We start from the raw sequence: 57,671 nt of genomic DNA, 5'->3' as shown, positions 1-57,671 counted from the left end.
GTGCTTACCGCCTGATTGCCCTTTATCGGCATCGGCCAAAGGCCATCCCTGTCATGGGGTGGCCTTTTTGCATATATGTATGAAGATGCCGGGCATTCAGCTCTCAGGGGCCGCATGTCAGGCCGGATTGAGTACCATGGGCCCCTATGAGTGCATTTGTGGATCAGGTCACCGTCCATGTCAAGGGTGGCGACGGCGGCAATGGGGCTTCCTCCATCCGCCGCGAGAAGTACAAGCCCCTGGCCGGGCCCGATGGGGGCGACGGCGGCCAGGGCGGTTCGGTCATTCTTCAGGCCGATGCCAACGCCACCAGTCTGCTGGACTACCGCTTCCTGCCCCACCGCCAGGCCGAATCGGGCACCATGGGTCTGGGCGGCGACAAGGACGGCAGCCGTGGCCAGGATCTGATTCTGCCGGTGCCTGTGGGCACTGTGGTCTTCACCGCCAAGGGAGGCCAAGGCGAGCGCAAGCAGCCGGGCGAGCGTCTGGCCGACCTGGCTCATGTTGGGGACCGGTTCGTGGCGGCCCAGGGTGGCGTGGGCGGCCTGGGCAACCGCTCCCTGGCCACCAAGGCCAGGCGGGCTCCCGGCTTCGCACTGCTTGGGGACCCCGGGCAGGAGCGCGACCTGGTGCTGGAGCTCAAATCCATCGCCGACGTGGCCCTGGTCGGTTTCCCCAGCGCGGGCAAGTCCAGTCTGGTGGCGGCCATGAGCGCGGCGCGTCCCAAGATCGCCGACTACCCATTCACTACCCTGGTACCCAACCTGGGCGTGGTCCAGGCAGGGGAGAGCCGTTTCACCATGGCCGATGTGCCAGGGCTGATTCCGGGGGCCTCCCAGGGCAAAGGCCTTGGGCTGGAGTTTCTGAGGCACATCGAGCGCACCGAGATCATCGCCCATGTCATCGATTGCGCCACCTTGGAGCCTGACCGGGACCCCATGAGCGACTATCGGGCCCTGGAGGAGGAGCTTTCCCGCTATGCCGACCGCCTGGAACTTCCGCTGGGGGTCATCCCCATGGCCGAGCGGCCCAGGGTGATCATCCTCAACAAGGCCGACCTGCCGGAGGCCCGTGAACTGGCCGAATTCGTCCGTCCCGACTTTGAGGCCCTGGGCCTCAAAGTCTTCATAGTCTCCACGGCCTCGCATCAGGGGCTCAAGGAGCTGGGCTACTACCTGGCCGATCTGGTGGACCGCCTGCGCAGGCAGCTGCAGGAGCAGCAGGAGGCCAGGCAGGAGGAGCGTGTGGTCATCCGCCCCCTGGAGCGTCGGCGCAGGAATGCCGACCAGTCCGGGGACTTCACCCTTGAGCGGCATCAGACCCGGTCCGGACAGACCTGGTTCAGGGTCCGCGGAGCCAAGCCCGAGCGCTGGGTTCGCCAGACCAACTTCGACAACGAGGAGGCCGTGGGCTATCTGGCCGACTGCCTGGCTCGGATGGGCGTGGAGGATGCCTTGCGCAAGGCCGGCGCCAGACCTGGTGACGAGGTCCGCATCGGTCCTGGCGACGATGCTGTGGCCTTCGACTGGGATCCAAGCGTGGCGGCCGGCGCTGAAATGCTGGACGGCACCCCCCAGGTAGCCCGGGGCCGTGACCTGCGTCTGGAGGAGAGCCAGGGGCTCAACCGCCGCCGCACCAACAGTGAACGCCGCCGCCAGTACCACCAGATGATGGACGCCCGGCAGGCGGTTCGTCAGGTCATGGAGCAGGAGCGGCGCCAGGGGCACTGGGCCGACCCCTCCGTGGACGACGATCCCCACGACAGGCAGGGTCTGCTGGGGCGCGGGGATACGGATGCTGCCAGTTCGGAGGAGGCTGGGCAATGACCGGAGGGGAGGGATCCGACGAGGCCGCGGTCCGTTCCCGGGTGGCCCAGGCCCGCACCATGGTGGTCAAGGTAGGTTCCAGCTCCCTGACTGATTCTCACGGGCACTTGGACCTTGGCCGCCTGCGTTCGCTGGTGGGCGCCCTGGCCTCTGCGGCCGTCAATGGTGCTCGCCTGGTCCTGGTCACCTCCGGAGCCATTGCTGCAGGTTTCGGCACCCTGGGGTTTGACCAACGACCTGATGACGTGGCCACCCAGCAGGCTACGGCCTCGGTGGGCCAGGGTCTGCTCATGGCCCAGTACGAGACCGCCTTCGCGCGCTATGGTCTGCGGGTGGGCCAGATTCTGATCACCGCCCGTGACACCACCCATGCCGTCCAGTACCGCAACGCCCGGCGCACCCTCTGCCGTCTGCTGGATCTGGGGGTCATCCCCATCCTCAACGAGAACGATGCCCTGGCCAGCAACGAGATCCGCTTCGGCGACAACGACCACCTTTCGGCCCTGATCGCCAACATCGTCAGCGCCGATGCCCTGGTCCTGCTGACTGATGTGGACGCCCTCTACACCGAGCCCCCATCCAGGCCAGGGGCGCGCAAGATCGGCTTCGTGCCCGATGTAGCGGCCATCATGGACCAGGTGGATGCCCAGGGGTCCGTCTCCGGGCTGGGGACCGGGGGCATGTCCACCAAGCTGGAGGCGGCTCGGATTGCCGCGGCCTCCGGCATGCCCGTGGTTCTGACCCGCGCCGACCTTGCAGGCCCTGCCCTGGCCGGCGACAGGGTGGGCACCCTCTTCGCCCCCATCCGTCCGCGGGGCTCCTCGCATCGGCTCTGGATCAAGTTCGCCTCCCGTCCCCGGGGTGGCTATCTGGTGGATCAGGGGGCTGTCAAAGCCCTGCGCGGCGGCCGAGCCAGCCTGCTGGCAGCTGGCGCCAGATCGGTCCAGGGTGAGTTTTCGGCCGGCGATCCTGTCTGGATCCACGATGAGTCTGGCCACCAGGTGGCCAAGGGCCTGTCCGGCTACGACTCCGAGGAGGCCCAGGACATGCTGGGCCTAAACACCAAGGAGCTCCGCAGCCGACTGGGCGCCCACTATGCCCACCCGCTGGTGCATCGGGACTCTCTGGTCCTGGTCTGAGCACAGCCCTGGGGGTGCTGGGCGGTAGCATGACAGTATGACTATGGCGCAATGGCAGACCCTGAGCAGACGCATAGATGCGGTGGCCCCCAGTGCCACTCTGGCCGTGGATTCAAAAGCCAAGGCCATGAAGGCCCAAGGCATGAATGTGATCAGCTTCGGTGCCGGCGAACCCAACTTCCCCACTCCTGACCACATCGTTCAGGCTGCGGCCCGCGCCTGTCTGGATCCGCGCAACCACCGCTATACGCCTACGGCGGGTCTGCCCCAGCTGAAGCAGGCCATCGCCGACAAGACCCTGCGTGACTCGGGCTACCGGATCGATCCGGATCAGGTGGTGGTCACCAACGGCGGCAAGCAGGCCGTCTACGAAACCTTCCAGATTCTTTTGAATCCCGGCGATGAGGTCATCATTCCAGCACCATACTGGACCAGCTATCCCCAGATGGTTCTGCTGGCTGGCGGTCGGCCGGTCCCGGTGCTCAGCGGAGCCGATCAGGGCTATATCCCCAGGCTGGAGCAACTGGAGGCGGCCCGAACCGAGCGCACCCGTGCCATTGTTCTCAACGTGCCTGCCAACCCAACCGGGACGGTCTGGGACGACGACCTGGTGGCAGCCGTGGGCCGCTGGGCTGTGGAGCACCAGATCTGGGTGATCAGCGACGAGATCTATGAACACCTGACCTACCAGGGGGCGCACACCCCCTATCCGGGCGCTCTGGTACCCCAGGTGCGCGATCAGCTGATTGTGGTCAACGGTGTGGCCAAGACCTATGCCATGACCGGCTGGCGGGTGGGCTGGCTGGTCGCACCGCTGCCGGTGGCCCAGGCGGCCGCCAAGCTTCAGGGGCATATGACCTCCAACGTGGCTAACGTCTCCCAGCAGGCGGCTCTGGCTGCCCTGACCGGCGGTCTGGAGGACGTTGAGGCCATGCGGTCGGCCTTCGCACTGCGTCGACGGGCCATCGTGGATGCCCTGAATGCCATGGAGGGGGTGACCTGCCCTGAACCCCTGGGCGCTTTCTACGCCTTTGCCGACGTGACCGGTCTGTTGAATCGGCCAGTGGGTCCGCAGGGCACGGTCTGCGCCACCTCGGGCGAGCTGGCCGAGGTCATCCTGGAGCAGATCCAGGTGGCGGCCGTGCCTGGTGAGGCCTTTGGCGCGCCCGGCTGCCTGCGCTTCTCCTACGCGCTGGCCGACGACGACCTGGCCGAGGGCATGCGGCGACTTGGGGAATGGGTCAGCGTCTGATCCGGCTCCCGGGCAAAATGCTATCGGGGCAACACGGTTGGACTCAATCCACCCTTTAGGCTAAACTAGCGATTTGGCGGTTTTTCCTCCCTGCCGAGTAGGCTGGTGGGAAGTTCCGATAGGGAAGTGGCGCAATTGGTAGCGCAACGGTCTCCAAAACCGTAGGTTGTGGGTTCGAGTCCCGCCTTCCCTGCCAAGGCTTGCAGCAGATGATGCAGAACAAACGAAGGACGGATGACCATGGCACAGAAGGATGGGGCTGAGGAAGCCAAGCCGAACTTCTTCATGCGTATCGGGCTCTTCATCAAGCAGGTCATCGATGAGATCCGCAAGGTCGTGACCCCCACGGGCAAGGAACTGGTGGGCTGGTCCGTGGCCGTCTTCATCTTTGTGCTGCTGCTGATGGTCTTCGTGACCGTGATGGACTTCGGGCTGGGCAAACTGGCCTTCCTGATATTTGGCTGAGCCGTGACAAGGTAGAAGGTGGAGTGATCCATGAGTGATGATCTGACCAGAGAGGGATTGGACCCCGATCAGGCCGCCGAGTCGGTCCCGTCGGCGTCCGATGATGCCCCCACACAGGAGGATGCCCAGGTCCAGGATCAGTCTCTCGGATCCCCTTCTGAGCAGGCTGGGCAGGACGGCACACCCGCCGAATCCGCCCAGGCCGAGGACACCCAGGTCGAATCTTCCGATTCTGACGATGATCAGACCGACCAGGAGGATCCCGGTCAGCGTGCCGTGGACGAGTTCTCCAAGAAGCTGCGCACCCTTGAGGGCAAGTGGTACGTTCTGCACACCTATTCCGGCTACGAGAAGCGCGTCAAGGCCAATGTGGAGTCCCGCGTGGCCTCCTTCGGCCTGGAGGACAAGGTCTTCCAGGTGGAGATTCCCATGGAGGAGGTCGAGAAGCACACCGACAAGGGCAAGAAGGTCGTCACCCGCGTGCGCGTGCCCGGCTATGTGCTGATTCGCATGTGGCCCGACGAGAACGCCCGCCGCATCATCCGCGACACCGAGGGCGTCACCGGATTTGTCGGCCCCAGCAAGGAGCCGGCTCCGCTGACCCGCAAGGAGGTTGTCCAGATGATGGCCCCCATGATTGCCTCCGAGGCGCTGAAGGCCGCTGGGGACAAGCCCGAGGCTGCCAAGAAGCGCACAGTGGAGGTCTCCTACGCCGTCGGCGACCAGGTCACCGTCACCGAGGGGCCCTTCGCCACCATGGCCGCCGTGGTCTCCGACGTGGAGCCCACCACGCAGAAGCTGACCGTTCTGGTCTCCATCTTCGGCAGGGACACTCCTGTGGAGCTGGGATTCGACCAGGTCGAGAAGATCGTCTGAGCGCCGTCGGCCGGTCCCCGGTCGATGCGATAATCGTCAAGCTTGTGCTCCCCTGTGGAGCGCATTTGGAAAGAACAGGTTGCGGGAGGGGACCCATGGTCTCCGACATCACCGCTTCGTAGAAAGAAGAACCAGCATATGGCTGCAAAGAAGAAAGTCACCGCGCTGATCAAGGTGCAGATAGAGGCCGGCAAGGCCAACCCCGCGCCCCCGCTGGGCCCGGCACTGGGTTCCCACGGCGTGAACATCATGGACTTCTGCAAGCAGTACAACGATGCCACCAAGGACAAGATGGGCCAGGTCATCCCCTGCATCATCACCGTCTACGAGGATCGTTCCTTCACCTTCGTCACCAAGACCCCGCCGGCAGCCGACCTGCTGCGCAAGGCGGCCGGTGTCTCCAAGGGTGCCGGCAACCCGCTGACCACCAAGGTGGGATCCGTCACCAAGGCCCAGGTCCGCGAGATCGCCCAGACCAAGATGGAGGATCTGTCGGCCCGTGACGTCGAGGCCGGAATGAAGATCATCGAAGGCACTGCCCGTTCCATGGGCATCACCGTCACCGACTGAAATTTTCGTTGTGAGCGGTAGGGCATACGCTTGCCCGCACCGCGACTGCTGATAGGAGAAGCAGATGACCAAGCGTTCCAAGAAGTACCGTGAGGCGGCCGAGAAGGTCGATCGCACCAACCTGTACACCCCTGAGGAGGGCATCGCCCTGCTCAAGAGCATGCCCAAGCGCGGGTTTGACGAGACCGTGGAGGCCGTCTACCGCCTGAACGTGGACCCCCGTAAGGCCGATCAGCTGGTCCGCGGCACCGTCAGTCTGCCCAACGGCACCGGCAAGACCGTGCGTGTCCTGGTCTTCGCCCGTGGTCCCCAGGCGACTGCAGCCGCCGAGGCCGGAGCCGACGAGGTGGGCGACGACGAGCTGGTGACCAGGGTCGCCGGCGGCTACCTGGACTTCGATGCCGTGGTGGCCACCCCAGACATGATGGGCAAGGTCGGTCGTCTGGGCCGCGTGCTTGGCCCCCGTGGCCTCATGCCCAACCCCAAGACCGGCACCGTGACCATGGATGTGGCCAAGGCGGTCACCGAGATCAAGGCCGGACGTATCGAGTTCCGTGTGGACAAGAACGGCAACCTGAGCTTCCCCGTGGGTAAGGTCTCCTTCGAGCAGCAGGCTCTGGAGGAGAACTTCCACGCGGTCGACGAGGAGATCAAGCGCCTGAAGCCGGCCACGGTCAAGGGCCGCTACATCACCAAGGCCACCGTCACCACCACCATGGGTCCGGGCGTCCCCCTGGACATCGCGGTGCTCTGAGCCGGTTCGGCTGTATACTTCCAGGGCGGGAGACCTTCGGTCCCCGCCCTTTTCATATCTTGGCCAGGCAGCAGTTGGACAGGCCTCAGTCAGTCGGCACCCGGATGCGACCTTCGGATTCTGCCGATGATCAGGGCTGCCTGAAGGACGAAGGATTCTCGCGGGTCCATGGCATCCCAGCCGGTTACCTCCACACAGCGCCTGAGCCGGTAGCGCACGGTGTTGGGATGGATTCCAAGCTTCTTGGCGGTGACCTCCAGCGAGTTGCCCGAGCGCAGGAAGGTGAGCAGGGTGGTTGGCAGGGGCCCGTCCGGATCCTGGCCGGCCAGGCTCAGATAGACCTCCTGGTCGAGCTGATCGGCAGCGTCCCTGTCCCCGTTGAGGGCTCGTTCGGGCAGCAGGTCATCGGCGTGCAGTGGCCTGGGCAGGGCTGCGGTGATGGGGTCGGCAACTGCCGGGGCCGCCGCGTGTGTGCTCAGGGCGGCTCGAATGGAGGCTCCCGCACCGGGAATTCCGTGGTTCAGCGGCCCCAGGCAGACAGCTGACTCGTCGGCGAAGAAGCGCAGGATGGACGCGCAGAAGTCGGTCGGACTGCCCGACCGGTTGGGGTCGATCAGGACCACCATCAGTCCCTCGCTCTCGCCTACCAATGCCCTGCCACCTTGACGGGCCATCGTAGTGTGGATGGGCTGGCGGGCGTTCTCCATGCCCTGTCCGTCATCGTTGCCCCGGGCTTCACCAACGACGGCGAAGCAGTCGAATTCGGTCGGCCATCCCAGCCGTGCCAGATCGTCTACGGTCCGTGTATCCGCCGTTTGTTCAATCAAATGCCGGATGATTCTGGACTCCGTTGCGGCCTTGCGTCCGTTTCTTGCCTCGGCCAGGTCGGCATAGAGAGCGGCTGCTGCGGTTGCGGCATGACGGGTGTAGACCAGCGTGGACCGTTCCCCCTCGGCACCCATGGTCCGGCCAGCATCCTCAAGCATGTCCAGAATGACCTGGGTCAGCTCCATGGCCCGGTGCGGGCCCAGGCTCCGGGAGAGCTCGGCTGGTACGGGGGAGGGGACTTCGCTGTCTTCCGTGCCTTGGGCGTCAAGTCGGGAGAGCAGGTCGTCCAGAGCGGTTCGAATGGCCCCCTCCAAGGTTCTGCGCCCATCGGCTGGTAGGGACCTGGTCCAGGGCAGTGCCTCCTCCAGATGATCCAGTGTCTTCAGGAGAATCTGCTCAATGGCGGCATCGGAGGCGACAGGTGTCCGGTGAGTTTGCTGCGCTTCGACAGGGTCGTGGTCCTTCGGTCTGGGCCGCTTCGGCTTGCCGATCATGTCGGCCGATCCATCAGGTTTTCGGCAAGGGAGTGGCGGCTCTGCCGGACCATGTCCAGGATCAGGAAGGGCACCACCATGTCCACCGGAAGCATGTGCCGTTCGAAGTTGTTGGCTGGTGCGGTGATCATGACCCCCATGATCAGCAGGAGGGGAAACCAGCAGAGGGCACCGCGCCAGTGACCGGCTGCCAGGCGTGCGACTATCAGCAGCAGGGCGGCCACCACCCAGAAGTTGGCCCGTGCCGCAAGGCCCAGCAGGGGGGTGTCGGCCCAGGTTCTGACGAATCCGGTCACCCCGTTGCGCCAGTCGTGGCACCAGGCCGCCAGCCAGGAGCCCGAGTTCTGCACGTAGCCGTTGTTCAGGTAGTAGGACATGGCCACGTAGGCAGAGTCGCCGGGGTCAAAGTAGCCGTAGGACTCGGCCATGAATGCATCCAGGTAGATCACCGGGTTGCGCAGTCCCACCTGGAGCCAGGCACGATTCAGCCGGGACAGCTGCTCGGGTGTGACGGTCCTCCAGCGGTAGACGATCAGTTTGGGCTGGTTGCCCGAGGATTTGACCCGGTCAGCCTCCCAGGGAGTGTATTGGATGGCGGCATTGTCCAGGTCCATGATGGGCTCAAGGTCTGCTCTTGCCTGGGCCGGAATCCCCTGGGGGTTGCGCTGGGCCACCCGGGCGATCTGCTGCAATTGGATGCTGCGGCTCTCCACGGGGTCGCCCTTGATGACTGTCCCCGTCGCTGTCAGGGCCCCTGTCACCCCCGTGAACAGGAGCAGGGGCAGTAGGAGTCCTATCAGGATGGTGGCCCACTGACGACGATGGATGAACAGGGCCAGGATCAGCTGGGCCAGGACGATGTAGAGGGCGTACTTGGCGCTGATCAGCATGATCAGGGTGCTCAAGGCGAGGCCGGGGCGCAACCGGGCCGCTTGGCTGGCGTAGAGCGGCGAGTTCTTGTCCCCCGACTCCAGCTGGTGCCAGATGCCGAACCACCAGATGAAGGCGAAGGCGAAGAGGGGGGACTTGGTCAGGCTGAAGGTGCTGAAGACCACGAAGGGGGAGAAGAGGAAGAAGAGCACGACCAGGGTACGGGCCAGGGCACCGACCTGTGCGGTTCCGCTGCCGCGCAGGAAGCGATCGACGGTGACGGCGCAGCAGAAAGCGGCGAAGAGCACCTGCAGCCCTGCCAGGAGCACGATGCCCGCATCATAGGATCCGGTCAGATGGTTGGAGGCCATAATGGTCATCCCATAGATCAGGGTCAGCACTATGTTGTGCTGGTCGGTCAGGAATGCAGGGTGCTCCGGCCACAGGTAATGACCGATGGGGTAGACGTCCATCTGGGTGAAGGCATTGCCGCCGTACAGGGGCTGATCGCCCTGCAGCTGGGCCAGGAAGTTGGCGCATTCCTGGGCCTGCGCGTACAGGTCGGCCCCGTAGGCGGCCAGCAGGGTAAGAAAGGCCCAGGCCCAGCCCAGCAGGAGCAGGCGCATGATGGGTCGCCAGCCGCTGGTCTGCTGGGTGATGAATGCCGCGTAGGCGCGCATCCGTGGACGTTGCGCCAGGGCGGTCAAGCGCTGTGGCATCCGAAGGGGCTCGCAACCCAGCAGAATCCGGCGGCAGACCAGCACTACAGCCAGACAGAGGGCCAGGGTGCCTAGCATGATCAGCACCTGAGGCAGGCCCACCTGTGTCAGCGAACCCTGCTGACGGTAGATGGGGCCCAGTCCAGTGCAGAAAGCAATCCAGAGGCAGGCCAGCAAGGCCAGGGCCAGGCCGACGGTCCGGGAAGCACGGGAACCAGGCCTCCTGGTCTGCAAGGCCGATGTTTGCACAGGTTGTTCGCCCGCCTCTCTCGCTTGCGCCCTTCCGCTGTCTGCGCTCAAAAGAACCCCTTTCGCGGGTCATGCCTGGTGTACGGCTTCCCCATTTTATCCAGTGCCCATCCGAGGATGCGCTCAGAGCTGTCCAGGGGTTCCCTGTGAAAAGATACAAAAACCGGCCTTCGCTTTTGTGGGTGGTTCGCTACCGGGGCTGACCCCTTGTGCCGTATAGTGGAACGCGTGCCTCATCAGAATATCAAGTGGCAGCCATCGGCATCGCTGGACAGTGGCGTAATTTCATCAATCGTGGTGCTCGACACCGTCGATTCGACCAATACGCTCGTGGCCCATGCTCTGGAAGCCTCGACGTATTCGGATGCGCGCGACCGGGTCGAGCGGCTGTTTGGGGGCGGTGAAGCGACAACGAGCACGGAGGCCGTGAAGGGACTGGCCTCTGGCACAAGGGGAAAAGCCGAAGATACGCCTCGAAAAAATACCCGTCAGGGTGTTTCTACGACTACACGATACGAGGGAAGAGTCGCAAGTAAAGGTATTCGGCGATGGCCGGGCGCCGGGGGGAGCACCATGCCGCTGAGCGTAGCGGTTGCCGATGCGCAGTCCCGGTGCCGCGGTCGTCTCGCCCGAACCTGGGTCAATCAGCCCCGACGCTCCCTGCTGGCCACTTGGGCCCTGCCGATGCCCACCAGCCTGCTGACCGGACCCTTTGGCGGATGGATGCCTATGGTGGCGGGACTGGCTGCTCTGGAAGGTCTGCAGGACGTGCTTGAGTACCACGGCTGCCGGCTGGCTGGCGGCGGCGACCCTGACGGGGTCCTGACCCTCAAGTGGCCCAACGACTTGTTCTGCCGCGGAGCCAAGCTGGGGGGCATCCTCTGCGAGCTGGTCCGGGTGGATCAGGACTGGTCGGCCCTGGCTGTCGGCATCGGCATCAACCTGTTCCTACCTCGGCAGGCGCTGCCCATTGCTGAGTCCACCTCCCTGCAGCTCCATTACCAGGACCTGCCCGACTACCGGACCCTGCGCGACGATCTGGTCGACGCCATCAGCTGGCACTTGAGCGGGGAGATGGCCCCCCTCGGCGTTGACGGGTCGCTGGACAGGACCTTGAACGGGCCGCAGGGGCTGCGCTCGCGGATTGTCGCACTCAGCTGGACGCTGGGCAGGCGGGTCAGGGTCATTCCCGTGGCTGGTGAGCCCGTGGAGGGCCGTGCCCTGCAGATCAATCCGGACGCCTCCCTGCAGGTGCGGTTGCCCGACGGCAGCCAAGTCGACGTGTCCACGGCAGATGTGGGCGTCCTGCCTGAAGTAGCTGCTGTGGGGGTCTAAACCCCCACCCTGTTCATGCTTTCCGTCAGTCCAATCACCCTTGAGCAACCAGTGAGGAGAGGGGAATGAAAAAACTGCTGATCGCCAACCGCGGCGAGATAGCCCTGCGGGTTGTGCGCACTGCCCAGGAGATGGGCATCGCAACCGTGGCCGTCTACGCCGACCAGGATCGGGATGCCCCCTATGCCCAGATGGCGGACGAGGCCTACCTCTTGCCTGGGGACACCAACCTGGAGACCTATCTGAACGAGGATCTGATCGTCTCCATCGCCCGCCGGGCCGGCGCTGATGCCCTCCACCCGGGGTACGGCTTCCTGTCCGAGTTCTCCTCCTTCGCCCGCAAGGTGCTTGATGCGGGCATCACCTGGGTGGGTCCGGCCCCGGAGGTCCTGGACGAGCTGGGTGACAAGATCACCGCCTGCAAGGTGGCCGAGCGGGCCAGGGTGCCCGTGGTGCCAGGCCTGAGCGAGCCCGTCACCGACATGCGCCCCCTGCTGGACTTCGCCGACGAGCACGGCTATCCGGTCATGATGAAGAAGGCCGACGGCGGCGGCGGTCGGGGGATCACCCTGATCAACGACAGCGACGAGCTGCGCACCTTCTACATGAACCACGATGCCCTTCAGGGCGGCGACCTGGGCGACTACTTCATCGAGAAGTTCGTGGACCGGGCCCGGCACGTGGAGACCCAGTCAGGCAGAGACAGCCACGGCCAGTTCACCGTCTACTCCACCAGGGACTGCTCGGTCCAGCGCCGCAACCAGAAGCTGGTGGAGGAGGCCCCGGCCCCCTTCCTGTCCGACGACGTGATCGCCCAGCTGGAGGGATTCTCCCGCCGCCTGTTCGACACGGTGGGCTACGTGGGCCTGGGCACCTGCGAGTTCCTGGTCACCCCCAGGGACGATGTCTACTTCATGGAGGTCAACCCCCGGCTGCAGGTGGAGCATACGGTCAGCGAACAGGTCTGCGGGCTGGACCTGGTCCGCGAGCAGCTGCGGATCGCCGACGGCGGCTCCCTGAACGTGGCGCCTCCACCCCGAGGCCACAGCTTTGAGCTGCGCATCACCAGCGAGGACCCGGCCACCAACCTGACCCCCAGCTCAGGGACCATCGAGTCGATTCAGTGGCCCTCCGGCCCCGGCATCCGCGTGGACTCGGGCGTGGAGGTGGGCGACACGGTCTCGCCCAGGGACGACTCCATGATGGGCAAGCTGATCGTGACCGCCCAGGACCGTCCGGCGGCCGTGGCCAGGGTCCGTCGGGCCCTGCGCGAGATGAGCATCAGCGGGGTTCCCACCCCGGCCGGCCTCTTCCAGAAGATTTTCACCAACCCCGAGTTCACCGCCGAGGACGGTCACTCCTTCGACGTGTCCACCAAGTGGCTCGAACGGGTCTACCTGAACGTGGAGCCAGCCTCCAACGGCAGCGGCCAGCCCGCCTCGGTCTCCGGCGCCTCCGCCCAGGAACAGGACCGGGACAGCGATCCCATGGAGACCTACAACGTGGAGATCGACGACAAGCGGGTCAGGCTGGCCCTGCCCCAGTCGCTGCTGGAAGGCATGGGCGGCGTCGGCGGCCACGGCGGCATCTCGAGGCCCCGGCAGCCCCTGCGCGGGCGCGGGCTGCGCGATCAGGAGCCCGGCGCACCCCGGCAGGATGCAGCCCGATCCGGGGTCATCGTGGCCACCATGCAGGCTGTGGTCACCCGCATCAACGTGGCCCCCGACCAGGAGGTGGACAAGGGCGACCTGCTGGTGGTTCTGGAGTCCATGAAGATGGAGAACTACGTCTATGCCCCGGCCAAGGGCCGTGTGAAGACCATCGACGTGTCCGTGGCCCAGGGGGTTGATCCGGGCCAGACCCTGGTCACCCTGGATCTGGGCGGGGAGGAGCAGGCATGAGCGTCACCGAATCCACCTTGGGCTCCCAGCCGGTACGCCAGGGCATCCACCGGGCCGCCGCCCTGGCCAAGCAGGCCGAGGAGCACGCCCGTGACCGTCAGCATGCCAAGGGCAAGCAGACTGCCCGGGAGCGCCTGGATCTGCTCTTCGACAAGGACACCTTCGAGGAGGTGGGCCGATTCGCTGGCGGCGACATCGCCGGGGACCGGGCCGGCTCCGCGGTCATCACCGGCTTCGGCCTGGTCTATGGGCGCAAGGTCGGCGTCTACGCCCAGGACTTCTCCGTTCGGGGCGGCACCCTGGGCCGGGCCGAGGGCGAGAAGATCTGCCGACTCATGGACATGGCCCTGCGGATCAAGGTCCCCATCGTGGCCATGATCGACTCGGGAGGTGCCCGCATCCAGGAGGGTGTGGCCGCCCTGACCCAGTACGGCCACATTTTTCGCAAGACCTGCCAGGCCAGCGGTTTCGTCCCGCAGATTTCCCTGATCCTGGGCCCTTGCGCAGGCGGTGCCGTCTATTGCCCGGCCCTGACCGACCTGATCATCATGACCAAGGAGAACTCGGACATGTTCGTCACCGGTCCCGACGTGGTCAAGGCGGCCACCGGCGAGACCATCAGTATGGACCAGCTGGGCGGCGGCTACGTGCACAACACCCGTTCCGGCGTGGCCCACTACCTGGGTGAGGATGAGGCCGACGCCATCGACTATGCCAGGACCGTCCTGGCCTACCTGCCTGCCAACAGCGGACAGGAGCCTCCCCGGTACGCCTTCATCTCCGGCCATGCCGAGCGTCAGGCCGCCAAGCGACTGGCCACGGTCATCCCCGAGAACGACCGGCAGCCCTACGATGTGCTGGACGTCATCCACGCCATCGTCGACTACGGCGAGCTGGTCCAGGTCCAGGAGCTCTATGCCCGGTCCATCGTGGTGGGCTTCGCCTGCCTTGAAGGCCGGCCGGTGGGAATCGTGGCCAACCAGCCCATGGTGGACGCGGGCAGCCTGGATGTGGAATCCTCCGAGAAGCTGGCCCGTTTCGTCCGCCTCTGCGACGCCTTCAACCTGCCGGTCATCACCCTGGTGGACACCCCTGGCTACAAGCCGGGCTCGGACCAGGAGCATGCCGGCATCATCCGCCGGGGGGCCAAGGTCATCTACGCCTACGCCAACGCCCAGGTGCCCATGGTCACCATTGTGCTGCGCAAGGCCTTCGGCGGCTCCTACATCGTCATGGGCTCCAAGGCCATCGGCGCGGACCTCAACTACGCCTGGCCCTCCTCGCAGATAGCAGTGCTGGGAGCCCAGGGTGCGGTCAACATCATCCATCGGCGCGACCTGCAGGAGGCCAAGGAGGCCGGTCGGGATGTGGATGAGCTGCGAAACAAGCTTGCCCAGGAGTACGAAACCAGCACCGTCAACGCCAATCTCTCCCTGGAGATGGGCGAGCTGGACGCCATGATCGACCCGGAGCAGACCAGACCGGTCCTGATTCAGGCCATGGACCTCCTGGCGGACAAGCAGCGCGTCAGGGTCAACGACAAGCACCACGGCAACCAGCCTCTGTGAACTTCACCTCGTCATTATCGGCAATCAACAACTCTCTATGAATAGGACATCATGACCAGTACATTCTTTATCAACCGTCTCGCCGAGCAGCCGCATGCACTCATGTTCGCCGGTCAGTCCAACCCCTGGACCGTGGCCCTGGCCGATCTGCAGGGCGATCCTGACATCGACAAGGCCCTGAGGGAGCGGATGGCGGCGGCCACCGACCTGCTCGGGGGGGTCAAGCCCGACCTGCTGGCCACCAATGGCCGTCAGTTGGACCTGTTCGGCTACAGGCCCGACCCGGTCAGGCTGGGGCCGGCTGCAGACGCGGCGGTCAGCGTGCCAGGTATCGCCCTGGTGCAGCTGGGCGCCCTCATGGACATGGACCAGCTGGGCTACGACGCAGCCCAGGCCCGTCCGGTGGCCCTGCTGGGGCACTCCCAGGGCATCATCGGCGTCCACATGGTCCAGGAGATCCAGGCTGCCGGATCTCTCAAGGCTGCCCAAGGCGCTATCGATCAGATTCTGGCCACCGCCATGCTGATCGGTGCGGCCGGCACACGCCAGGCCCGTCGTCTGAGCATCCACCGCCAGGGTGAGGCCACCCCTATGCTGTCGGTGCGCGGTGCCACCCGCCATCAGGTGGAGGTTCTGGTTGACCGGGTTCCTGGCGCTCGCGGCCCCATCAGTGTGGCCGTGACCAACTCGGATCGCAACCTGGTCCTGTCCGGCTATCCGGAGGATTTGGCCGCCTTTGCCATTGAAGCGAGTAAGGAGAGCGAGCACCAGCGCCAACTGCGCGAGGACAAGGTCCGTGGCGGAACTGCCTTCTCACCTGTTCTGGAGTACCTGGATGTGACCCTGCCCTTCCATTCCCCGCTCATGAAGGAGGCCGTGGATCTGAGCGTGGACTGGGCCTCCCGCTGCGGTCTGGACACCGAGCGTGCACGGGTTCTGTCTGAAGAAGTTCTGCTCAACCATGCCGACTGGGCTGGCAGGATCGCGGAGGTCATGGACCAGCAGGATGCCGCCTCCCTCTGGCTGGTGGATCTGGGCCCGGGCGAGACCCTGGGCAAGCTGGTGGACAACCTGGTCCAGGGCACCGGCGTGGGCGTGGTCGAAGCCTCCAACCAGGCCCGGCGCGCACAGCTGTCCACCATGGAGGAGGATCCGGCCCGCACCCAGGACTGGTCCAAGCTGGCCCCCCGTCTGCTTGAGACACCGGCAGGTCCCCGGGTGGAGACCGCTTTCAGCAGGTTGACCGGCAAGCCCCCGGTCATGCTGGCCGGCATGACCCCGACCACCGTGGAGCCCGAGATCGTGGCTGCGGCCGCCAACGCCGGTTACTGGGCCGAGCTGGCGGGCGGCGGCCAGGTGACCGCCGAGGTCTTCGACCGCCATGTGTCCCAGCTGGAGGACCAGCTGCAGGAGGGCCGCACGGTCGAGTTCAACGCCATGTTCATGGACCGCTACCTGTGGAACCTCCAGTTCGGCAGCCAGCACATCGTGCCCAAGAAGCGCGCCTCCGGCACCCCCATCGACGGGGTGGTCATCTCTGCCGGCATCCCCGAGCTGGACGAGGCCGTGTCCCTGATCCGTCAGCTCAACGAGGAGGGCTTCCCCTACGTGGCCTTCAAGCCCGGCACGGTGGACCAGATCCGCCAGGTCGTGGCCATCGCCCGCAAGGTCGCCCCCACCCATATTCTGATGGAGGTCGAAGGTGGAGCCGCTGGCGGCCACCACTCCTGGGAGTCCCTGGACGACCTGCTTTCGACCACCTATGCCGAGGTCCGCGCCTGCCCCAACATCGTTCTGGTGGCCGGCGGCGGTATCGGCACCCCTGAGCGGGCGGCCGACTACATCAGCGGCCAGTGGTCCCGCGCCTACAACCTGCCGGACATGCCCGTGGACGGCGTCATGATCGGCACGGCTGCCATGACTGCCAAGGAGGCCCACACCAATCCCGAGATCAAGCGGGCTCTGGTGGCCACCCCCGGCATCGACACCTCCACCCCCGATCCGGACCCCTTCGCCCCCATGGGTGAAAAGTGGGTGCCCAGCGGCAAGTCCGTGGGAGGCGTGGGCTCCGGCCTGAGCCATCTGCACGCCGACATCTACGAGATGGAGAACTCCTCCGCCGAGTGCGGTCGCCTGCTGGTCCGGGTCATGAAGCATCCCGAGGAGTTGGAGACCCGCCGCGGGGAGATCATCGAGGCCCTGAACAAGACCGCCAAGCCCTACTTCGGCGATCTGGAGACCATGACCTACCAGGACTGGGCCCGGCGCTTCGCCGACCTGGCCTACCCCTGGGCCGACGACACCTACATCGACCGCTTCCTGCACCTGCTACGGCGCATCGAGGCCCGTGTCTGCGAGCGTCAGAGCGGCGAGTTCGACTCCATCTTTGCCTCCAGGCAGGATGTGGCCGAGCCGGAGCAGGCGCTTCGTCGGCTGCATGAGGCCTATCCCCAGGCTGCCGAACTCAAGGTGGTGCCCACCGATGTGGCCTGGTTCCCTGTTCTGGTGCGCGAGTACCCCAAGCCCATGCCCTTCGTGCCGGTCATCGACAACGATCTGCTGCGCTGGTGGGGCCAGGATCAGCTCTGGCAGTCCGAGGACCCCCGCTACGGCGCCGACTCGGTCAGGGCCATCCCCGGACCCATCTCCGTGGCGGGCATCACCACGGTGGACGAGCCGGTGGCCTCCATTCTGAGACGGTTCGAGCAGGCGGCCATAGACCGGGTGCGCGACCTGGACAACGGCCCCGCCAAGGCCTACAGCCAGCTGGCAGGCGCCGCTGACGCGCAGGAGTTCATCCGCCGCAGCCCCAACATCTCCTGGGTGGGCCACCTGATGGCCAATCCGGCCTATGGAACGGCCATGGACGACCCCAACTACACCATCACCGCCACCGGCCAGGACGACCAGGGCGAGCACTACGACCTGGACATCCATCTGGACACCTACTGGGACGACGACCCCGACGGCGGCCTGGACCGGCATGCGGTGCGCGACATCGTCGTGCCGCTGACCCTCAAGAGCGACCAGGTCGGCCTCTTCCCGGTGGTCGACCGCAGCCGCCTGCCCAAGGATGTCTACGCCCTGCTGGCCGATACGGCCGGCATCGGCAACACCACCATCACCGGCGACAAGCTGGAGGCCATGCCTGCCATCGAGAAGGACGACGACGACCCTGAGCATCCCTTCGGCCTGGCCCACAGCGGCTACACCCTGGCATCCAACCTGGGCTTCGATCATGAGGCGGCCACCGGCGGCGCCCTGCCCGATGCGTTGATCCCCTCAGGCTTCGCCCCCGACGCCCTGGTGGGTCCGGCATGGCCGGCCATCTATGCGGCCCTGGGATCCGTCTATGTGGATGGCTTCCCTATCATCGAGGGACTGCTCAACGCGGTCCACCTGGACCATCTGATTGAGCTGGAGGTCAGCGAGAAGCGCCTGCTGGAGCATACCGGCCAGCGGATTGAACTGACCAGCTGGGCCGAGCCCTACCAGGAATCCGCCTCCGGCCGGGTGGTGACCATCCATGTGGTCCACGCCGCCCAGGACGGGACTGTGCTGGCCCGCGAGGTCGAGCGCTTCGCCATCCGTGGCCGCGCCTACAGCGACCAGCTGCCCCAGGAGGCTCCCGAGTACGGCGGTATCCGCGCCGACACGGTGGACACACCACGCAGGCTGCTGCGCCGCGTCACCGTCACCGCCCCCAAGGACATGACCGCCTTCGCACGTACCTCCGGGGACTTCAACCCCATCCATACCTCCAAGCGGGGTGCTGCGGTCTCCGGCCTGTCTGCGCCGCTGGTGCACGGCATGTGGCTGTCGGCCACTGCCCAGTACGCGGCCCAGGCCACCGATGAGAAGGGCGTCCACTACGAGATCGCCGGATGGACCTACAACATGTATGGCATGGTCCAGCTGGGCGACAAGGTGGAGATCAGCCTGGAGCGTGTGGGCAAGGTCCGCCATGGTGGCCTGGTCCTGGAGGTCACCTGCAGGATCGACGGCCAGCTGGTCTCCCGCGGCACGGCGATCGCCCGCGCCCCCAGGACCGCCTACGTCTACCCCGGCCAGGGAATCCAGCAGCAGGGCATGGTCCTGGACGAGCGGGCCAAGTCCCCGGCCGCCCGTGAGACCTGGGAACGGGCCGATGCCCTGACCCGCAGCAAGCTGGGGTTCTCCATCCTGGCCGTGGTGCGTGACAACCCCCACACCCTGACGGCCAAGGGGGTCACCTACCACCATCCGGAGGGTCTGCTCAACCTGACCCAGTTCACCCAGGTGGCCCTGGCCACCGTGGCCTTCGCCCAGACCGCCCGCCTGCGCGAGTCCGGCATGGACATCTGGCCCGCCTATTTCGCCGGCCACTCCCTGGGCGAGTACAACGCCCTGAGCTCCTTCGCCGGGGTCATGTCCCTGGAGACGGTCCTGGAGCTGGTCTTCCACCGTGGTTCCACTATGCACTCCCTGATCGAACGTGACGAGCAGGGGCGCAGCAACTACCGGATGGGCGCCCTGCGTCCCAACCAGTTCGGTGTGGGCGACTCCGGCGTCAAGCAGTATGTGGAGTCCGTATCCAAGGAGTGCGGCGAATTCCTGGAGATCGTCAACTACAACCTGGCCGGCCAGCAGTACGCCATAGCCGGGACCATCGCAGGCCTGGAGTATCTGCGTGCCGACGCCAACCGTCGGGCAAAGGAAGCGGGCGGCAAGCCGGCCTTCATGTACGTGCCCGGCATCGATGTGCCCTTCCACTCCACACTGCTGCGCAAGGGGGTGCCCGAGTTCCGCGACACCTTGGACGCCCTGCTGCCCGAACACATCGACTACTCCCGCCTGGAGGGTCGCTACATACCCAACCTGGTTGCACGGCCCTTCCAGATGACCAAGGAGTTTGCGGCCTCCATCCTGGAGGTGGTTCCCTCCGAACGCATCAAACAGGCTTTGGACGATCCCAAGGTCTGGGACCAGTATGCGGCCGACGACCAGAAGCTTGGCCGTCTGCTGCTGACCGAGCTGCTCTCCTGGCAGTTCGCCTCCCCGGTGCGCTGGATCGAGACCCAGGCGATCATGTTCGATGCCCCCGAGCAGGGCGGCCTGGGCGTGGAGCAGCTGATTGAGGTAGGGCTGGGCCATTCGCCCACCCTGGCCAACCTGGGCACCAAGACCCTGAAGCTGCCCGACTTCCGCGAGCGCCACGTGAGCGTCTACAACCTGGGCCGGGACGAGAGCCGGGTCTATCTGACCGATACCGATCCCATGGCTCCGGTGGAGGAGGAGCCCGCAGCTCCGGTCCAGGTCTCCAGCCCTGAACCTGCTCAGGCTGCTGCGCCCGCACCTGCATCGACTCCAGCTCCGGCTCCGGCCCCTGCAGCATCCGAGGATTCGGTTCCTGCTCCGGCCCCGGCGACCGGCGGTCCATCGGGTGCTGATGTAGCCGACCTGCCCTTCAAGGCCTCGGACGCCATCGCCGTCCTGCTGGCCTACTCCACCAAGATCCGTCCCGAGCAGATCGGGCAGACCGACACCACCGACACCCTGACCAACGGCGTCTCCTCCAGGCGCAATCAGCTGCTGATGGACATCAGCTCCGAGCTGGGCGTGGCCAGCGTGGATGGCGCAGCCGAAGCCAGCATGACCGACCTGAGCGCCCTGGTGAACAAGGTGGCCCCCAATTATCGGCCCTTCGGCCCGGTGCTCTCCGACATCGTTCGTGAGCGCATCCGCGACCTCTTTGGCCCCTCCGGCCTCAAGCTGCAGCAGGTTGAGCAACGGGTCTCCGATGTCTGGCAGCTGGGTGCGGGCTGGGTTTCGGCCACCGTGGCCAGCCTGGTCCTGGACACCCGTGAGGGTGCCTCCTCGCGTGGCGGCGACCTGGCGCTCCTGCCCACCGAAGCCGTCTCCACTGTGCCTGCAGCCAATGCGCTGATCGACGAGGCCGTTCAACAGGTGGCCCAGCGTCAAGGCGTCACGGTCTCCATGCCCTCTGCAGGTGGTGCTGCTGGCGGGGCCGTGGTCGACTCCGCCGCCCTGGATGCCTTCGCAGCCCAGGTGACCGGCTCTGAGGGTGTGCTGGCCTCTACCGCACGCTTCCTCCTGGACAAGCTGGGGCTTAAGCCTCCGGTCGTCCAGCCTGGCGAGAATGAGGATGCTGCCGTTGTGGCCGCAGTCGATGCCGAACTGGGCAGCGACTGGCCCGAGCAGGTGGCGCCACGGTTCGAGGCCTCGCGCGCCGTCCTCTTCGACGATCGCTGGGCCAGCGCCCGCGAGGACCTGGCTCACATCTACCACGAGCACGATGATGACCGCAGCCGCCTGAGCTTCGTAGGAGCCGGACGCGAGGTGCACGATCAGGCCGTCTGGTACGCCGAACAGGCGCGCAACCGCGGCGAGCAGGATTTGGCCCGGGTCTTCAGCGACATCGCCGACCAGGCCATGACCCCTCCCGATTCGGACCAGACCGCCGCACGATTCGTTAATGATGTAGCTGTGGTCACCGGCGTGGCTCCCAAGTCGATCGCGGGATCTCTGACTGCGGGCCTGCTGGAAGGCGGGGCGACGGTCATCGCCGTCTGCCACTCCCTGAAGCCGCAGACCGTCATCTGGGCCCGCGACCTCTATCGTCGCCATGCTGTAGGCGGTGCCCGTCTCTGGATCGTGCCCGCCAACCTGTCCAGCTACCGGGATGTGGATGCCCTGGTCGATTGGGTCGGCAATGAGCAGCGCAAGACCACGGGGGCCACGACCACCGTGCTCAAGCCCGCCTACGAGCCCACACTGCTGCTGCCCTTCGCGGCCCCCGCCATGCACGGGACCATGGCCGACTCTGGTAGGCTCTTCGAGTCCCAGGCCCGACTCATGCTCTGGAGCCTGGAACGCCAGATCGCCGGGTTCGCCGGCATCGGGGCGGATACCGACGTCGACCACCGTCTGCATGTGGTCCTGCCTGGCTCACCCAACCGTGGCATGTTCGGCGGCGACGGAGCCTACGGGGAGGTCAAGGCCGCCCTGGACGCCATCGTCAACCGGTCCCGCCCCGAGCAGGACTGGTCCGGCCGGGTCACCTTCGCCCACCCGCTGATCGGCTGGGTCCGGGGCACCGGGCTCATGGGCGGCAACGATCCGCTGGTCAAGGTGGTGGAGCGCCACGGCATCCACACCTACTCCACCGAGCAGATGGCTGATTCCCTGCTGGAGCTCTGCACTGTGCAGGCCCGCCAGCAGGCTCTTCAGTCTCCGCTTAAGGCCGACCTGACCGGTGGCCTGGGCTCCAGCCCGCTGGACCTCAAGGCCCTGAAGGCTGAGGCTGCCCAGGATGAGGATTCGTCGACACCGGCTCCAGCCGGAAAGTCCGGGGATGCATCTGCAGATGCCGACAAGGATCCGGGCCGGGTCATCAAAGCCCTGCCCACACCCCGGGTGCCCGCTCAGGCCCCGGTGGACCTGAAGGACTGGCAGGGAGTAACCGCTCGGCCCGAGGATCAGATCGTCATCGTCTCCATCGGCGAGATGGGTCCCTGGGGTTCCGGCCGCACCCGATTCGAGGCCGAGATGGGCATCCACTCGGATGGCCAGGTCGACCTGAGCGCCGCCGCCGTCCTCGAACTGGCCTGGAACATGGGTCTGGTCGAGTGGCAGGACAGCCCCAAGCCGGGCTGGTACGACACCGACGGCGAGCTGGTACCAGAGCAGGACATTGCCGAACGCTACCACGACCAGGTGGTGGCCCGCTCCGGCATTCGTCCCTTCGACGACGGCATGGGCTCCGACTACCGCCAGGGCACCAACGAGGAGGAGGTGGACGTCTTCCTGGATCACGACGTGGCCTTCTCGGTGCCCACCAAGGACATGGCTGATGAGTACGTGGCCCAGGATCCTGACCACACCAGCATCGCCCGCGACGAGGAGTCCGGCGAGTGGACCGTCACCCGCCTGCCCGGCTCCCGCATCCGCGTGCCGCGCCGGGCCACCATGTCCAGGACCGTGGGCGGCCAGTTCCCCAAGGGCTTCGACCCGGTCAAGTGGGGTATTCCCGCCTCCATGGTCGGGGACGTGGATCAGATCGCCCTCTGGAACATCGTGACCACCGTGGATGCCTACCTGTCGGCTGGATTCACCCCGGTGGAGATCCTGCAGGCTGTGCACCCCTCCAAGGTGGCCTCCACCCAGGGGACCGGCTTCGGCGGCATGGCCTCCATGCGCAAGCTCTACCTGGACCGCTTCCTGGGCAAGGAGATCCCCACGGACATCCTCCAGGAGGCCCTGCCCAACGTGGTGGCCGCGCACGTCATGCAGTCCTACATCGGCGGATACGGCAACATGGTCCAGCCGGTCTCGGCCTGTGCCACGGCTGCGGTCTCCCTTGAGGAGGGCGCTGACAAGATCGCCCTGGGCAAGGCGGACTTCGTGGTCACGGGCGCCATCGACGACATCGGTGTGGAATCGGTCATCGGCTTCGGCAACATGAACGCCACCGCCGACTCCGCCGAGATGTACGCCAAGGGCATCCAGCCACGGTTCTTCTCAAGGGCCAACGACCGTCGGCGCGGGGGCTTCCTGGAGTCCCAGGGCGGCGGGACCATCCTGCTGACCCGCGGTGACATCGCCCTGCGCATGGGGCTGCCTGTGGCTGGCGTGGTCGGGTACATCCACTCCTTCGCGGACGGTGCCCACACCTCCATCCCCGCACCCGGGCTGGGGGCTCTGGCTGCCGGCATGGGCGGCAAGGATTCGGACCTGGTGCGCTCGCTGGCCAAGCTGGGCGTGGACCCCGACGACATCGCCGTGGTCTCCAAGCATGACACCTCCACCAACGCCAACGACCCGAACGAGTCCGAGTTGCATAACACTTTGGCTCACGCCATCGGGCGGACGGACGGCAACCCGCTCTACGTCATCTCCCAGAAGAGCCTGACCGGCCATGCCAAGGGTGGTGCCTGCATCTTCCAGATCAACGGGCTCACCCAGCTCTTCCGGTCCGGGGTCATCCCGGCCAATGCCTCCCTGGACTGCGTGGATCCGGTCCTGAAGCGCGACGACCATCTGGTCTGGCTGGAGCAGCCTCTGAAGGTGGGCAAGATTAAGGCCGGACTGGTCACATCCCTGGGCTTCGGCCATGTCTCCGGTATCGGGGTCATCGTCAGCCCCGGAGCCTTCGAGGCAGCTGTGCTCAAGACCTCCGGTCAGGAGGCCCTGGACGAGTGGCATCGCCGGGCCAACGACCGTCTGGCCGCTGGTCAGCGCCGTTTGGAGGAGGGCCGCATGGGTCGGGCCCCGCTCTATGAGCCCATCGACAACCGCCGCTTCCATGAGGATGGCCACGGCTATGTGGGCCATGAGGTCGAGAAGGCCATGCTGCTGGATCCCCAGGCCCGTCTGGGTGCCGACGGTTACTACGACCGGAGCTGAAAGCATCCTGAGTTGGTCGGTTTCTTATTCTCTGCAGTGGGAAATAGGAAATCGGTGAGAGTTCAATCACTGCGCTGATCAAGGAGGTGGGCCAGACGGCTCACCTCCTCTTTTGTTATGGATAGATCTCATCAACTGCTCGTACTCGGGTGATTGCTCTCTTCACGGGAGCGTGGATTGAAATGATTCTGGGTACGTCAGGCTTGGTTATGGCCTTCACTTGTCTTGTCCCACACAGGCATACGATCTGTATCTGGTTTCAGTACGATTAAGAAGGGCGTGCATTGGGTTGCTTCAAAGCTGCTTGAGGGACAGGCGGCCCTTACAACCTGAACATGATTGGACCCCATTCATGAAAAGGTATAGAAAAGTAGATGGGTGGCCCAGGTTTTACTTGGGATTATTGCTGGGCCACCCGAATGGCCGAACTTGTCTTGGGGGAGTCGTCCGGCCGCTTACTCGTGCGAAGTGTTAGTGTTAGTGGCCGCTGCTATGGGATTCCTGCGGCTGAGGTTTGTTGCCATAATACTCATGCCAAGAAGCCCGACCACCATAGCCACGCCGATATTTTTCCCCTTATGCTGTGGGCGGGACCCTTAAAAGCTGACGCAGGTACTGGTTGTTGGTGGTGTCGGATCGGGCGATTTACTGCATTGAGGGGATCGCCTGTTTCCAGTTGCCTATTCGAGTTGGTTTCTTAGACATGAGTCCTTATGCCTGAGGCAAGGCCTAGGGACTGGAAGGTTCCTATGCTGACTGGAGGGATTTGTAAGGAGTGCCGCTTTATCTTTCAGAACAAAGACAGGCATGCCCGTGTGTGTACGATGTCGTCGTCTAAACCTCACTGATTATTGTTGCCCCACGGATAGGTGTCCCTGATGGGAAGCGATAGCCAGTGAATAATGGTAGCTCGTACTGACTCGGCGTTTCCGCAAAGACACCGCACTCATCGGTGTTTGCTGCGCTCGTAGATATAACTATATTGCAGCAAGGTATCGTGCATGTCTAAGGAAATAAAACGAACATCGCGACACCAAAAGCTACACCGCACAATCCGAATATCGTAGCCCCAACGAGGTGCTTCATGTAATCTGGCTCGCCCCAATTGTTCTTGAGGTCATCTGAACATAGTGACAGAAAATGTTTAATGGCTAATATCATTTCATTTCCTTTCTTGAGAAGGAGCTGCAAGATGAAAAGCTGCCAAAATTAGGTAGGGTCAATCTGTCGATACTGAAGCAGAACAAGTTGTCGCATAGGTTATGATGCTAGCTCCGCAGCAACAAGCTGACATCTGACCTCATCTGCAAACAAATCTCATCTCTTCGTTAATCAAAGCAGAAGAACTTAGGCTAACTACTCGGCAATTATGTTTGGCTATAGTTCCCTTCTTAACTGTGGCCAACTACTTGTTTCCCGCTGTTCTCGTTTTTGAGAACTGCTTAATAAATATCTGTTGACGTTGCTTTAGATGGTATCAGAAGAATTAATGCTCATACTGTTATCGTCCGCATGATTTCAGCCATTGCAATCGATGCTCGGGCATAGTGGAATTTCCATCGTCGAAAGACGAGGCTGATGTGCGTGGCGAACTTGCCGCTGTCAATGTCAATTCCCTATTATTTTCTTTCTTCAAGATCGAATGGCGGCTTGATATCAGTCCGATTCGCCTCGCTCTGTAAAAATGAAAGATCTTGCGGATTATTTTTTCTTTCCCTACATAGTATTCAGTAATGAGTGTCTACCGCGTTAGCATGAATGATCCCGCAGTGCTCAGGCAGTCGCGGTTACACGCAAGATGTTCCTCGAATCCACGGGATTGATCCATGCATACCCAATGAAGCGATACTGGCGAGAGAGGATTTTTATTCAATGTGGATGAATTGCCTGATATTAGTTCGGCCGGCAAGGGCCAGAATTTCTGTATGAATCTTCACGGTTATCCGTGGGGGGAGGGGTAATCGGCGCAGGTCTCCATGTCGCACTGGGATTCGGTCCAAAGATGTCTACATAGGTTTCGCGGTGAATTAAACCTCGGATGAGCAATTTACTGCATGTTCCGGCCGGCCCATGTGCTATGCTCTGTACCGAGCCAACGGCTTTGCGGGCGTAGCTCAATGGTAGAGCCTCAGTCTTCCAAACTGATTACGCGGGTTCGATTCCCGTCGCCCGCTCCATGATTATCGTTGGTATTCCGCCATTCTCGGCGGGTTTTCCAACAACTTGGAGCGGTCAGGATCGGGCCTGACTGAGCGAAATCTTCCCCAGTATTCGGCACTTTACGGGCTAAATGGGTACACGTTAGGGTACACACGGAGGTGCTCGGATGACTACAGCGACAAGGTCTGTCAGATGTCGCATAGGTATCGTAATCGTCCAGGACGGGAGAGGCTACTGGTATTTCCACTGGAACCATCTCTGGGCCTTACAACCAGGTTGAACAGTTGATAAAACGGTCCGCCAAGAATGGAAAGCTAATTGAGTTGTTATATCCAGTCAAGTATGCTTGGTGCATTACGAGGTATGAAGCTTGGCAAGAAAGTTGCCGCTTCCTTAAGGATTGAAAGAATTTCGAGAACACTGTAGGAAAGACACTGCTGGCAGCCCTCGGTGTTGATGGTTGTTGGGCATTGTTCAAGGGATTGGCGGGGTGATGATAGTGAGTATTGTGGCATCCATCGGTTTTGTGCTGTCAATTATCTGCCTGGTCGAGTGTGTGACTCGTCTATTCCCCAAAGGAGTGACCACTGGCCGGGCAGTCTTTGTTGTTCTGCTATGCCTGGCGTTGATAATTCTGGGGTTTGTCTCCCTGCATTTCATGAGTAGCCCTAAGGGTTCGATTCCCATGACTAACTGGATTATCGCTATAGCACTGCTGGTGATATACGTGGCTATACGGTCGGCGTTCTCCATTGTCAAGCAGACACATAGTGGCCAGCAGGATACGGATGAAAACTAGCTATAGTTTGCTGCGCCATGCGCACTAATGCCTGCAGCTTGCTTGCTGCTGGAAGCCGTATCTTTTTCGCATGCCTGCACGATGGGTACAGGGCGTCGTCGCGGTATTGCAGGCATGCCTATTGTTTTCTAGTCACTGTTGTTCCCATGATCTTATCGGCGAAGGTCTGCCCTCTGCCATCCCATAAAGGCCAAAGAAAACCAATGAAGAGCGATGCGAAATCAGCAAGATGCGCTATCTCCCGCACGCCCATTCTCAGACCGGATATAGGCAGGTTGGAATTCTGATCGCATACCTGAAGCTTGAGGAGACGGTGCGCCCAGGATTGCCCATTGCGCGTGGACCATGCGGAAATAACGCAGGCAACAGCCACAGAAGCGCAATCGATCCAGGGTTGAGTAGATCCGCCTTGCGAAGATCTTCCAAATGCAATGGTCCCCACCAACTGCGATAGCAACGACGCAGGCAATACTATGCGAAGCAGGTACGACGCCACTCTGCGCCATCATAAAATTGACATTATTACCCTTCTCTCAACACCACTCTCTTGCTTTTATTTTCGGTATGACAAGCGTAGTCCTGCATTGTCTATGATGACATTCTCTCGGCTGCTCGTCGAGAACGAAAGGCTCAAGCAACTCCACTCCGAGCTGGAGAAGGTCGCAGTGCTTCCTGACCAAACAAGCACCCAGGCGTGAACCGCTCTGGCCGAGATTCAAGCATAGGCATAAGAGCATGACCGAGTGAGTTGAACTCCTGATAAATGTCTAGCTGCTCATGATTCTTTTGCTACTGTTTTCAGTATCTCCGTTCGCAGGTACGTGGCAGTCTGAGGACAATGTATGCTCATCGCCGCTTGGATTGGATTCCTGTGGCTTCAGGTCCTGCGAAGAGTCTCTGAGTTGCTGCGCTGAATGTTCCTAAATGATTTGTGTGCGGTTGGCCCAGCCCGCTGACTTCCAAGCAGGCTGCCGACTGCACTCTATGAGATATGGCAGACTCTCACTCTATCTATTCTTATCCATACCTTCCTTTCTTGCTAACCTCTTGTTCCTTGTGGTTTATCCCTTCCTAGGGCCATTTATGCACGATTGCAGTGATTGTTGATTAGGACCATAGGTTGTGTAGTCTTCAAGCTTCTGACCGGATGATTTGCTGCAGGGGCCGATGAGGGGCATACTCGGGCCTATGGAAGATGCCGGGTTTGGACAAGTGCTGGGGTTGGGACATGACCTGGTCGACCTGAAGGAGTTCGGCCGGCAACTGGCCATGCCGGGCACGCGCATGACGGGCTTGTTCTCGCCACGGGAGCGGCGGCAGGCCGGGCAGCGGTCCCTGCTTAAGCGTGACGACATAACGGCGCACTTGGCGGTGCGCTGGGCCGGTAAGGAGTCGGTGCTCAAGGCCTGGTCGCAGGCCCTGGGGTCTGAGCCATCGCCCTATGATCTGGATGATTTCCCCTGGAGCGGGGTGGAGATTCTGGACGACAGCCGAGGTCGGCCGAGCGTCAATCTAGAGTCCTCCGTGGAAGCCAAGCTTTACGATTCCTTGCCTCTAACCGGTGGTCAGGTCGATCGAGTGCAGTTGTGCTGGCACATCGCTCTCAGCCATGATGGACCGATGGCTTCGGCGGTTGTACTTTTGTGCAGGCGTATCTGAAACTAGACAAGGACATGTGACGCATGTGGCGTTAATTCCTAGTTATCACGTTAAGCAGCTAAATAGAAGTCTTCGGCATGTGGAGCGATGCTCTGACCGTATCGGAGTCGAATTCAAGGTTCAAGGCTTCAGATGCGGTCAGCTCTATGTATTACATGCGTCGCTCTAAGCGCTGACTGCGGCTACCGTGTAGACTACATACAGCCTGTTTTTCAGGTGTGTTCCCCGCGTGGGTGGGGATGATCCCTTGTGTCATTAGGATTTTATGTGTTCCCTGAATAGTCAGGGCAAATAAAGTAACTTGTGACATTATGAAATTATAAGTTTAGTATATTCCAAGTCTATGTGCTATGCTTAAAAATTGTTACAACGAAGTTGTCCAATTGGCAGGATCGCTAAGCTGAGAACGGGGGAACAATGAGCGGAGTGATACCAACAGACTTGGGTCTGGACGCTATAGCCATGTCCCTGTGGGGCAAGACTAATCTGCTTAACGAGGATGACTGGCTACAAGTTTTCGCGCATTTGAGCGATTCCGCTGCAGTGGCTAGGAATCTTTGGCGTGACTGGGTGCCCCGGGGCACCCGAGAGATCATCATCCGCGATGTTGGTGATCCGGAATTGGCTCGCAAAGTCTGCATGTTTATCACCGGTGTCCATGATATCGGTAAGGCAACCCCAGTTTTCCAAAGTAAGCCGTTGACGCATGCGCCTGGTATGCAGGATCTCTCCTTGCAGTGGAAGCCCAGACAGGCTGGTCTGCGGTTCCCTGATGTTCCGATTACGGATACCAATTATCCTACCCATCCCATAGCGGGCCAAAGGATTCTGGAGTCGTATCTGACGCAGGTACGGAATTGGAGCAAGTCAGTGGCCGAATCCTATGCCTGTGTCGTTGGAGGGCATCATGGTCAGCCTCCTACGCGTCAGGCTCTATGCAAGTCCGATATGGATGTGCGGATGGGCACTGCTCAGGGTTATGAGGACTGGGCTGAAGTCCAGCGCCAACTGATTGAATTCGTGGCCAAGCAGTGTGAGCTTAGTGATGATGACTTCGCTCGGCTGAGCAGAAGGTGTCTAAACATATATGCCGAATCTGTGCTGGAGGGGCTGGTCATTATGGCCGACTGGATCGCCAGCAACAGCGACGATGCTCTATTTCCCTTGGTGCCGCTCAACCCTAAGAGCTATGACGAACAGACCTGGGACCGGATGAATTCAGTACGTACAAGAGCTGGTCTTAAGGCACGTCAGGAGCGCGGATGGCGTAATCTCGATCTGTCTCCTAAGTGGCAACCGATTCACGAGCAGATCAGCATAGGGGAGCGCTTCGCCTCCAGGTTTGATCTGCCGGCAGGTGCCAATCCCAGACCAGTCCAGGAGCAGGCCGCACATTTGGCGGAAACGACCAAGGATCCAGGCATTATGGTCATCGAAGCGCCCATGGGCGAAGGCAAGACCGAAGCAGCCCTGGCCTGTGCGGAAATCCTGGCGGAACGAACAGGCAGGGGAGGAGTCTGCGTGGCCCTGCCGACAATGGCCACCACCGATGCCATGTTCTCACGGTGCAAGAGCTGGATCGATAGATTGCCTCAGCCTGAGGGACGCTCTGAGAAATCCACCTCGCTCAGACATGGCAAAGCTGCTCTCAACAGGGAATTCATGTCAATGGCGACTTCAGCCGAGGGTTCGGCCACATCATCAGTCTTCGATGAGGATGTCCTCCAAGGCTCTGGTGCACAAAAGGCCGTCTATCCCGAGGCAGTGGTGAATGACTGGCTGAGAGGCAGGAAGAAAGGGGTGCTGGCTAACTTCCTGATCTGCACTATCGATCAGGTGCTCATGGCCGCTCTGCAGATGAAGCACGTCAGTCTGCGGCAGCTGGCTCTAGCCAACAAAGTTGTCATCATCGACGAATGCCACGCTTACGACACCTACATGCGTGAATACCTCAAGAGGACCCTGGAATGGTTGGGAGGATTCCACAACCCAGTCATCCTTCTGTCGGCAACCCTGCCTGCATCGCTGCGACGTGAGCTGGTGGACGCTTATATTAAGGGGTATGCCTCGGTGCTCGGCGGGTCGAGTAACCATGCGGAGCAGTCCCCCCAAGTTGCACCGCGTCGTTTTGCAAGCATGGAGGCATTTGCTGACCGCTACTCCAAGCAACGTAATGATAAGGCTTCTGACTCTTCACAGCCGGGTGACAGGCAGCCCCTTAATGAGGAAAAGGACCCTGACGACCTGTATGCTTATCCGCTGATTACTTACACGTCTGGAACGACCTGCCGGACTAGCTCGGTGCATCCTTCGGGTCGTGCGGTGGACATCGATTGTCGTGTCATCGACGACGATCTTGAGCATCTGTCAGACTTGCTGCACGAGCGTCTGGCTGAAGGTGGCTGCGCCGCTGTGATCTGCGACACCGTAGACCGTGCCCAGCAAACTGCTGCAGCTTTGACCAATGTATTTGGTCCGGACCAGGTCAGACTGACGCATTCACGCTTCATCGACCTGGATCGTATGGATAACGAACGAGAACTCCGAGAACTCCTTGGTCCGGATGCAACCCTAGCCAATGGAGGACGTCCTCACCGGCTGATTGTCGTGGGCACGCAGGTTCTGGAGCAATCCCTGGACATCGACTTCGACCTTATGGTCACCGATATAGCTCCGGTCGATCTGTTGTTACAGCGCATGGGTCGTCTGCATCGCCATCGCAGAGGACAAGGTGAGGGGGACCGTCCAGCTGGTCTGCGGAAAGCCTTCTGCTATCTGCGAGGCATTGCCTCCTGGAACGCGGATGGGCCAGTATTTCCTGACTATATAGACAGCGTCTATCCACCGGCATCCCTGCTTGAAGCTCTTGCTGTGCTTTGTCTGCAAACAGTTAGCGCCCACCGCTTGCTGCATCTTCCTGGTGACATCTCTCCGCTGGTCCGCACGGCTTATGACTCTGATGCAATTGCACAGTTGATACCCAAAGCCTGGCAAAAACGGTATCGGCTGGATGTACGCAAGCGTGCCCAAAAGGATGCAAAAGAGATCGATAAGGCCCAAGTCTATTTGATGAAAGATTCGGCCCGTCTGCTGCACCAGTCTCACACCTTGGTGGACCTGTTTACAGGCACTGTGGACGCCAGGTCTGAAGCCAAAGCCAGACAGGCTGTCAGAGACACTCATGATTCGGTGGAGGTGGTGCTTCTGCGCCGGTGCGGTGATGAGTATGCACTTCTGCCATGGATCGGAAGCGATACAGTACCTTGCGGGGCTCCTGTGCCCACAAAAACCGAACCTGAAAACCGGCTGGCGCAAGTGGTGTTGCGTTGCTCGGTAAATCTGCCGGATCGCATCTGTCACGACATTGATGCGCTGATCAATGAACTAGAGCTCCGAGCCAGTGACTGTGTTGATGCATGGCATCAATCTCCTTGGCTGGATGGCTGTTTACCTTTGGTCTTGGAAGAGGAAAAATCTGATTCGGGTCGCCGGAGATTTGTCACCACTGTACATGGTTACCTTATCGGATACACCCGTAAGGATGGGCTTACTTGTGTGAAAGCCGATGAGGACGAAAAGAGCTGAACTTTGCAGTGCCTCGCTAGTGTAGGCATTTTCCACTTATGAATAATCGAATAAGCAGAAAGGACAATCATAATGAATGATGTTGGAGCGACCGGCGGAGGTCGGCCGTCGTTCAATCTCTTGGAGCAACCCTGGATCAGGGTTACATACTTGAAAGGACGCGTCGGCCTGGTCTCCCTGCGTGACCTTTTGGTCGAGGCCCATCGAATCCGTGAGATTTCAAGTGACATGCCTCAGCAGACCTTGCCTCTCCTGAGAACCGTCGAAGCCGTGCTCTACCAGGCATATGCCCAGCGGTATCAACCCATGATCGGGGATGATGATCCGACGGCTTTGCTGCAGCTGTGGTGGACGCTTTGGCAGACTGGGCAGTTCGACCCTCAAGTAATTGACGATTACCTTGAGCGCTATCATGACCGGTTTGATTTGTTCAACCCGGAGCATCCTTTTTACCAGACGCCAGGATTGACCTACTCGTCCGAGGATAAAGAATATGACAGCATTGGCGAACTTCAGGCTGACGTGCCTAAGCCCAAGAAGTTTCTCTTTTCCATGCGTGCCAAGAACGACCTGGACTCGCTTACCTTGCCTGAGGCCGCCCGATGGCTGGTCTTTCTCCAGGCCTATGACCCTGCAGGCATCAAATCGCCGGTAGATGGGGAGACCCATATTCTGCGCAACAGGGTTTATCCACCCAAATCCAAGGTGGGAACCGGCTGGCTGGGCGCCTTGGGCAATGTTTATTTGGAACAGGACAACTTGTTCGCCACTCTGATGCTCAACTGGTGCTTGATCAATCCCCGAGGCCGTGGGGATGATGATATCTGGTTCGGCAAGCCTGGTGATTTGGCGCCCTGGGAACGTAAGCCGGCCGGGCCTGACATGAATCCTGACTATCAACCCACAGGCATTGTGGACATGCTCACTCTGCAATCACGCAGGGTGAGGTTGGTGCCCGATGATTCAGGTTCCCGTGTAGTCGGCATCATCGTCTGCTATGGCGATGTCATCAGCGCTGACAACATGGACGCTTATGAGCCTATGACGGCCTGGCGTTACGGCAGCGAGAACCTGCGGAAGAAACTGGGCCTGCCGACGGCTCCTCGCATGCCAGTCACATTCACTTCCGACAAGGCCATTTGGCGGCAGCTGCAACCTTTGATCAGCGCGGGAAGCAACGGTGCGGGTCAGACTGATGACACACGGCCTGGCGTTATTCGATGGGTTGAGACTCTATTGAATTGGAATCAGGATGATGCCGGGTCCGGAAAAGTGATGCAGATGGCTCGCATTCATACCCAGAGCATGATCTATGGTCCGCAGAACAGCTTCTTCTCGGATGCCATTGATGATTCGCTCGATGCAAACCTTCAACTGCTTCATTTGGATGCTGCCGCCGTGGATGTGGTGGTTCAGGTTGTTGAGCGTACTGAGGATTCCGTCAAGGCACTGGACTCCATGGTTGCCCAATTGAACCAATCTGCAGGCGACAAAGCGCAGAAGGACCGCTTCTATGCCGCAATAGCTCGCGTCAAGGAGCGTGCATATGCTTCCCTGGATCAGCTGTTCAGACAGAGGATTGCGGAGTTCGGTCCTTCAGAGGACATCGAACGTTACCGTAATGACTGGTTCCAGGCCATCCATCGGGATCTGATTGCAGTAGCTGGTGAGTACCGTAATCAGTCTCCGGCGCCGTCTTTCCTGCCCAAGGCCAATGGTGCCCGATCTTCTGAGCAGATCTTCGATAGATTCCTAAGCCAATTGAATAAATATCTAGGTCCACTTCCCTCGCGTGAGGGCGAGACCGCAAACGAAAAGGAGGTTCAATGATGACTGCAGCCACCATGACGAACAATCATGTCTTGTCAGTCGACGACCGCAAACAGGCTGTCGGGCGGTATGCCAACTACCGGATCGGAAAATTGCAGTACGCCTACACGGTTCAGGCCAGCAGCGTGGCCAGGGCTCATTTGGCTCTGCTGCGCCGAGGAATTGACGATGGCAGGGTGCGGTGGATGAATGTGGGGTTTGATCTATATGAGGATTGGCCACAGGATACCTTGGGAAACCCAGCCCTCGACAACGACCCCAACATAGTCACTGAAACGCGGGCTATTGCCACCGCCTTGCAGATGTATGCGCTTCATCAGCAGTCGAAATCTCAGGGTATGGCCTGGATGTCTGATCGTAAGGGCACAGGGAATGGCGCCGAGGCTAAGCAGCGGGCGCAATCCGAGCACTTCCGCTACAGTTTCGGCCGCGCATGCCGCATGATTGACGCTGACCAGGACGGTTCCAAGGCCACCCCGGTTCTTCGACGGCTACAAATCATGGAGGATGCTCCTGATTTCGACGGCATCCGGCATCAGCTTTATTCGCTGATAAGGATGATGAGGAATCAGGATGTGAAGCTGGACTATCAGGCTTTCGCCCAGGATCTTTATCTGCTGCAGCTGTCCGGTCGGAGGGCCTCTGTCTTTCACCGTTGGGCTCGGCAGTATTACGCCGTACACAAGACCGCGGAGACGAAAGAGGGTGAGAAGGCCAAGAGAACAGCTGAGGTCCAGCAGCACGGTCAATGATGACAGGTCGTCTCGAATGATTCGCCATCTAGCAGATACATATGTACAAGATCACCGGTCTTTTTATAAAGAATATTAAGGAGAAAAGCCATGTTTATGGATATCTATGCAGTTCAGAACGTCCCGCCGAGCAACATCAATCGTGACGAGACAGGCAATCCCAAGACCGCCCAGTATGGCGGTGTCTTGCGCTCACGAGTCTCCAGCCAGGCCTGGAAACGGGCCATGCGCGAGACCTTCAAGTCTTTGCTGGACAAGAAACAGTTGGGGGTGCGGACGAAGAATGCAGTCGAGCTGATCGCGAAAGCCATGGTTAACCAACGGCCTGAATCGGCGGACCGGGCTGAAAACTACGCTTCTATGGTCTTGCAGGCCACTGGCGTTAAGGTCGTCGCTTCCACTCGTGCAGGAGCAGCCAGTGGCAAGCCGGTCACTCAATATCTGATCTTCATCGGCAACACCGAAATCGGCAAGCTGGCTACTATCGCACTGGAGTGGATGGATCAGGGAAAGGACCTGGCCAAGGCTCCGGATTCGGCTATGAAGAAGGAAGTATCGGCGGTCTTCCACGGTGAGCAGGCGGTCGACATCGCCCTGTTCGGCCGTATGCTGGCTGATGCTCCTGACCTGAATACGGATGCCAGCGCTCAGGTGGCTCACGCCATCTCCGTGGATGCCATCAAGCCTGAGTACGACTATTTCACCGCCGCTGATGACTGCACGGAAGCGGACAACGCCGGTGCGGCTATGATAGACTCCGTCGGTTTCAACTCATCCACACTGTATCGCTACGCGACCGTGAACCTGGATGCCTTGCAGGAGCAGATCGGCAATGCGGAGGCCACTGCGAGAGTGGCTTCGGTCTTCGTAGAGGCTTTCATCCGGTCCATGCCGACCGGCAAGCAGAATTCCTATGCCAACAGGACTCTGCCCGAGACCTGCATTGTGGCCTTCCGTGATAGCCAGCCTATTAATGCTGTGGAAGCCTTTGAACGTCCGGTTGTGGCCGAGCGTGACCGGCCTATCTCGCAAGTCGCTGGCCGCAGGCTGGTTGAGGAGTTGCGCAGGATTCAGGATGTCTATGATGAGCAGCCTGTGCACGCTTGGGCGATCAGCACGGATTTGTCAGCGCAGGACTTGGCTCCGGTGGCTGAGTCTGTCGGTCTCAAGGATCTGACCAGCCAGGTGGATGCTGAGACTATGCGTGTGCTGGGTCAGCAGGAGTAGCTATGAGCATATTGCTGTTGCGATTGTCGGGTCCTTTGCAGTCCTGGGGGAGTTCCTCGCGTTTTACGATTCGAACCACACAACGGGAGCCCACCAAGAGCGCGGTGATTGGTCTACTTGCTTCGGCGCAAGGGCGTCAACGCGGTGACGACATTGAGGACCTGCTACATCTCAGCTTCGGTGTCCGCATCGATCAACCGGGCATCTTGGTCAATGACATGCAAACAGAGCATGGTGTCAACGTCAAAGCCATGCCATTAACCACACGGTACTACTTATCCGATGCGAAATTCCTGGTGGCTTTAGGCGCTGATTCTGCACTTCTGGAAGGTCTGGACCAGGCTCTGCGTCATCCTCGGTGGCCATTATATTTGGGTCGCCGGGCTTGCCCGCCGGATTACCCGGTCTCGCTTGGGTTGGTCCAGGAGGACCGTGTGGACCAGGCGCTGCGCACCCATCCCTGGATGGCTGCTTCTTGGTACAAGAGGCGCCATCAGGGCTGCCGACTGGAGGTGGTCTGTGATGCGGTCTGTGTCAAGGACGAAGACAACGGGGTTGTCTCTTCACAGGCAGATGCTCCGCTGAGTTTCGGTGCAGCTCGCAGATATGCGGTCAGAACGGTTTGCCGATACAGAATCCCCAATCCGGATGGTCCTGGCCCAGACGAGCAGCGGACTAAAGCCGTTCCGGATCATGATCCAATGTCGTTTTTCTAGGAGGCAGGCATGTATATATCCAGAATGCCGTTGAACACTGCGCGGTATGCGGCCAAGCAACTGATCGCCTCGCCTTACCGTCTTCATGCCGCCGTGGAGAAGTCCTTCCCGCCGGGTGCTGTACGCAGTGGCGATGGCGGACGTATCTTGTGGAGATTGGATTTCTCCCGTGAAGGAGACTCGACCTGGTTGTATGTGGTGAGTCCTGAGCGTCCTGACTTCACCCATATTGTTGAGCAGGCTGGTTGGCCGACCCATGCTGAGTGGGAGGTGAAGGACTACGAGCCCTTGATCACGCATATAGCCAAGGGACAGGAGTGGGCCTTCAGGCTCCGGGCCAATCCTGCCAGACAGGTCTATATGGACAAGGGGCGACGGTCCAATCATGCAGTAGTCGGCAAGGTGATGGGTCATGTCACTGCGGATTATCAGCTGTCTTGGCTGGAGAAGCACAGTGAACGCAACGGGTTTGCCCTCCTAGGCAGTTCGGATGAGGGTCATGGGCCGTCCTGCCTTGTTTCCCAGCGCCGCAAGGAGAAGTTCGACCACGGGGGCGGCAAGGTCACCTTGGTTACAGCCCAGTTCGATGGACAGCTTCGTGTAACTGATGCTCAAGCTTTTCAGCGTTGCCTGCGGCAGGGCATCGGCAGGGCCAAGAGTTTCGGCTGTGGGTTGCTGACGGTGGCTCCGATCCGATGACTGGGGATCATCAGTCTATGGGGGCTGCCGGGAGAACCGAGATTCCCGGCAGTCCCCCTCCTGAATTGGGTGATCTGGTGCGGGCCGAGGATAGGCTCTCGTTCGCTTATTTCGAGCACTGTGTTATCACTCGCGAGGACAATGCCATCGCGATTACCAGGGATACCGGGACTATACGGCTGCCTGCCGCCAATCTAGGTGTGCTCATGCTGGGTCCCGGCACTACCGTCAGTCATCAGGCCATGGTGGTTATCGGCGACAACGGTGCCAGCGTGGTATGGGTGGGGGAGCGCGGTGTGAGGATGTACGCGTTCGGCCGTCCTCTGACGCATTCGGCTGCCCTTCTACAAAGGCAGGCGGCTTTGGTCTCCAACACCCGTAAGCGTTTGGCTGTGGCGAGGGCCATGTATCAGATGCGCTTCCTTAACGAAGATGTCAGCTCTTGTACCATGCAGCAGCTGCGTGGACGTGAAGGCGCCCGAGTTCGACAGGTCTACCGTCACTGGTCGGAACTGACTGGCGTAGCTTGGGATAAGCGAACCTATGATCACGAGGATTTCGATGCCGGCAACGAGATCAATAAGGCCCTGTCGGCTGCTCATACCTGCTTGTACGGAATCGCTCACTCGGTGATCGTGGCGCTTGGGTGTTCACCGGGCTTGGGATTCGTCCATGTCGGCCATGAGCGCTCCTTTGTCTATGATGTGGCTGATCTGTACAAGGCCGAGATATCGATTCCTGTAGCCTTTAAAACCGCTGCAAAGCAGCCCGACGACATCGGCTCGGCCACCCGGCACGCCATGCGTGATGCTGTCTATGACCTCTCGCTCATGCGACGGATGGCTCGCGATATTCCACGACTGCTTGGAGCACCTGTTTCTTCCTCTTCTGATGAAGAGGGCGGGACCCTGGAGCTCTGGGATGAGAAGGTCGGCGGCGTCCCGGCTGGGAGATCCTATGCAGATGAAGAGGAGGGGATGAGCTGATGGTGGTCGTTGTTTTGACGGCATGCCCACTGGGCCTGCGCGGGGATTTGACCCGATGGCTCCTAGAGATAGCCTCTGGAGTTTTCGTTGGCCAAGTCACCGCTAGGGTCCGGGACCGGCTTTGGGAACGTATCACAGGGCAGATCCGAACCGGAAAGGCCATCATGGTCTATTCTGCCCGCAATGAGTAGCATCTGAGTTTCAAGGTGCATCGCTCAGATTGGAACCCAGTCGACTGTGAAGGATTGACTCTTATGGAGAGGCCTGCTGAAGGCGGCGATGGCAGATCTGCGGGTGGTGGAAACCGATACCGTCGAACTGGTTGGAGCAATGCAAGCAAGTACAGACGAGCGGCAAAGTTCCGGCGCTCGCGATCCAGCTGAGTCCAAGCGGGGCTGCACTTTTCAGATGAGTTTTGCCGATGAGTGCCAGGTACTGATTACTGGGCCAGTGCATTGATAAGGATCTCAGTGTAGATGGTCTGAATTGTAATAACTGAGACAGGGAATAGAAGAGGGGTTCGAAATGCAAACTCATTAAAAATCGGAGATCTTGTCTATTGTATTGTTGGGATTGCAAGGATTTCTAAGTGTGCTCCCCGCATCTGCGGGGATGATCCTCACTGCCGCTGATTGAGGGTGCCGCTGGTGTCGTGCTCCCCGCATCTGCGGGGATGATCCCTTAACACTTATAACAATACTACTGCCAAGTATGTGCTCCCCGCATCTGCGGGGATGATCCGTTGCCGATGCTGTTACAACAGCAGCAGCTAATGTGCTCCCCGCATCTGCGGGGATGATCCTCCAGGTGGCGGTGTTGCCAGTGTCGCCGGTGGGTGCTCCCCGCATCTGCGGGGATGATCCTTCCGTTGACGACGCTCCAGAAGCCGCTCGCCTGTGCTCCCCGCATCTGCGGGGATGATCCCAATTTTGACATGGACGATCCAACAAGGTATACGTGCTCCCCGCATCTGCGGGGATGATCCTCAATCAAACGTAAGGGAAGAAAATGAGTGAATGTGCTCCCCGCATCTGCGGGGATGATCCCTTAACCAATATCTGATCCAAACTAAGCAACTTGTGCTCCCCGCATCTGCGGGGATGATCCCTCTGCCGCAATTGTCACATTTACTCTCAGCCAGTGCTCCCCGCATCTGCGGGGATGATCCTTTTTCCTACTCACTGCTAGGGGCCGTGTGATAGTGCTCCCCGCATCTGCGGGGATGATCCTCAGTCATTGCGAAAGACCATGCAAGACATGCTGTGCTCCCCGCATCTGCGGGGATGATCCTTATTTTCAACTTGTGAGGCAAGTGTTGGGGCGGCGCTCCCCGCATCTGCGGGGATGATCCCCCATTGATGATCTGGCTACCAGTATCGTAGAGGTGCTCCCCGCATCTGCGGGGATGATCCTCATGGGTAAAGTCTGGGTAGCCAAGAGGAAAGGTGCTCCCCGCATCTGCGGGGATGATCCTAGATGTTAGGTCGGATCGGATGTACATGATGAGTGCTCCCCGCATCTGCGGGGATGATCCGTTGATTGACATACATTCCGGCGATACGATTGAGTGCTCCCCGCATCTGCGGGGATGATCCTGACCTGACGCATGACAACAACAAGGCCGTGCTGTGCTCCCCGCATCTGCGGGGATGATCCTTTGTCCGAACCTGGATTGTCGTCCAGCCACCAGTGCTCCCCGCATCTGCGGGGATGATCCCAAACGGCGAAAGGGAGATTGCCTCCTTGTGATGTGCTCCCCGCATCTGCGGGGATGATCCTTTGCCAGCCATTTATCGAGTCGCCCCCTCTACGTGCTCCCCGCATCTGCGGGGATGATCCCGAAAGTCAGCTACGGTATGCATTCACGGAGGAGTGCTCCCCGCATCTGCGGGGATGATCCCGGTGCATATGGGTTGGTCTGAGGTCAGTTTTAGTGCTCCCCGCATCTGCGGGGATGATCCTGATTCAACAATTTCTGGAACTTCTGATAAGACGTGCTCCCCGCATCTGCGGGGATGATCCTGTCTTCATCGATTTGGTTATCAATCGAAAATTGTGCTCCCCGCATCTGCGGGGATGATCCCGTCACATCCAGCGTCACCGTAGGAGTGGAGATGTGCTCCCCGCATCTGCGGGGATGATCCTCTGTTCTACTAATGCCTGTAAGTCATACGTGGATAGCCTAAATAAGTGCTCCCCGCATCTGCGGGGATGATCCTGTGACACTTAGTGTGGTGACGACATGCAGACCGTGCTCCCCGCATCTGCGGGGATGATCCCATGTTCGAGTTCGATCATTCTGCAGCTAGAGGGTGCTCCCCGCATCTGCGGGGATGATCCTGGCAGTCCGGTCCACACCCGTCTGGTGAGCATGTGCTCCCCGCATCTGCGGGGATGATCCCAGCATGCCATGCGGGCCTCCGGCTGCCGAGTCGTGCTCCCCGCATCTGCGGGGATGATCCGCATTCCCAGTCAGCCCGAAAGGAACCGAAACGTGCTCCCCGCATCTGCGGGGATGATCCGGACCAAGGGGACTCGGCCCACGCTCCCCGACCGTGCTCCCCGCATCTGCGGGGATGATCCCTTGAATCTTGTTTTATGGGAATTTGGGGGACGGTGCTCCCCGCATCTGCGGGGATGATCCCCGCCACGCCACATGACCACATCCCCTGCCTCCGTGCTCCCCGCATCTGCGGGAATGATCCCACTTCCTATCAGGGGTGCTACAACGCCCAGACGTGCTCCCCGCATCTGCGGGGATGATCCTGCAACATGTCCATCTGCTTTTGTGAGCGGGTGGGTGCTCCCCGCATCTGCGGGGATGATCCCTGGGTGGTAGAGATGAGTATCATCATCCGGTATGTGCTCCCCGCATCTGCGGGGATGATCCCCGTTGGCCGACCAAAAATGCAGATAGGCGTTGGTGCTCCCCGCATCTGCGGGGATGATCCTGCCGAGACTAAATGAGTTGGTGAGGTTTTGGTGTGCTCCCCGCATCTGCGGGGATGATCCCTGCATGCCTAGCTGGGAGATACCTGAATTTTCGTGCTCCCCGCATCTGCGGGGATGATCCCACCGCGCTCATGCTCTCCGGCGGCAGCACGCAGTGCTCCCCGCATCTGCGGGGATGATCCGGCACACATTGAAGTATTTCACAAGTGATTTGCGTGCTCCCCGCATCTGCGGGGATGATCCCGTATGGATGTCAGAACGAGCAGCCTTCAAGGCGTGCTCCCCGCATCTGCGGGGATGATCCGCAGTCACCCACTATGAAGAATCGGATGATGGGGTGCTCCCCGCATCTGCGGGGATGATCCGCTCGATACAGCTCAGGCCGTATCCAAGGCACTGTGCTCCCCGCATCTGCGGGGATGATCCTCCGCCAAAACGACCCCGGCAGATCAGCATAGAGTGCTCCCCGCATCTGCGGGGATGATCCCAAGTACTTGGACAGGACTGACGGCGATAAGCTGTGCTCCCCGCATCTGCGGGGATGATCCTAGGCCGCTTATCTGCTGAAAGGTGGTGTGCCAGTGCTCCCCGCATCTGCGGGGATGATCCCCAAATGCCCGATCTGCGAGGACCTGCCACGAGGTGCTCCCCGCATCTGCGGGGATGATCCCTTCGTTCCTTTGTCTTTCTGCCGGCTCATATCGTGCTCCCCGCATCTGCGGGGATGATCCCCCCGGGTACGGGGTGTCCCCGTCCGCCGACTAGTGCTCCCCGCATCTGCGGGGATGATCCTATTTTCTGTCTCTCCGCGAATCTCAAAATAAGGTGCTCCCCGCATCTGCGGGGATGATCCTTTTTGAATGCGATCCGCAATCAAGCCGGGCGCGTGCTCCCCGCATCTGCGGGGATGATCCTGACTCAAAAATTGATAAGGCGAATGCGGAACAGTGCTCCCCGCATCTGCGGGGATGATCCTTCCGGTCCCTCCATGTCCAAATCCAGATTATCGTGCTCCCCGCATCTGCGGGGATGATCCGTCCTTGTAATGACGACGGATGGACTTTTCAGCGTGCTCCCCGCATCTGCGGGGATGATCCCATTCGCATCGTTTGCTGTATACAATTCATTTCGTGCTCCCCGCATCTGCGGGGATGATCCCCTTTTTAATGGTTCTGCCTTCCATCAGCTTGCGTGCTCCCCGCATCTGCGGGGATGATCCTATGGCGTATGAAAATCTGCCGAAAATCATTCTGTGCTCCCCGCATCTGCGGGGATGATCCGGACGGCAGATGCGCACAACACCAGAGGCCGGCGTGCTCCCCGCATCTGCGGGGATGATTCTCCTGAACAGTCTGTGTATCCTGTACTTTCCGGGTGCTCCCCGCATCTGCGGGGATGATCCCTGGCGAGGAAAGGGGAAACCATGGATACCGGTAGTGCTCCCCGCATCTGCGGGGATGATCCTTATGGTCGTTCAACTTTAGTTCATTCGCGGCAGTGCTCCCCGCATCTGCGGGGATGATCCCCGCTGTCCGCAATGCACACAGTAATGTGGTTCGTGCTTCCCGCATCTGCGGGGATGATCCGTCCATGAAGGCCTTGACGGCTGCCACGCCCACGTGCTCCCCGCATCTGCGGGGATGATCCAAGGTCAGCAGATAAAGCCGTTTGGCGGAAAGAGTGCTCCCCGCATCTGCGGGGATGATCCTCGTTACGAAAATTCTGCATGGCATACGATCCAGTGCTCCCCGCATCTGCGGGGATGATCCGCCGTCCTCGAAGGTGTCGATCTTGCCGGATGCGTGCTCCCCGCATCTGCGGGGATGATCCCGGTCTGGGCCCATTGCTCGAAGGTCTGTCCCGGTGCTCCCCGCATCTGCGGGGATGATCCGCTCGACCAACTGCATATCACTGTCGAGGAGGTGTGCTCCCCGCATCTGCGGGGATGATCCCAGTGGTGCGCGTGGCGAGGTGATGCGCCAATAGTGCTCCCCGCATCTGCGGGGATGATCCTACGGGGCGACCACTGCGGGTCTTATCAACACGGTGCTCCCCGCATCTGCGGGGATGATCCCCCAAGGATGGCGACGACCATCTTATGGATGCTGTGCTCCCCGCATCTGCGGGGATGATCCCAATCTCCCTGTGCAACGTCACATGGGACGCTTGTGCTCCCCGCATCTGCGGGGATGATTCGTGATTCCACTTGAACCGGTTAGCCACCTGGTTGTGCTCCCCGCACCTGCGGGGATGATCCTAATTCTTGGCAGATAAGGCGGTATATATAATGGTGCTCCCCGCATCTGCGGGGATGATCCCGGCAATTTCCTACTGCCGCTCGGTTCCGACACGTGCTCCCCGCATCTGCGGGGATGATCCCAATCAGCGTACCGCGACACGGACTGCCAACTTGTGCTCCCTACATCCGCGAGGATGATACAAAGAAGTGGACCTCAACAGTTTAGGAGTATACAAATACTGCTGGTGTTCCCCGCATCTGCAGGAATGATCCCACGGGCCATCGGATGATGCCCTTCAGGAACACAAATATGAGAGGAGATGAATGGCTATGGATGAGGATTTCATGAGAAAAATGGCATCCAAGGATAAGGCCTGCACCACTCATGACCATATTCCTGATGACCGGATCAACAGTTACGCGTCATGCTATCCCATTACTGATGATATGGATGAGACCGAACGGCGGGTCTGGGATTCGCTGGATGATGAGGACAGGAAAATGATCCAGTCGGATCGGACATACTATGGGACGAACTATGGTGCTGGTTTCGGCGGCAATAGCAAGGTGAGTTTCTACGATGTCCTCGGCATCAGGCAGTTCGACTGATTCATCCCGGGGCTCCTATATATTGCTGCAATTAGTAAAGGAAGCGCTATAGGAGCGCCGGGGAGCATCCATGACCGCTTCATGGTTCGAACATGAGTGTTTGATTCTTCTTCAGTCCCAGCAATCGCATTGATGCGTCCTGATTGAAAGTTGTTTCTGCCTTCAAGGCACCCATTTCCGCTTTGCAGATGACTAGCAGAGTGTTTGCACACGGATTGCTATGGTTTTCAGATGCGCATGATCGGTTGGGCAGAAGACGCGGCCCGGGTATTCCTGGGTGCGGATGCGCCTCCCGGTATAAGCTTGTAGGCGATGTGTCCACGAGTAGCGGACTTGGAGGTGTGGTCGCCGATGGAGCAATTCGACGATGCGGATGGCGCGGAATCCTGCAGAAGCGAGGCAACGGATTCCGCAGTCGTGCAACCGCATCCGGATGAGGCGACCGCAGTGAACAAGGTTTCGGCTCATCCTGAGGCGACCATTCCGGACTCTGAATACTCTCTGGCTGAGATTGAGCAGCGCCGTGCTCGCCCGGTCCGCTGGGTGATCTTCGCGCTGGCGATCCTCCTGGCCATCGTCATTCCTTATGGATATGGGCGCTCGCTGGCCATCAACCATACCCAGGGCGTGCTCCACTATGCCTCGGTTCTGGATCCGCGTGGCATTGCCTTGATCGCTTGGACGGTGACCGTGCTGACCTTTATGGGCATCGGCATGTCCATCATCGAGTCGTCCTCCTGGTTCTGGCGGGTGGTCTTCGTGCTGGGCCTGGCAGCCGAACAGCTGATCGCCGGCCTCTGTCTGCTCAAGATGAACTTCTGGTACAGCACCTTTGTCGTCTACCAGCATCAGGCCATCCTGGCCAACGCGGCCAATCTGGGCATCATCGCGGCCGGGCTGGGCGTGGCGGTCTTTGCCGTTATTTTTGTGGCCATCCTGGTCTGCGTGCGCAAGGATTCCCCCTGGAACACGCTGACTCACAGCTGGTCGGCCCTGTCCATGTTCTTCATCATTGAACTGATTGCCATCGCCATCGTCCTCTTCGGAGGCCTCATCACCGCGGCATGAATCATAGGATCGCTGAATTTACCAGAATATGCTGCACGATGGGTGTCGGTAACTGTCAGTTGTGGTTTTGGGTTGATTCCTGTCCGCACGCTGTCAAGAGGTGCGAACGTAAGACCAAAGCGCAATTGACCACGGGGGAGGGGGCTGATGCATATGGGCTTTACTCGGCTAATTCCCGATCCAGGCGTTTGGCTATCCGCTCGGCGTAGGAGGTATCTATGATGATTAGGCTCCCGCAGGTCACAAACAGAGCGACGAAGGGCCAGCCCATGAGGGTATGGACCCATTCGGGAAGGGTGAAGAAATCAGTGAGGAGCATGAGCGGCACCAGGATGTAAACGCTGTAGCCGAGGACATGCATGGTGTAGGGGATGGTAGTTCCTGTGATGTATCGCATGCCGATCCAGTAATTGTCGAGGGCGATTTGGAGTTCGCGGCTGCTGGCCGGGGTCATTTGGTGTTGGGGGAATTGCCGGTGGGTGGCCCAAACCCATGCGCCGACGCCGATGGCGAGGCCTAGGACGCAGCTGACGATCGCTGTGGTCCGTCGGGGCATGCCCAGGAGGACATCGCCGCCCTGGAGTGGATGGTACGGTTCGGAGCGGTGCCATGCGCGGGCTATTTTTAAGGCGGATATGAAGATGATGACGATCAGCGCGATGACGGATAAGGGGACGGAGTAGTGTCTTCTGTTGTATTCCCTGGCTTCCGGGGTCCGGTAGCGCATGGGGGCCTTAACGGGCTGGTTGCGGACGCGGTCCCAGTAGACGCGGGTGAACCGGTCGGGCAGGAAGCCGATGGCTTCGTAGCGCCACCATGCGGGGCGGCTGGCGTGCCAGTTCGGCATCGGCCGTGTCCGGCGGCGAACCTGGTCCTCCCGCCGGTGATCGCGGGCGAGGGCGCGAACCTGGCGGGCGCGCAGGAGCCTGGTGACGGGGTTGTCGGGTCCCTTCCAGGCCAGGAGGCTGACCTGGTCCTGGGTGAAGATGACCAGGCCGGGGTCGGGGGTGTGGCCGACGCCGACCTCGGGCAGGGGAGCGTCGCCCCCGGGAACTACGCCGGGTCCGCAGGCAACGCCGCCCACGGAGCAGATCCTGCCCGCGTACCATGGACCGGATGACCCGGTGGTCTGTTCGGGTGGCTGCACATACTGGCCGACCAGGCGGACCACTAGCCCGTCCTCTCCCAGCCTGTCGAACCATCCGGTGCCTCTGTAGGCCCCGGATACGGTGGCAGGCCCGTCGGCCAGGACGACCAGGGAGCCCAGGGGCAGGACCTGCCCGGGCCGGGGCCGGCCGATCCTGCCGCGCCGCCGCCACACATGCCCCTGGAAGGTCTGCAGGCACAGGCCCCGCGCCAGAAGGTAGGGCGCCAGGACGCGGTCCATCAGCCGCCTCGACCTCCACGCATTGAACGACATCAACACAAACAACCAGACCAGCATCGCCGGAGAGCCTAATGCGACATCTATCAATAGGTACAACATCAGTACGCCCCCACTAATATCATCCCCGGTTTCAATCCGAGCCGCGCACATGGCGATGCAGGAGACAGTGGGAAAGCTACCATAGATTGTCCTTCATATGGCCCCACTGTCATCTCCATTCCCGCGATTGACGGAATCGTCGTAAAAAGCGTTGCCGGCTACTGTACCGAGGTATCCTACGACTAAACCAATTCCAGCTCCTACAATCCTACCTGGTGCAGGGGCGATTGAATCCCACAACTGCTCCAGCGGCAGCTCATGCTGCAGCACCGATAACACCATCAGAGGCAGTGATCAGGCCATGAGCCATAGCGTCTTGGGTAGCTGCCTGTTGTCAGTATGTGCCGAAGGAATCAACAATGCCGCTCAATGATTCAAAACCGAAGAAAATCGCCGACCATGAGAGAGCGGTTCAACGTGCTCAGTTGCATGGCCTAGGCGGTTGCTTCATCAACGCATCCGTCAAGGTCGTTTTTGGTCTTCTCCCCTCTATCCCTTTTATCGAGTATGTCCTATGTGACCGGTAACTGAATCAAAGATGAAGGTGGGGGTAGGAGGTTGATTTGGTGACTTCATCAAACCTTTGTTCATAGGATCGTTCCTCGGCGTTGATATATCCCATGAACACTTTTTCCGTCACGTCTTGGCGGTTGAAGAAAATGATCTTGGCCGGATCGGTCATGCCATACGGGAATTGTACGGCACCATAGTCAAAGTAACCCGTTGTTCCATGCATGACTGTCAACGGAGCGCGGGCGATGATGACCAGCAGGGTACCCGGGTCTCTTCTGGTTTTCACCACGGATCCCAAAGGAAGAATGGTATCTTCTGGTTTGATGGAGTTCTGCTCGGATTGTTTCATTAGGTGCCCTCTTCGGTGGATGAATGAAGTTGCCTTCCTTCAACTTCTCTAACAACCTATGGTAGGACTACACGGTAAATCACGGTCGGTTCATGCAACACAGTGCGACATCTTCGCTACATCGGAGTGAAATGGCTCATTCCTCATTGGCGCCAATCCAATCTTCGGTGTGCTTTCCTTTGTTTTGCTGATTCCGTCACTGTTTGCTTGGTCCGCAAAATGTGTATAATTGACTTTTGGCGTGTTTCGCCCGCGGATCGAGAGCGCTTCAGCATAGGGCTGGTGCACCGCGTAACGGAAGAATGCAAGAGGAGGAGCCGTGGCTCTTACGAGTGAGCAGAAGCAGGCAATCGTCAAGGAATACGCGACCCACGAGGGTGACACCGGTTCCCCCGAGGTCCAGGTGGCTCTGCTGAGCAAGCGCATCTCCGACCTGACCGAGCACCTCAAGCAGCATCAGCACGACCATCATTCGCGTCGCGGCCTGCTGCTCATGGTCGGCCATCGTCGCCGGTTGCTGGATTACCTCAAGAAGGTGGACATCAACCGCTACCGTTCCCTGGTGGAGCGTCTTGGACTACGCCACTGATATGCATGCTTTCGCCCGGGCCTAGCGCTCGGGCGCTTTTGCATGACTGAACCAGGCACCGTTAACCCCGGGATGGGGTTGCAGAAGATGGTGCCGAACTGAGAATGCAAGGCTGGCCCGCAAGGAATGAAGATAGCCGGACACGGGGTTCGGCAGGACCAGACCGAAGTAGAAGGATATCCGGCAGTAAGTTGATGCCGAGCATCCTGACATCAGGTAGTAAACAAGCAGTAGACAAAAGGAGGAACCCTATGGAGGGTCCCGAAATCACGGCTGTAGAAGCCACGATCGATAACGGATCATATGGCAAGCGCACGGTGCGCTTCGAGACGGGTCGTCTCGCCCAGCAGGCGGATGGGGCAGTAGCCGCCTATCTTGATGACGATTCCATGGTGCTGTCCACCACCACCGCCGGATCCAGCCCCAAGGAGAACTACGACTTCTTCCCGCTGACCGTTGATGTGGAAGAGAAGATGTACGCCGCGGGCAAGATCCCCGGCTCCTTCTTCCGTCGCGAGGGTCGGCCCTCCAACGAGGCCATCCTGGCCTGCCGGTTGATTGACCGCCCCCTGCGCCCCCTCTTCCCACACACCCTGCGCAACGAGGTCCAGGTTGTGGAGACCATCCTGGCTGTTAACCCCGAGGATGCCTACGACGTGCTGGCCCTGAACGCGGCCTCCGCCTCCACCCTGATTTCCGGTCTGCCCTTCGAGGGTCCGGTCTCGGGTCTGCGCCTGGCCCTGATTGATGGTCAGTGGGTGGCCTTCCCCCGCTGGAGCGAGCGCGAACGCGCCGTCTTCGAGCTGGTCGTGGCCGGCCGTGTGGTCGAGGGCGGGGATGTTGCCATCGCCATGATCGAGGCAGGCGCCGGCAAGAACGCCTGGAGCCTGATCTATGACGAGGGCCAGATCAAGCCCGACGAAGAGGTGGTCGCCCAGGGTCTCGAAGCTGCCAAGCCCTTCATCAAGGTTCTGTGTGAGGCCCAGAGCGAGCTCAAGGCCAAGGCCGCCAAGCCCACCAAGGACTTCCAGCTCTTCCCCGAGTACACCGACGAGCTCTATGCTCGCATCGACCAGGTGGCACACGCCGACCTGGACCAGGCCCTCTCCATCGCGGAGAAGCTGCCCCGCCAGGAGCGCATCCACGAGATCAAGGAGAAGGTCCGCGAGGCTCTGGCCGACGAGTTCACCGACATGGATGATGCCGAGAAGGACAAGGAGCTGGGCAACGCCTTTAAGGAGCTCCAGCGTCAGATCGTCCGTCGCCGCATCCTGACCCAGGACTACCGCATCGACGGCCGTGGCCTGCGCGACATCCGCACCCTGTCCGCTGAGGTGGACGTGGTGCCCCGCGTACACGGTTCCGCCCTCTTCCAGCGCGGTGAGACCCAGGTGCTGGGTGTCACCACCCTGAACATGCTGAAGATGGAGCAGACCATCGACGCCCTGTCCGGGCCCACCACCAAGCGCTACATGCACAACTACGAGATGCCGCCCTATTCGACCGGCGAGACCGGCCGCGTGGGTTCGCCCAAGCGCCGCGAGGTGGGCCATGGCAACCTGGCCGAGCGCGCTCTGATCCCGGTTCTGCCCAGCCGTGAGGAGTTCCCCTACGCCATCCGTCAGGTCTCCGAGGCCATCGGCTCCAACGGGTCCACCTCCATGGGCTCCGTCTGCGCCTCCACCCTGTCCCTGCTGGCTGCCGGCGTGCCTCTGAAGGCACCTGTGGCGGGCATCGCCATGGGCCTGGTCACAGGCGAGGTCGACGGTCGGCCCACCTACAAGACCCTGACCGACATTCTGGGCGCCGAGGATGCCTTCGGCGATATGGACTTCAAGGTGGCCGGCACCTCCGAGTTCATCACCTCCCTGCAGCTGGACACCAAGCTGGACGGCATTCCCGCCGACATCCTGGCCGCCGCCCTGCAGCAGGCCAAGGAAGCCCGGGCCACCATCCTGGACGTCATCAACGAGTGCATCGACGGGCCCGCCGAGATGAGCCCCTATGCGCCGCGCATCATCACCACCCAGGTTCCTGTCGACAAGATCGGTGAGGTCATCGGACCCAAGGGCAAGATGATCAACCAGATCCAGGAGGACACCGGTGCCGACGTCTCCATTGAGGACGACGGCACGGTCTACATCGCCTCCGAGGGCGGCGAGGCAGCGGCCAAGGCCAAGGAGGTCATCGACCAGATCGCCAACCCGCACGTGCCCGAGGCGGGGGAGACCTTCAACGGCAAGGTGGTCAAGATCACCAGCTTCGGCGCCTTTGTCAATCTGACCCCTGGCACCGACGGGCTTCTGCACATCTCGCAGATCCGCAACCTGGCCAACGGTGAGCGCATCGACTCCGTGGAGGACGTCCTCAAGGAGGGCGACACCGTCGAGGTCGTCGTCCAGGGTGTGGACGACCGCGGCAAGATCTCTCTGGCCATCCCCGGCTTCGAGGACCAGGAGTCGGCAGGCGGCCGTGATCGCGGCGGCCGCACAGACCGTCGTGACCGTGGTGGCGATCGTCGTGAGCGTGGCGGTCGTGGTGACCGTGATCGTCGTGATCGCCGCAGCCGTTCCTCTGAGCGTGAGGATCGGTATGAGGCCCCGCGCCGTTCCCGCTCCGAGCGTGATGATCGCTACTACGACGACGAGGACCAGGAGGATCGTCCCCGGCACCGTCGTCAGAGCCGCGACCGTGACTATGAGGACGGCGGAGACTGGTTCGAGGACGAGGACCGTGGCTCCCGTCGTGATCGTCGTCGGGTCTCCCGCGACGATGATGAGGATCGTGGCGGCCGTGGCCGTGGCGAGCGTCGCGGCCGTAGCAGCCGTGCCGACCGTGATGACCGCGGTGATCGTGGCGGTCGTCATGAGCGTCGCTCTTCCGGACGTGGCGGCTATCGTGGCCGCAGGGAGAATCCGCGCTACGCTGCCGACGAGCACTACGACGAGTACCGGGCCGACCGGGAGGAGCGCTCAGAGCGTCCCCGTCGCCGCGTACGCAGGGACTTCGATCCCTTCGACAGTGAGGACTGATTCCCACTGATGCGGGGACCCCGTTCCATTGGACGGGGTCCCCGTTTTTGTCTCTTCTGAATTGAGTGAGAGAATGATGGCATGTCCGTATCAATGATCGTGCTCATCATCATCCTTGTGCTGGTCGTGTTGCTGGTCATCTGGGGAATCGGTATCTACAACGGTCTGGTCAATCTGCGCAACCGCGTGGCCAATGGCTGGGCCCAGATTGACGTCCAGCTCAAACAGCGTGCCGATTTGGTGCCCAACCTGGTCCAGACGGTCAAGGGCTACGCCTCACACGAGTCCACCGTCCTGGAGGAGGTGACCAAGGCCCGCGCCGACGTGGCCCAAGCCCAGGCCCAGACGGCTGGCGGGGACCAGATGCAGGCACGTGCCGCTGCTGAGCAACGGCTGGGTCAATCCCTGGTCACTCTGATGGCTCGGGCGGAGGCCTACCCTGAGCTCAAGGCCAACCAGAACTTCCTGGACTTGCAGCGTCAGCTCAAGGACCTGGAAGACAAGATCGCCTACGCCAGGCAGTTCTACAATGATGTGGTTCAGAAGTTGAACACCCGCATCGAGACGGTCCCCTCAAACATCATCGCATCCCTCTTCCACTTCCGTCAGGCCCAGTACTTCCAGGCTGACGAGGGTAGCCGTCAGGCGCCCGTTGTGGACTTCGGACAGTGAGCGCCCCAGCGGCCTCCTCCAGGAAGGCGGGCTCGAAACATCCCGCCTCGGGTCATCCCTCCTGGAGCACCTCACGCTTTCTCGGGGCCTTGGCGCTGGCTCTGGTGGCAGCCTTGGTGACGTGCCTCGCTGTCCTGTATATCTCCAACAGGAATCGTCCCGACCTGGTATACGATTCGGTGGATTATGATGTCCAGGTCCTGAATAATGGGGATTTGCGTATCAGTCAGACCCTGACTGTCACCATGAATTCCCGCGAGGACGACAACGGCAAAAAACGCCCTTGGCGGGAGCTCTACCAGCGCTATCAGATCAAGCCTGACCGGCTGACCGGCATAAGCGACGTAAGCGTTACTGACCTGACTAATGGCTCCACATATAGGCAGACCAACCCGCTAAAGTATCCTGATGATGTCAAGTACATTCACGACTGGGACAAGAACTGGGCCGGCACCTGGTATATGGGCATGGTCTCGGACTGGAGGCTGAAATCCTACAAGCCGGGCGATGCGGGCCAAGGGTCCGCCTGCGGCGATCTGGGCAATCAATGCCAAGTGGAGCTGGGCTGGAACATTCCACAGACTACCAAGGATTCAGGTCGGCGCTTCCGCATCGACATGACCTTCCACGGGGTCACCACTGCCCATCCCGATGTGGCCGAATTCCAATGGGAGCCCGTGGGAGACACCAACCAGATTCCCGTTGAGCATGTGAGCGCCAATGTCAAGCTGCCCAAGCAGACAGGAACGGAGAAGGGCAAGGACGCGAAGGCCTGGCTGCACTTCGCTGGCAGGGGTTCCTACCAGGTGGTGGATGACAGCCGTATCCGATTCTCCGCAGACCACATCAAGCCGGGCCAGCATCTGGATTTGGTGGTGCTCTTCGATGCGGGGAGGACTTCCTCGGTGGTCAGGACCGATTCTCAGCCGGCACGCGACCGTATTGTTGGGCAAGAGCGTCCGCAGTACGAGCACTGGCACGCTGAGCAGACCAGACGGGCGAGGATCGGACTCTTGACGGGCGTCTTGGTACTCTTGGCTGCTATCGGGCTGATTGCAGTGATGCTTTGGCGGTCCTTCCGCAATTATGGAGACTCCCAGTACCAAGGCGATATCATCTACTACCGTCAGCCTCCTGATCTGTCACCCGCCGTGGCCGCCGTTATCAACGATGTGATGCTGACCCGAGAATCCCCTATTGGCAGGCAATTGTCAGCAACCATTCTCTCCCTGGCCTCCAAGCGGGCCATCGCTCTTGTTCCCGTCAAGTATGAGGACCGGGCGAGTTTCGGCGAAGGATCCGTGACCACCCAGGTGAGGAGCTTGCTGCTCAAAGGCAAACAGCAGTCCATGGAGGTGGTCATCAATCCGGTCTGCAGCAAGGATCGAGCATCCCTGGCCCTGTCCTCAAGCGAGGAAGCCTGCCTGAGCATGCTGGAAGGTGCCTCCACTATGATCGGCTCCGAGAATAAACGCTTCGACCTGTATGAGATGATTGCGCTCTTCGCCAAGACTGAATCCGATAATGGCAGGGCCTACCTGGATGCTTTCTACCAGGCTGTCGAGTATGAGACCAACAAAGCCGACCTGCGCACCTATCGTCATAATGTAGGGATCTTTGCCTTCCTGGCTGTGCTCTTGGCTGCTTTCATTCTGTTGGCCGGATTCCTGCCGGGCACCGTACTGGTACGTGCGCTCTTGGCCATGCTTCTGGTGGCTGTGGTGACATTCTCCTTGCGCTATAACTGTTGGCGGGTGCTGAGCAGGAATGGACAGCCCATGGCCGGCCAGGTGTCGGGACTTCGGCGCTATCTGCTTGACTTCAGCGATTTTAGCCACCGGGGTGTGGAGGATCTGGTGCTCTGGGACCGTTACCTGGTTTACGCTACGGCCTTCGGCATAAGCGACCGGGTCGTCGCTCAGCTGGCACAGGCCAGCCCTGAACTGACCGACTCCGACTGGCTGAATGACAATGCGCGCGGCAGCCTGCTCTACTGGACCTTCCTGCCTTACAGCCAGGATGTTGCGGCGGCTTCCTCCCTGAGTGACCCTGAAGCATTGGCTGTCAATTCAGCGCTCGGCCAAGGTGGCGTGATTGATTTGGGTACTCAATTGACCCAGGGACTCGACCAGATTGGCGGCCTGATTGGCATGGCCAGCGGCAACGGCTCTGGCAGTGTTATTGGTGGGTTTGGCGACGGCGGTGGCTCCTTCGACGGTGGCGGCGGTGGTTCCGGTGGCGGATCCTTCGGCGGCCGCTGAGACCGGGCCGCCAGTTAAGCTCGATGGGAGGCCGGCGGTGTCGAAGCCGGCCTCAATCTACAAGACGGGAGTACATGCATGACATCGTCGATGCGGGCCTTGGGGCCTTTTACTACGACAGCGGTCGGACTGGGTTGCATGGGATTGTCCATCGAGGGCAAACCGGACCAGGCAACGGCCATCGACGTCATCCACCAGGCCCTGGATGCCGGTTGTCGACATCTGGATACCGCCTGGTCATACTACGAATCGGGCGGCCCCGAACAGACCAACGAGCGACTGGTTCGCCAGGCTTTGGACTCCTGGAAGGGCCCCCGTCAGGACGTGCTGGTGGCCACCAAGGTTGGGCACTACCGCAACTTCACTGACGGACGGCCCACCTGGGCTGTGGACGGTCGGCCGGAGAGCCTGATCCGGCACGCCAAGGAGTCCGCTCAGGCCCTGGGCGTGGATACCATTGACTTGCTCTATATGCACCGTCCTGACCCGCAGGTGCCCTACCAGGAGTCCCTGGAGGCCATGGCTGAGCTTGCCAAGCAGGGCGTGGCCCGGGCCCTGGGTGTCTCCAACGTAGATATTGAGCGGATGGACCTGGCTCGCAAGATTCTGGGCGATGACCTCGTAGCCGTGCAGAATCAGTTCTCGCCTACCTTCACCAGCTCCCGCCAGGAGCTGGACCATGCGGCCGAACTGGGTTTGGCCTTCGTCTGCTGGAGCCCCCTGGGAGGCTTCCGAGCGCCCAAGGACGAAACCCGTTATGATGCCTTCCGGCAGGTGGCTCGGGAGCGCGGTGTCTCCCACCAGCGCGTGGTCCTAGCCTGGGAACTGTCCCAGAACAGCAACGTCTTTGTGGTTCCCGGGGCTCACAGGGCGGCCACCATTCTGGATTCCCTACAGGCGGCTGACATGGGACTGAGCGAGGACGAGATGGACCGCCTGAACCGGGCGGCGACTGCATGAGCCGCAAGCCCCAACCAAGCGAGCAGAACGTCCAGGGCGTTCAGAGCGAAGCCTGGGATCGGGAACGAACCCTGCTGGACAGCAGCCCCCTGTCCTCGCTTGACGATCAGGGCCGTCCCATCCCAGTCACCATTCCCATAGCCCTGGCACCAGGGATCAAGGTGGTCTACACCACAAGGCTGGGCGGGGTCTCATCAGGCGATTATGCCCAGCTGAATCTAGGTGGCAAGGGCGGTGACGACCCGCAGGCGGTGGCTGCCAACCGTCAGGCCTTGGGCCGCCAGCTGGACCGTCCCATAGTTCTGGTGGACCAGGTTCACTCAGCCCGGGTCTGGGATGCCGACCAAGGTCAGCCCCAGGGACGCTGCGAGGCCGATGCTCAGGTGAGCACCCGGCGTGACCTGGCCCTGGGCATCTTCGCTGCCGACTGCCTTCCTGTGCTTTTGGCCGACCCTCAGGTCGGCGTGATGGGGGCGGCCCACTGCGGCCGTCGTGGTCTGGTTGCCGGAGTCATTCCGGCAACAGTCCAGGCCATGGCCGACAAGGGAGCCGACCCGTCCAGGATCGTGGCAACCTTGGGGCCTCGAATCTGTGCGGATTGCTATCAGGTGGGTTCGGAACTGGCCGATGATTTCGAGAAGCGTTTCCCCGGCGCATCCGGACCATGCCGATTCGGTGGAATCGCCATCGACATCGCCGCTGCAGCCATGATGGAGCTGAAGGCGGCAGGAGTGACCAATATTGTAGACTCCGCCCACAGGGTCGGTGCCGCCACCAGCTACCTGCGTCAGGACCCGGACCTGGAAGAGCTGTGCAGCCAGGATAGCGAGGGTCCCTCCCTGTCGAAGCGTCTCGAGGAATTGCGGCGACCACTGTGTACGCTGGAAAATCCGCTTTGGTACTCCCACCGCCGGGCCTCGCTGGCCAGCAAGACGGGGGAGGGTCGCATGCTGGCCCTCATTCTGGCCGATGACTGACGTTGTGTGCTGATTGATCCTGCCCCTGGCAGCAGGAACAGGCCTCGGGTGCAGATGTTCGGTGCAGATAGCGCCGGGTCTGCACCTATCTGTGTTTTCGTATGGGTACCGTTGAGTCTATGAGTGAGAGCAGAGCATCGGCAGCCCCGTCCGAGGTCAGTCAGGGTAACGCAGAGTCGGAGGAGCAGATTCAGCCGGTTGTGGCGGTGATTCTGGCGGCCGGGCTGGGCGTTCGATTCGACGAGAGCAACCCCAAGCAGCTGGTGCAGGTGGGTGGCAAACCCATCATCACCTGGTCCATTGACGCCTTCCAGTCCAATGCCCGGGTCACCGACATCCTGGTCGTGGTCAACGATCGGGTGCGGGAGGCTGTCGAGGCCATTGTGGGCGATGACACCTATGACAAGGTCCGCACGGTCATCCAGGGTGGCATCGAGCGCATGGACAGCACCGAAGCGGCCCTGCAGACCCTGGCTGATGCGGAGATCCCCCAGGATGCCAAGCTGCTCATCCACGATGCTGTGCGTCCCTTCGTCAGCCAGGAGTCCATCAATGGCTGCATCGATGCATTGGATGCCTTCAACGCCGCAACCGTGGCCGTGGCCTCGACCGACACCATGCTGATGGCCGGCGACCTGGGCGAACGCAAGGTGGTGCGCCAGGTGCCTGACCGCGACAACATGTTCAGGGCTCAGACCCCACAGGCCTTCCGTTTCAGCACCCTCCGCAAGGCCTACGACCTGGCCGCCGCGGACCCCGACTTCCACCCCACCGATGACACCCGGGTCGTGGTGGACCACCTGCCCGAGGAGCCGGTGGCCATCGTGACCGGCAGTGTGACCAACATGAAGATCACCCTGCCCTCGGACATGCCCATGGCTGAATGGATAGCGCGCTCCCTGGCGGGGTGAAGCCCTGTGTACCATGGGGCACATGGAGCAGATCAAGGTCATCGTAGCCGGATACGACCATTACCAGGGTGTTGACGTCAACCCCTCCTATGAAGTCTCACAGGCTCTGGCCGAGCATGGCATGGAGGGCATGCGCCCTGTCGGCCCCACCGAGGAGGACCCTTTGGAGGGCGTGGACCTGGCTATTTCCTCCGTCACCATGCCAGTCAGCTTCGCCAAGGCCTGGCCCATACTGCATGAGGCCATAGAGCGGGTGCGCCCCGATATCATCATCGCCACAGGTCTCAAGCGTCGGGCTCGCGGCATCGCCATGGAGCGTTGCGCCGTCAACCTCAAGGAGGACGACGCTGACGACCGTGAGAACTTAGGGGAGCAGGAGCCTCAAGATA

General features: G+C 61.0%; 36 protein-coding genes, 2 tRNA genes, 2 pseudogenes and 1 CRISPR repeat array (2 of these 41 running past the window's edge). Of the genes and pseudogenes, 35 read left to right on the top strand and 5 right to left on the bottom strand.

What is annotated here, in order from left to right; all coding sequences use genetic code 11:
* From rpmA to rplA, 9 genes are all read left to right on the top strand, one after another.
* On the top strand, positions 1-15 hold the end of the coding sequence (rpmA, locus tag GKC41_RS02800; protein WP_015022457.1) for a 50S ribosomal protein L27. The gene continues 237 nt to the left of window position 1, outside the view; 15 of the gene's 252 nt are visible here — the last part of the coding sequence; its start codon lies off the left edge, out of view; the stop codon is at positions 13-15.
* A 131-nt stretch (positions 16-146) separates the two neighbouring features.
* A complete protein-coding gene (obgE, locus tag GKC41_RS02795) occupies positions 147-1,826 on the top strand; it encodes a GTPase ObgE (RefSeq protein ID WP_154312839.1) in 1,680 nt (559 codons plus the stop codon).
* Positions 1,823-2,965, top strand: a complete 1,143-nt coding sequence (gene proB, locus GKC41_RS02790) for a glutamate 5-kinase (RefSeq protein WP_154312838.1) — start codon at positions 1,823-1,825, stop codon at positions 2,963-2,965. Before obgE ends, proB begins: the two co-directional genes overlap by 4 nt.
* A 43-nt stretch (positions 2,966-3,008) precedes the next feature.
* Positions 3,009-4,217: a pyridoxal phosphate-dependent aminotransferase gene (locus GKC41_RS02785; protein ID WP_195760148.1), complete on the top strand. Its 1,209-nt coding sequence runs from the start codon at positions 3,009-3,011 to the stop codon at positions 4,215-4,217.
* 120 nt (positions 4,218-4,337) lie between these two features.
* Positions 4,338-4,413 (top strand) — tRNA-Trp (locus GKC41_RS02780).
* Between the two features lie 44 nt (positions 4,414-4,457).
* Positions 4,458-4,682, top strand: coding sequence for a preprotein translocase subunit SecE (secE, locus tag GKC41_RS02775; RefSeq protein ID WP_029678149.1), 225 nt, complete (start codon positions 4,458-4,460; stop codon positions 4,680-4,682).
* 30 nt (positions 4,683-4,712) lie between these two features.
* Positions 4,713-5,558 carry a transcription termination/antitermination protein NusG gene (nusG, locus tag GKC41_RS02770; RefSeq protein ID WP_154312836.1) on the top strand — a complete coding sequence of 282 codons (846 nt, stop codon included), beginning with the start codon at positions 4,713-4,715 and terminating at the stop codon, positions 5,556-5,558.
* Between the two features lie 138 nt (positions 5,559-5,696).
* Entirely contained in the window at positions 5,697-6,128 is a 432-nt protein-coding gene (rplK, locus tag GKC41_RS02765; protein WP_045935776.1) for a 50S ribosomal protein L11, read from the top strand.
* Between the two features lie 64 nt (positions 6,129-6,192).
* Positions 6,193-6,882 (top strand): 50S ribosomal protein L1, encoded by a 690-nt coding sequence (rplA, locus tag GKC41_RS02760; RefSeq protein WP_029678147.1) that lies wholly within the window; start codon positions 6,193-6,195, stop codon positions 6,880-6,882.
* An 89-nt stretch (positions 6,883-6,971) separates the two neighbouring features.
* Here the strand turns inward: rplA and GKC41_RS02755 are convergent, their stop codons facing one another.
* Both GKC41_RS02755 and GKC41_RS02750 read right to left on the bottom strand, forming a co-directional pair.
* Positions 6,972-8,204 (bottom strand): PucR family transcriptional regulator, encoded by a 1,233-nt coding sequence (locus GKC41_RS02755; protein WP_154312835.1) that lies wholly within the window; start codon positions 8,202-8,204, stop codon positions 6,972-6,974.
* Complete coding sequence (locus GKC41_RS02750) at positions 8,201-10,093, bottom strand: DUF6020 family protein (protein WP_195760126.1); 1,893 nt, start codon at positions 10,091-10,093, stop codon at positions 8,201-8,203. Before GKC41_RS02750 ends, GKC41_RS02755 begins: the two co-directional genes overlap by 4 nt.
* A 522-nt stretch (positions 10,094-10,615) precedes the next feature.
* Between GKC41_RS02750 and GKC41_RS02745 the strand changes: the two genes are divergently transcribed.
* From GKC41_RS02745 to GKC41_RS02725, 6 genes and pseudogenes are all read left to right on the top strand, one after another.
* The gene (locus tag GKC41_RS02745) at positions 10,616-11,377 is read left to right on the top strand and encodes a biotin--[acetyl-CoA-carboxylase] ligase (RefSeq protein WP_154312833.1); all 762 of its coding nucleotides are present in this window, start codon (positions 10,616-10,618) and stop codon (positions 11,375-11,377) included.
* 65 nt (positions 11,378-11,442) lie between these two features.
* Positions 11,443-13,278, top strand: coding sequence for an acetyl/propionyl/methylcrotonyl-CoA carboxylase subunit alpha (locus GKC41_RS02740; RefSeq protein ID WP_154312832.1), 1,836 nt, complete (start codon positions 11,443-11,445; stop codon positions 13,276-13,278).
* Positions 13,275-14,846, top strand: coding sequence for an acyl-CoA carboxylase subunit beta (locus tag GKC41_RS02735; RefSeq protein ID WP_154312831.1), 1,572 nt, complete (start codon positions 13,275-13,277; stop codon positions 14,844-14,846). The genes GKC41_RS02740 and GKC41_RS02735 overlap by 4 nt, the downstream gene beginning before the upstream one ends.
* 51 nt (positions 14,847-14,897) lie before the next feature.
* Positions 14,898-22,161: pseudogene (locus GKC41_RS02730) on the top strand (fatty acid synthase subunit beta domain-containing protein); the annotation flags it as partial.
* A 68-nt stretch (positions 22,162-22,229) separates the two neighbouring features.
* A pseudogene (locus GKC41_RS09085) lies at positions 22,230-24,251 on the top strand (beta-ketoacyl synthase N-terminal-like domain-containing protein); the annotation flags it as partial.
* 2,103 nt (positions 24,252-26,354) lie between these two features.
* A tRNA-Gly gene (locus GKC41_RS02725) sits at positions 26,355-26,428 on the top strand.
* A gap of 900 nt (positions 26,429-27,328) precedes the next feature.
* On the opposite strand, the gene GKC41_RS02720 is transcribed toward GKC41_RS02725, so the two are convergent.
* Positions 27,329-27,706, bottom strand: a complete 378-nt coding sequence (locus GKC41_RS02720) for an RDD family protein (RefSeq protein WP_324612011.1) — start codon at positions 27,704-27,706, stop codon at positions 27,329-27,331.
* A gap of 692 nt (positions 27,707-28,398) precedes the next feature.
* Here GKC41_RS02720 and GKC41_RS02715 point away from each other — a divergent pair.
* From GKC41_RS02715 to GKC41_RS02665, 12 genes are all read left to right on the top strand, one after another.
* Entirely contained in the window at positions 28,399-28,869 is a 471-nt protein-coding gene (locus GKC41_RS02715; RefSeq protein ID WP_154312829.1) for a holo-ACP synthase, read from the top strand.
* 417 nt (positions 28,870-29,286) lie between these two features.
* Complete coding sequence (locus GKC41_RS02710; RefSeq protein WP_195760125.1) at positions 29,287-32,454, top strand: CRISPR-associated endonuclease Cas3''; 3,168 nt, start codon at positions 29,287-29,289, stop codon at positions 32,452-32,454.
* Between the two features lie 72 nt (positions 32,455-32,526).
* Positions 32,527-34,284 carry a type I-E CRISPR-associated protein Cse1/CasA gene (gene casA, locus GKC41_RS02705; RefSeq protein ID WP_154312828.1) on the top strand — a complete coding sequence of 586 codons (1,758 nt, stop codon included), beginning with the start codon at positions 32,527-32,529 and terminating at the stop codon, positions 34,282-34,284.
* Positions 34,281-35,036 (top strand): type I-E CRISPR-associated protein Cse2/CasB, encoded by a 756-nt coding sequence (gene casB, locus GKC41_RS02700; RefSeq protein ID WP_154312827.1) that lies wholly within the window; start codon positions 34,281-34,283, stop codon positions 35,034-35,036. Before casA ends, casB begins: the two co-directional genes overlap by 4 nt.
* 96 nt (positions 35,037-35,132) lie before the next feature.
* The gene (gene cas7e / locus GKC41_RS02695; RefSeq protein ID WP_229281569.1) at positions 35,133-36,263 is read left to right on the top strand and encodes a type I-E CRISPR-associated protein Cas7/Cse4/CasC; all 1,131 of its coding nucleotides are present in this window, start codon (positions 35,133-35,135) and stop codon (positions 36,261-36,263) included.
* A gap of 2 nt (positions 36,264-36,265) precedes the next feature.
* On the top strand, positions 36,266-36,979 hold the full coding sequence (gene cas5e, locus GKC41_RS02690; protein WP_154312825.1) for a type I-E CRISPR-associated protein Cas5/CasD: 714 nt from the start codon (positions 36,266-36,268) through the stop codon (positions 36,977-36,979).
* Positions 36,980-36,988: 9 nt separating this feature from the next.
* The gene (cas6e, locus tag GKC41_RS02685) at positions 36,989-37,678 is read left to right on the top strand and encodes a type I-E CRISPR-associated protein Cas6/Cse3/CasE (RefSeq protein ID WP_154312824.1); all 690 of its coding nucleotides are present in this window, start codon (positions 36,989-36,991) and stop codon (positions 37,676-37,678) included.
* Between the two features lie 17 nt (positions 37,679-37,695).
* Positions 37,696-38,664 carry a type I-E CRISPR-associated endonuclease Cas1e gene (gene cas1e, locus GKC41_RS02680; protein ID WP_154312823.1) on the top strand — a complete coding sequence of 323 codons (969 nt, stop codon included), beginning with the start codon at positions 37,696-37,698 and terminating at the stop codon, positions 38,662-38,664.
* The gene (gene cas2e, locus GKC41_RS08770; protein ID WP_229281568.1) at positions 38,664-38,855 is read left to right on the top strand and encodes a type I-E CRISPR-associated endoribonuclease Cas2e; all 192 of its coding nucleotides are present in this window, start codon (positions 38,664-38,666) and stop codon (positions 38,853-38,855) included. Before cas1e ends, cas2e begins: the two co-directional genes overlap by 1 nt.
* An 88-nt stretch (positions 38,856-38,943) precedes the next feature.
* Positions 38,944-39,123, top strand: a complete 180-nt coding sequence (locus GKC41_RS08765; RefSeq protein ID WP_229281567.1) for a hypothetical protein — start codon at positions 38,944-38,946, stop codon at positions 39,121-39,123.
* Between the two features lie 132 nt (positions 39,124-39,255).
* Positions 39,256-44,128: direct repeats of the CRISPR family, unit length 28 nt; unit sequence GTGCTCCCCGCATCTGCGGGGATGATCC.
* 51 nt (positions 44,129-44,179) lie between these two features.
* The gene (locus GKC41_RS02670) at positions 44,180-44,464 is read left to right on the top strand and encodes a hypothetical protein (protein WP_229281566.1); all 285 of its coding nucleotides are present in this window, start codon (positions 44,180-44,182) and stop codon (positions 44,462-44,464) included.
* Positions 44,465-44,815: 351 nt separating this feature from the next.
* Positions 44,816-45,532, top strand: coding sequence for a hypothetical protein (locus GKC41_RS02665; protein ID WP_154312822.1), 717 nt, complete (start codon positions 44,816-44,818; stop codon positions 45,530-45,532).
* A gap of 160 nt (positions 45,533-45,692) precedes the next feature.
* Here GKC41_RS02665 and GKC41_RS02660 read toward each other — a convergent pair whose 3' ends face one another.
* Both GKC41_RS02660 and GKC41_RS02655 read right to left on the bottom strand, forming a co-directional pair.
* Positions 45,693-46,919, bottom strand: coding sequence for a hypothetical protein (locus tag GKC41_RS02660; protein ID WP_154312821.1), 1,227 nt, complete (start codon positions 46,917-46,919; stop codon positions 45,693-45,695).
* 631 nt (positions 46,920-47,550) lie between these two features.
* Positions 47,551-47,880, bottom strand: a complete 330-nt coding sequence (locus tag GKC41_RS02655) for a DUF4176 domain-containing protein (RefSeq protein ID WP_154312820.1) — start codon at positions 47,878-47,880, stop codon at positions 47,551-47,553.
* A 319-nt stretch (positions 47,881-48,199) separates the two neighbouring features.
* Here GKC41_RS02655 and rpsO point away from each other — a divergent pair, with 319 nt between their 5' ends.
* From rpsO to GKC41_RS02615, 8 genes are all read left to right on the top strand, one after another.
* On the top strand, positions 48,200-48,469 hold the full coding sequence (gene rpsO / locus GKC41_RS02650; RefSeq protein ID WP_024626835.1) for a 30S ribosomal protein S15: 270 nt from the start codon (positions 48,200-48,202) through the stop codon (positions 48,467-48,469).
* Between the two features lie 251 nt (positions 48,470-48,720).
* The gene (locus GKC41_RS02645; protein ID WP_154312819.1) at positions 48,721-51,501 is read left to right on the top strand and encodes a polyribonucleotide nucleotidyltransferase; all 2,781 of its coding nucleotides are present in this window, start codon (positions 48,721-48,723) and stop codon (positions 51,499-51,501) included.
* Positions 51,502-51,582: 81 nt separating this feature from the next.
* Positions 51,583-52,173, top strand: a complete 591-nt coding sequence (locus GKC41_RS02640; protein WP_154312818.1) for a LemA family protein — start codon at positions 51,583-51,585, stop codon at positions 52,171-52,173.
* A complete protein-coding gene (locus GKC41_RS02635) occupies positions 52,170-54,434 on the top strand; it encodes a DUF2207 family protein (protein ID WP_154312817.1) in 2,265 nt (754 codons plus the stop codon). Before GKC41_RS02640 ends, GKC41_RS02635 begins: the two co-directional genes overlap by 4 nt.
* A gap of 78 nt (positions 54,435-54,512) precedes the next feature.
* On the top strand, positions 54,513-55,394 hold the full coding sequence (locus GKC41_RS02630) for an aldo/keto reductase (RefSeq protein WP_154312816.1): 882 nt from the start codon (positions 54,513-54,515) through the stop codon (positions 55,392-55,394).
* Entirely contained in the window at positions 55,391-56,371 is a 981-nt protein-coding gene (locus GKC41_RS02625; RefSeq protein WP_154312815.1) for a polyphenol oxidase family protein, read from the top strand. The genes GKC41_RS02630 and GKC41_RS02625 overlap by 4 nt, the downstream gene beginning before the upstream one ends.
* Positions 56,372-56,490: 119 nt before the next feature.
* The gene (locus GKC41_RS02620; protein WP_154312814.1) at positions 56,491-57,282 is read left to right on the top strand and encodes an IspD/TarI family cytidylyltransferase; all 792 of its coding nucleotides are present in this window, start codon (positions 56,491-56,493) and stop codon (positions 57,280-57,282) included.
* Positions 57,283-57,304: 22 nt separating this feature from the next.
* On the top strand, positions 57,305-57,671 hold the 5' portion of the coding sequence (locus GKC41_RS02615; protein ID WP_029678109.1) for a pyroglutamyl-peptidase I. The gene runs 353 nt beyond the window's last position; only the first 367 of its 720 coding nucleotides appear in the window; it begins with the start codon at positions 57,305-57,307; the stop codon falls past the right edge of the window.

Origin of the sequence: Bifidobacterium asteroides (assembly GCF_009683175.1) — a bacterium.
In the GTDB taxonomy this organism is placed as follows: domain Bacteria; phylum Actinomycetota; class Actinomycetes; order Actinomycetales; family Bifidobacteriaceae; genus Bombiscardovia; species Bombiscardovia asteroides_H.
This window is presented reverse-complemented; position numbering and strand designations above follow the sequence as displayed.

Coding starts and splice junctions, on each gene's coding strand:
- GKC41_RS02665 (WP_154312822.1), top strand. CDS start 44,816: ATGGAGCAATTCGACGATGCGGATGGCGCGGAATCCTGCAGAAGCGAG.
- GKC41_RS02625 (WP_154312815.1), top strand. CDS start 55,391: ATGAGCCGCAAGCCCCAACCAAGCGAGCAGAACGTCCAGGGCGTTCAG.
- GKC41_RS02785 (WP_195760148.1), top strand. CDS start 3,009: ATGGCGCAATGGCAGACCCTGAGCAGACGCATAGATGCGGTGGCCCCC.
- GKC41_RS02645 (WP_154312819.1), top strand. CDS start 48,721: ATGGAGGGTCCCGAAATCACGGCTGTAGAAGCCACGATCGATAACGGA.
- GKC41_RS02640 (WP_154312818.1), top strand. CDS start 51,583: ATGTCCGTATCAATGATCGTGCTCATCATCATCCTTGTGCTGGTCGTG.
- GKC41_RS02745 (WP_154312833.1), top strand. CDS start 10,616: ATGCCGCTGAGCGTAGCGGTTGCCGATGCGCAGTCCCGGTGCCGCGGT.
- proB (WP_154312838.1), top strand. CDS start 1,823: ATGACCGGAGGGGAGGGATCCGACGAGGCCGCGGTCCGTTCCCGGGTG.
- obgE (WP_154312839.1), top strand. CDS start 147: ATGAGTGCATTTGTGGATCAGGTCACCGTCCATGTCAAGGGTGGCGAC.
- GKC41_RS02670 (WP_229281566.1), top strand. CDS start 44,180: ATGGCTATGGATGAGGATTTCATGAGAAAAATGGCATCCAAGGATAAG.
- cas1e (WP_154312823.1), top strand. CDS start 37,696: ATGGGGGCTGCCGGGAGAACCGAGATTCCCGGCAGTCCCCCTCCTGAA.
- GKC41_RS02660 (WP_154312821.1), bottom strand. CDS start 46,919: ATGGACCGCGTCCTGGCGCCCTACCTTCTGGCGCGGGGCCTGTGCCTG.
- cas7e (WP_229281569.1), top strand. CDS start 35,133: ATGGATATCTATGCAGTTCAGAACGTCCCGCCGAGCAACATCAATCGT.
- cas5e (WP_154312825.1), top strand. CDS start 36,266: ATGAGCATATTGCTGTTGCGATTGTCGGGTCCTTTGCAGTCCTGGGGG.
- GKC41_RS02735 (WP_154312831.1), top strand. CDS start 13,275: ATGAGCGTCACCGAATCCACCTTGGGCTCCCAGCCGGTACGCCAGGGC.
- casB (WP_154312827.1), top strand. CDS start 34,281: ATGATGACTGCAGCCACCATGACGAACAATCATGTCTTGTCAGTCGAC.
- cas6e (WP_154312824.1), top strand. CDS start 36,989: ATGTATATATCCAGAATGCCGTTGAACACTGCGCGGTATGCGGCCAAG.
- cas2e (WP_229281568.1), top strand. CDS start 38,664: ATGGTGGTCGTTGTTTTGACGGCATGCCCACTGGGCCTGCGCGGGGAT.
- rplA (WP_029678147.1), top strand. CDS start 6,193: ATGACCAAGCGTTCCAAGAAGTACCGTGAGGCGGCCGAGAAGGTCGAT.
- GKC41_RS02740 (WP_154312832.1), top strand. CDS start 11,443: ATGAAAAAACTGCTGATCGCCAACCGCGGCGAGATAGCCCTGCGGGTT.
- GKC41_RS02655 (WP_154312820.1), bottom strand. CDS start 47,880: ATGAAACAATCCGAGCAGAACTCCATCAAACCAGAAGATACCATTCTT.
- GKC41_RS02715 (WP_154312829.1), top strand. CDS start 28,399: ATGGAAGATGCCGGGTTTGGACAAGTGCTGGGGTTGGGACATGACCTG.
- GKC41_RS02755 (WP_154312835.1), bottom strand. CDS start 8,204: ATGATCGGCAAGCCGAAGCGGCCCAGACCGAAGGACCACGACCCTGTC.
- rplK (WP_045935776.1), top strand. CDS start 5,697: ATGGCTGCAAAGAAGAAAGTCACCGCGCTGATCAAGGTGCAGATAGAG.
- casA (WP_154312828.1), top strand. CDS start 32,527: ATGAATGATGTTGGAGCGACCGGCGGAGGTCGGCCGTCGTTCAATCTC.
- nusG (WP_154312836.1), top strand. CDS start 4,713: ATGAGTGATGATCTGACCAGAGAGGGATTGGACCCCGATCAGGCCGCC.
- GKC41_RS02630 (WP_154312816.1), top strand. CDS start 54,513: ATGACATCGTCGATGCGGGCCTTGGGGCCTTTTACTACGACAGCGGTC.
- GKC41_RS02620 (WP_154312814.1), top strand. CDS start 56,491: ATGAGTGAGAGCAGAGCATCGGCAGCCCCGTCCGAGGTCAGTCAGGGT.
- GKC41_RS02710 (WP_195760125.1), top strand. CDS start 29,287: ATGAGCGGAGTGATACCAACAGACTTGGGTCTGGACGCTATAGCCATG.
- secE (WP_029678149.1), top strand. CDS start 4,458: ATGGCACAGAAGGATGGGGCTGAGGAAGCCAAGCCGAACTTCTTCATG.
- GKC41_RS08765 (WP_229281567.1), top strand. CDS start 38,944: ATGGCAGATCTGCGGGTGGTGGAAACCGATACCGTCGAACTGGTTGGA.